This is a genomic window from Caballeronia pedi (assembly GCF_001544915.2).
Lineage (GTDB): Bacteria > Pseudomonadota > Gammaproteobacteria > Burkholderiales > Burkholderiaceae > Caballeronia > Caballeronia pedi.
The window spans coordinates 1-55,677 of record NZ_FCOE02000038.1 but is presented as its reverse complement, the minus strand read 5'-3'; the positions used below and the strand labels follow the sequence as shown (position 1 = coordinate 55,677).

The 55,677-nt window shown below is 61.8% G+C and carries 64 protein-coding genes (1 of these 64 only partly in view); 56 read left to right on the top strand and 8 right to left on the bottom strand.

From position 1 onward, the window contains the following. The 35 genes from rpsL to dsbD form a co-directional block, all read left to right on the top strand. Positions 1-282 carry the 3' portion of a 30S ribosomal protein S12 gene (rpsL, locus tag AWB80_RS34425; RefSeq protein ID WP_006053290.1) on the top strand. The gene continues 99 nt to the left of window position 1, outside the view, so only the last 282 of its 381 coding nucleotides appear in the window; its start codon lies beyond the left edge, outside the window; its stop codon occupies positions 280-282. A gap of 182 nt (positions 283-464) precedes the next feature. Then, a complete protein-coding gene (gene rpsG, locus AWB80_RS34420; RefSeq protein WP_006053291.1) occupies positions 465-935 on the top strand; it encodes a 30S ribosomal protein S7 in 471 nt (156 codons plus the stop codon). 118 nt (positions 936-1,053) lie between these two features. Continuing rightward, entirely contained in the window at positions 1,054-3,156 is a 2,103-nt protein-coding gene (gene fusA, locus AWB80_RS34415; protein ID WP_061179122.1) for an elongation factor G, read from the top strand. Between the two features lie 67 nt (positions 3,157-3,223). Then, positions 3,224-4,414: an elongation factor Tu gene (gene tuf / locus AWB80_RS34410; RefSeq protein WP_061179121.1), complete on the top strand. Its 1,191-nt coding sequence runs from the start codon at positions 3,224-3,226 to the stop codon at positions 4,412-4,414. Between the two features lie 140 nt (positions 4,415-4,554). Then, a complete protein-coding gene (gene rpsJ / locus AWB80_RS34405) occupies positions 4,555-4,866 on the top strand; it encodes a 30S ribosomal protein S10 (RefSeq protein ID WP_006998489.1) in 312 nt (103 codons plus the stop codon). A gap of 210 nt (positions 4,867-5,076) precedes the next feature. Continuing rightward, positions 5,077-5,736, top strand: coding sequence for a 50S ribosomal protein L3 (rplC, locus tag AWB80_RS34400; RefSeq protein ID WP_061179133.1), 660 nt, complete (start codon positions 5,077-5,079; stop codon positions 5,734-5,736). After that, complete coding sequence (rplD, locus tag AWB80_RS34395; protein WP_061179120.1) at positions 5,736-6,356, top strand: 50S ribosomal protein L4; 621 nt, start codon at positions 5,736-5,738, stop codon at positions 6,354-6,356. Before rplC ends, rplD begins: the two co-directional genes overlap by 1 nt. Further along, complete coding sequence (gene rplW / locus AWB80_RS34390; RefSeq protein ID WP_008343846.1) at positions 6,353-6,667, top strand: 50S ribosomal protein L23; 315 nt, start codon at positions 6,353-6,355, stop codon at positions 6,665-6,667. The genes rplD and rplW overlap by 4 nt, the downstream gene beginning before the upstream one ends. Before the next feature lie 2 nt (positions 6,668-6,669). Beyond that, positions 6,670-7,497 (top strand): 50S ribosomal protein L2, encoded by an 828-nt coding sequence (gene rplB, locus AWB80_RS34385; protein WP_061179119.1) that lies wholly within the window; start codon positions 6,670-6,672, stop codon positions 7,495-7,497. Positions 7,498-7,507: 10 nt separating this feature from the next. Beyond that, positions 7,508-7,783: a 30S ribosomal protein S19 gene (gene rpsS, locus AWB80_RS34380; RefSeq protein WP_035506764.1), complete on the top strand. Its 276-nt coding sequence runs from the start codon at positions 7,508-7,510 to the stop codon at positions 7,781-7,783. 12 nt (positions 7,784-7,795) lie between these two features. Further along, complete coding sequence (gene rplV, locus AWB80_RS34375; protein ID WP_011490054.1) at positions 7,796-8,125, top strand: 50S ribosomal protein L22; 330 nt, start codon at positions 7,796-7,798, stop codon at positions 8,123-8,125. An 11-nt stretch (positions 8,126-8,136) separates the two neighbouring features. Beyond that, positions 8,137-8,931: a 30S ribosomal protein S3 gene (gene rpsC / locus AWB80_RS34370; RefSeq protein WP_016346475.1), complete on the top strand. Its 795-nt coding sequence runs from the start codon at positions 8,137-8,139 to the stop codon at positions 8,929-8,931. A gap of 2 nt (positions 8,932-8,933) precedes the next feature. Further along, positions 8,934-9,350: a 50S ribosomal protein L16 gene (rplP, locus tag AWB80_RS34365; RefSeq protein WP_008343852.1), complete on the top strand. Its 417-nt coding sequence runs from the start codon at positions 8,934-8,936 to the stop codon at positions 9,348-9,350. Positions 9,351-9,360: 10 nt separating this feature from the next. Continuing rightward, complete coding sequence (gene rpmC / locus AWB80_RS34360; protein ID WP_035933103.1) at positions 9,361-9,555, top strand: 50S ribosomal protein L29; 195 nt, start codon at positions 9,361-9,363, stop codon at positions 9,553-9,555. Beyond that, complete coding sequence (gene rpsQ, locus AWB80_RS34355) at positions 9,552-9,824, top strand: 30S ribosomal protein S17 (protein WP_008343854.1); 273 nt, start codon at positions 9,552-9,554, stop codon at positions 9,822-9,824. Before rpmC ends, rpsQ begins: the two co-directional genes overlap by 4 nt. 302 nt (positions 9,825-10,126) lie before the next feature. Further along, complete coding sequence (gene rplN, locus AWB80_RS34350; protein WP_006998478.1) at positions 10,127-10,495, top strand: 50S ribosomal protein L14; 369 nt, start codon at positions 10,127-10,129, stop codon at positions 10,493-10,495. 9 nt (positions 10,496-10,504) lie between these two features. Continuing rightward, positions 10,505-10,813 carry a 50S ribosomal protein L24 gene (gene rplX, locus AWB80_RS34345; protein ID WP_061179118.1) on the top strand — a complete coding sequence of 103 codons (309 nt, stop codon included), beginning with the start codon at positions 10,505-10,507 and terminating at the stop codon, positions 10,811-10,813. Positions 10,814-10,827: 14 nt separating this feature from the next. After that, on the top strand, positions 10,828-11,367 hold the full coding sequence (gene rplE, locus AWB80_RS34340) for a 50S ribosomal protein L5 (RefSeq protein ID WP_061179117.1): 540 nt from the start codon (positions 10,828-10,830) through the stop codon (positions 11,365-11,367). Positions 11,368-11,374: 7 nt separating this feature from the next. Continuing rightward, entirely contained in the window at positions 11,375-11,680 is a 306-nt protein-coding gene (rpsN, locus tag AWB80_RS34335) for a 30S ribosomal protein S14 (RefSeq protein WP_016346471.1), read from the top strand. 14 nt (positions 11,681-11,694) lie between these two features. Further along, positions 11,695-12,090, top strand: a complete 396-nt coding sequence (gene rpsH / locus AWB80_RS34330; protein ID WP_035506756.1) for a 30S ribosomal protein S8 — start codon at positions 11,695-11,697, stop codon at positions 12,088-12,090. An 18-nt stretch (positions 12,091-12,108) separates the two neighbouring features. Beyond that, the gene (gene rplF / locus AWB80_RS34325) at positions 12,109-12,642 is read left to right on the top strand and encodes a 50S ribosomal protein L6 (RefSeq protein ID WP_061179116.1); all 534 of its coding nucleotides are present in this window, start codon (positions 12,109-12,111) and stop codon (positions 12,640-12,642) included. Between the two features lie 12 nt (positions 12,643-12,654). Continuing rightward, the gene (gene rplR, locus AWB80_RS34320) at positions 12,655-13,020 is read left to right on the top strand and encodes a 50S ribosomal protein L18 (RefSeq protein ID WP_061179115.1); all 366 of its coding nucleotides are present in this window, start codon (positions 12,655-12,657) and stop codon (positions 13,018-13,020) included. Between the two features lie 14 nt (positions 13,021-13,034). Further along, a complete protein-coding gene (rpsE, locus tag AWB80_RS34315; protein WP_008343875.1) occupies positions 13,035-13,553 on the top strand; it encodes a 30S ribosomal protein S5 in 519 nt (172 codons plus the stop codon). A gap of 10 nt (positions 13,554-13,563) precedes the next feature. After that, positions 13,564-13,746 carry a 50S ribosomal protein L30 gene (rpmD, locus tag AWB80_RS34310; protein WP_010106952.1) on the top strand — a complete coding sequence of 61 codons (183 nt, stop codon included), beginning with the start codon at positions 13,564-13,566 and terminating at the stop codon, positions 13,744-13,746. Between the two features lie 31 nt (positions 13,747-13,777). Continuing rightward, the gene (rplO, locus tag AWB80_RS34305) at positions 13,778-14,212 is read left to right on the top strand and encodes a 50S ribosomal protein L15 (protein WP_035506750.1); all 435 of its coding nucleotides are present in this window, start codon (positions 13,778-13,780) and stop codon (positions 14,210-14,212) included. Between the two features lie 41 nt (positions 14,213-14,253). Next, positions 14,254-15,600, top strand: coding sequence for a preprotein translocase subunit SecY (gene secY, locus AWB80_RS34300; RefSeq protein WP_061179114.1), 1,347 nt, complete (start codon positions 14,254-14,256; stop codon positions 15,598-15,600). 8 nt (positions 15,601-15,608) lie between these two features. Further along, positions 15,609-15,827: a translation initiation factor IF-1 gene (gene infA, locus AWB80_RS34295; protein ID WP_004521905.1), complete on the top strand. Its 219-nt coding sequence runs from the start codon at positions 15,609-15,611 to the stop codon at positions 15,825-15,827. A gap of 20 nt (positions 15,828-15,847) precedes the next feature. Continuing rightward, the gene (rpmJ, locus tag AWB80_RS34290) at positions 15,848-15,964 is read left to right on the top strand and encodes a 50S ribosomal protein L36 (protein WP_004199844.1); all 117 of its coding nucleotides are present in this window, start codon (positions 15,848-15,850) and stop codon (positions 15,962-15,964) included. A 41-nt stretch (positions 15,965-16,005) separates the two neighbouring features. Then, positions 16,006-16,371 carry a 30S ribosomal protein S13 gene (gene rpsM / locus AWB80_RS34285; RefSeq protein ID WP_061179113.1) on the top strand — a complete coding sequence of 122 codons (366 nt, stop codon included), beginning with the start codon at positions 16,006-16,008 and terminating at the stop codon, positions 16,369-16,371. A 28-nt stretch (positions 16,372-16,399) separates the two neighbouring features. Continuing rightward, the gene (gene rpsK / locus AWB80_RS34280; RefSeq protein ID WP_006052224.1) at positions 16,400-16,804 is read left to right on the top strand and encodes a 30S ribosomal protein S11; all 405 of its coding nucleotides are present in this window, start codon (positions 16,400-16,402) and stop codon (positions 16,802-16,804) included. A 148-nt stretch (positions 16,805-16,952) separates the two neighbouring features. Beyond that, complete coding sequence (gene rpsD, locus AWB80_RS34275) at positions 16,953-17,576, top strand: 30S ribosomal protein S4 (RefSeq protein WP_061179112.1); 624 nt, start codon at positions 16,953-16,955, stop codon at positions 17,574-17,576. Positions 17,577-17,710: 134 nt separating this feature from the next. After that, positions 17,711-18,688, top strand: a complete 978-nt coding sequence (locus AWB80_RS34270; protein ID WP_061179111.1) for a DNA-directed RNA polymerase subunit alpha — start codon at positions 17,711-17,713, stop codon at positions 18,686-18,688. Between the two features lie 140 nt (positions 18,689-18,828). Then, a complete protein-coding gene (rplQ, locus tag AWB80_RS34265) occupies positions 18,829-19,224 on the top strand; it encodes a 50S ribosomal protein L17 (RefSeq protein ID WP_061179110.1) in 396 nt (131 codons plus the stop codon). 154 nt (positions 19,225-19,378) lie between these two features. Beyond that, positions 19,379-19,711, top strand: a complete 333-nt coding sequence (gene cutA / locus AWB80_RS34260; RefSeq protein ID WP_061179109.1) for a divalent-cation tolerance protein CutA — start codon at positions 19,379-19,381, stop codon at positions 19,709-19,711. Further along, complete coding sequence (gene dsbD / locus AWB80_RS34255) at positions 19,704-21,536, top strand: protein-disulfide reductase DsbD (RefSeq protein ID WP_061179108.1); 1,833 nt, start codon at positions 19,704-19,706, stop codon at positions 21,534-21,536. The genes cutA and dsbD overlap by 8 nt, the downstream gene beginning before the upstream one ends. 57 nt (positions 21,537-21,593) lie before the next feature. Here dsbD and hemB read toward each other — a convergent pair whose 3' ends face one another. Both hemB and yihA read right to left on the bottom strand, forming a co-directional pair. Beyond that, positions 21,594-22,592 carry a porphobilinogen synthase gene (hemB, locus tag AWB80_RS34250; RefSeq protein ID WP_061179107.1) on the bottom strand — a complete coding sequence of 333 codons (999 nt, stop codon included), beginning with the start codon at positions 22,590-22,592 and terminating at the stop codon, positions 21,594-21,596. Positions 22,593-22,847: 255 nt separating this feature from the next. After that, positions 22,848-23,510 carry a ribosome biogenesis GTP-binding protein YihA/YsxC gene (yihA, locus tag AWB80_RS34245; RefSeq protein ID WP_061179106.1) on the bottom strand — a complete coding sequence of 221 codons (663 nt, stop codon included), beginning with the start codon at positions 23,508-23,510 and terminating at the stop codon, positions 22,848-22,850. Between the two features lie 303 nt (positions 23,511-23,813). On the opposite strand from yihA, the gene AWB80_RS34240 reads away from it, so the two are divergent. From AWB80_RS34240 to msrQ, 5 genes are all read left to right on the top strand, one after another. Beyond that, complete coding sequence (locus AWB80_RS34240; RefSeq protein WP_061179132.1) at positions 23,814-24,488, top strand: c-type cytochrome; 675 nt, start codon at positions 23,814-23,816, stop codon at positions 24,486-24,488. Between the two features lie 174 nt (positions 24,489-24,662). After that, a complete protein-coding gene (locus tag AWB80_RS34235; RefSeq protein WP_061179105.1) occupies positions 24,663-26,894 on the top strand; it encodes a cytochrome c biogenesis protein ResB in 2,232 nt (743 codons plus the stop codon). Positions 26,895-26,898: 4 nt separating this feature from the next. Continuing rightward, positions 26,899-28,101: a c-type cytochrome biogenesis protein CcsB gene (ccsB, locus tag AWB80_RS34230; RefSeq protein ID WP_061179104.1), complete on the top strand. Its 1,203-nt coding sequence runs from the start codon at positions 26,899-26,901 to the stop codon at positions 28,099-28,101. Positions 28,102-28,249: 148 nt separating this feature from the next. Beyond that, a complete protein-coding gene (msrP, locus tag AWB80_RS34225) occupies positions 28,250-29,239 on the top strand; it encodes a protein-methionine-sulfoxide reductase catalytic subunit MsrP (RefSeq protein WP_061179131.1) in 990 nt (329 codons plus the stop codon). Positions 29,240-29,242: 3 nt separating this feature from the next. Further along, entirely contained in the window at positions 29,243-29,896 is a 654-nt protein-coding gene (msrQ, locus tag AWB80_RS34220; RefSeq protein ID WP_061179103.1) for a protein-methionine-sulfoxide reductase heme-binding subunit MsrQ, read from the top strand. Positions 29,897-29,942: 46 nt separating this feature from the next. Here msrQ and lysA read toward each other — a convergent pair whose 3' ends face one another. Together lysA and lptM are read right to left on the bottom strand one after the other, a co-directional pair. Next, entirely contained in the window at positions 29,943-31,205 is a 1,263-nt protein-coding gene (gene lysA / locus AWB80_RS34215) for a diaminopimelate decarboxylase (protein WP_061179102.1), read from the bottom strand. A gap of 42 nt (positions 31,206-31,247) precedes the next feature. After that, on the bottom strand, positions 31,248-31,532 hold the full coding sequence (gene lptM / locus AWB80_RS34210) for an LPS translocon maturation chaperone LptM (protein WP_061179101.1): 285 nt from the start codon (positions 31,530-31,532) through the stop codon (positions 31,248-31,250). 35 nt (positions 31,533-31,567) lie between these two features. Between lptM and cyaY the strand changes: the two genes are divergently transcribed. Next, complete coding sequence (cyaY, locus tag AWB80_RS34205; protein ID WP_061179100.1) at positions 31,568-31,885, top strand: iron donor protein CyaY; 318 nt, start codon at positions 31,568-31,570, stop codon at positions 31,883-31,885. A 53-nt stretch (positions 31,886-31,938) separates the two neighbouring features. On the opposite strand, the gene AWB80_RS34200 is transcribed toward cyaY, so the two are convergent. Beyond that, positions 31,939-34,347, bottom strand: coding sequence for a penicillin-binding protein 1A (locus AWB80_RS34200; protein WP_061179099.1), 2,409 nt, complete (start codon positions 34,345-34,347; stop codon positions 31,939-31,941). A gap of 250 nt (positions 34,348-34,597) precedes the next feature. On the opposite strand from AWB80_RS34200, the gene pilM reads away from it, so the two are divergent. From pilM to ugpQ, 12 genes are all read left to right on the top strand, one after another. Continuing rightward, entirely contained in the window at positions 34,598-35,599 is a 1,002-nt protein-coding gene (gene pilM / locus AWB80_RS34195) for a type IV pilus biogenesis protein PilM (RefSeq protein WP_061179098.1), read from the top strand. Next, positions 35,596-36,279 carry a PilN domain-containing protein gene (locus tag AWB80_RS34190; protein WP_061179097.1) on the top strand — a complete coding sequence of 228 codons (684 nt, stop codon included), beginning with the start codon at positions 35,596-35,598 and terminating at the stop codon, positions 36,277-36,279. The genes pilM and AWB80_RS34190 overlap by 4 nt, the downstream gene beginning before the upstream one ends. After that, a complete protein-coding gene (gene pilO / locus AWB80_RS34185) occupies positions 36,276-37,145 on the top strand; it encodes a type 4a pilus biogenesis protein PilO (protein ID WP_061179096.1) in 870 nt (289 codons plus the stop codon). Before AWB80_RS34190 ends, pilO begins: the two co-directional genes overlap by 4 nt. A 53-nt stretch (positions 37,146-37,198) precedes the next feature. Then, positions 37,199-38,644 (top strand): type IV pilus secretin PilQ, encoded by a 1,446-nt coding sequence (locus tag AWB80_RS34180; protein ID WP_061179130.1) that lies wholly within the window; start codon positions 37,199-37,201, stop codon positions 38,642-38,644. 94 nt (positions 38,645-38,738) lie between these two features. Then, a complete protein-coding gene (locus AWB80_RS34175) occupies positions 38,739-39,290 on the top strand; it encodes a shikimate kinase (RefSeq protein WP_061179095.1) in 552 nt (183 codons plus the stop codon). Positions 39,291-39,298: 8 nt separating this feature from the next. Beyond that, positions 39,299-40,375, top strand: a complete 1,077-nt coding sequence (gene aroB, locus AWB80_RS34170; RefSeq protein WP_061179129.1) for a 3-dehydroquinate synthase — start codon at positions 39,299-39,301, stop codon at positions 40,373-40,375. 42 nt (positions 40,376-40,417) lie between these two features. After that, positions 40,418-41,638: a deoxyguanosinetriphosphate triphosphohydrolase gene (locus AWB80_RS34165; RefSeq protein WP_061179094.1), complete on the top strand. Its 1,221-nt coding sequence runs from the start codon at positions 40,418-40,420 to the stop codon at positions 41,636-41,638. Positions 41,639-41,684: 46 nt separating this feature from the next. Next, complete coding sequence (ugpB, locus tag AWB80_RS34160) at positions 41,685-43,010, top strand: sn-glycerol-3-phosphate ABC transporter substrate-binding protein UgpB (protein ID WP_061179093.1); 1,326 nt, start codon at positions 41,685-41,687, stop codon at positions 43,008-43,010. A 56-nt stretch (positions 43,011-43,066) separates the two neighbouring features. Beyond that, the gene (gene ugpA, locus AWB80_RS34155; protein ID WP_061179092.1) at positions 43,067-43,951 is read left to right on the top strand and encodes a sn-glycerol-3-phosphate ABC transporter permease UgpA; all 885 of its coding nucleotides are present in this window, start codon (positions 43,067-43,069) and stop codon (positions 43,949-43,951) included. Then, positions 43,948-44,793 carry a sn-glycerol-3-phosphate ABC transporter permease UgpE gene (gene ugpE / locus AWB80_RS34150; RefSeq protein WP_061179091.1) on the top strand — a complete coding sequence of 282 codons (846 nt, stop codon included), beginning with the start codon at positions 43,948-43,950 and terminating at the stop codon, positions 44,791-44,793. Before ugpA ends, ugpE begins: the two co-directional genes overlap by 4 nt. A gap of 16 nt (positions 44,794-44,809) precedes the next feature. Next, a complete protein-coding gene (locus tag AWB80_RS34145; RefSeq protein WP_061179090.1) occupies positions 44,810-45,895 on the top strand; it encodes a sn-glycerol-3-phosphate import ATP-binding protein UgpC in 1,086 nt (361 codons plus the stop codon). A 14-nt stretch (positions 45,896-45,909) separates the two neighbouring features. Further along, positions 45,910-46,665 (top strand): glycerophosphodiester phosphodiesterase, encoded by a 756-nt coding sequence (ugpQ, locus tag AWB80_RS34140; protein WP_061179089.1) that lies wholly within the window; start codon positions 45,910-45,912, stop codon positions 46,663-46,665. A gap of 4 nt (positions 46,666-46,669) precedes the next feature. On the opposite strand, the gene AWB80_RS34135 is transcribed toward ugpQ, so the two are convergent. From AWB80_RS34135 to AWB80_RS34130, 3 genes are all read right to left on the bottom strand, one after another. After that, positions 46,670-47,047, bottom strand: coding sequence for an ElaB/YgaM/YqjD family protein (locus AWB80_RS34135; RefSeq protein WP_061179088.1), 378 nt, complete (start codon positions 47,045-47,047; stop codon positions 46,670-46,672). Beyond that, positions 47,031-47,204, bottom strand: coding sequence for a hypothetical protein (locus AWB80_RS44155; RefSeq protein WP_160147499.1), 174 nt, complete (start codon positions 47,202-47,204; stop codon positions 47,031-47,033). The genes AWB80_RS34135 and AWB80_RS44155 overlap by 17 nt, the downstream gene beginning before the upstream one ends. Before the next feature lie 140 nt (positions 47,205-47,344). Next, a complete protein-coding gene (locus AWB80_RS34130; RefSeq protein ID WP_061179128.1) occupies positions 47,345-48,070 on the bottom strand; it encodes an OmpW/AlkL family protein in 726 nt (241 codons plus the stop codon). Between the two features lie 206 nt (positions 48,071-48,276). Between AWB80_RS34130 and AWB80_RS34125 the strand changes: the two genes are divergently transcribed. From AWB80_RS34125 to AWB80_RS34115, 3 genes are all read left to right on the top strand, one after another. Beyond that, positions 48,277-48,984: a transposase gene (locus AWB80_RS34125; RefSeq protein ID WP_061179087.1), complete on the top strand. Its 708-nt coding sequence runs from the start codon at positions 48,277-48,279 to the stop codon at positions 48,982-48,984. Between the two features lie 330 nt (positions 48,985-49,314). Beyond that, positions 49,315-54,018: a glutamate synthase-related protein gene (locus AWB80_RS34120; protein ID WP_061179086.1), complete on the top strand. Its 4,704-nt coding sequence runs from the start codon at positions 49,315-49,317 to the stop codon at positions 54,016-54,018. Positions 54,019-54,098: 80 nt separating this feature from the next. Further along, positions 54,099-55,565: a glutamate synthase subunit beta gene (locus tag AWB80_RS34115; protein ID WP_061179085.1), complete on the top strand. Its 1,467-nt coding sequence runs from the start codon at positions 54,099-54,101 to the stop codon at positions 55,563-55,565. Positions 55,566-55,677 lie beyond the last annotated feature (112 nt).

Genomic DNA, 55,677 nt, shown 5'->3' with positions numbered 1-55,677 from the left:
TGCACCCGTGTGTACACCACGACGCCGAAGAAGCCGAACTCGGCACTCCGTAAAGTTGCCAAGGTTCGTCTGACGAACGGCTTCGAAGTCATTTCGTACATCGGCGGTGAAGGCCACAACCTGCAAGAGCACTCGGTCGTGCTGATTCGCGGCGGCCGTGTGAAGGACTTGCCGGGTGTGCGTTACCACATGGTTCGCGGCTCGCTGGATACCCAGGGCGTCAAGGACCGTAAGCAAGCTCGCTCGAAGTACGGTGCGAAGCGCGCGAAGGCTGGCAAGTAAGTCGCCGGTCGAAAGTAAGGAATCAGGTCGCCGCAAGGCGGTTAAGGCGGTGGTGCCGGAGTTGCCGGTGCTGTCGAGTAAGTGGTCACCCGGCCAAGCTGGTTAGTCGAATAGATGGATCGGGTTTGTTGGTGGCCGCGGAGCTGAGAGTCAGCTCCAACTGAAAAAGTAAAGGAAGAATCATGCCGCGTCGTCGCGAAGTCCCCAAGCGGGAAGTGTTGCCGGATCCGAAGTTCGGTAACGTAGATGTAGCCAAGTTCATGAACGTGCTGATGCTCTCCGGCAAGAAGTCGGTTGCCGAGCGTATCGTGTACGGCGCTTTTGAACAGATCCAGACCAAGGGTGGCAAGGACCCGCTGGAAGTGTTCACGGTTGCGCTCAACAACGTGAAGCCGGTGGTCGAAGTGAAGAGCCGTCGCGTTGGTGGTGCCAACTATCAGGTTCCGGTCGAAGTGCGTCCCTCGCGTCGTATGGCATTGGCGATGCGTTGGTTGCGTGAAGCCGCGAAGAAGCGCAGCGAAAAGTCGATGGCCCTGCGCCTGGCAGGTGAACTCTCCGAAGCGGCTGAAGGCCGTGGCGGCGCGATGAAGAAGCGCGACGAAGTTCACCGCATGGCAGAGGCCAACAAGGCATTCTCGCACTTCCGTTTCTAAGCTCCCGCTCGTAGAGCAAACGGAAAAATCAGGGCGGGTGCGCTACTCCAGGCGCCTCGCCCGTTTGTGTTAGGGCGCGCTCGCACTCGCTGGCGCGTCGACCGAAAAAGGATCCAAAGTGGCTCGCAAGACACCTATCGAGCGCTACCGCAATATCGGTATCAGCGCTCACATCGACGCCGGCAAAACGACGACGACCGAGCGCATCCTGTTCTACACGGGCGTGAACCACAAGATCGGTGAAGTTCACGACGGCGCAGCAACGATGGACTGGATGGAGCAGGAGCAGGAGCGCGGCATCACCATCACGTCGGCTGCTACCACGGCCTTCTGGAAGGGCATGGGCGGCAACTATCCCGAGCACCGCATCAACATCATCGACACCCCGGGGCACGTCGACTTCACGATCGAAGTGGAGCGCTCGATGCGCGTCCTCGACGGCGCGTGCATGGTCTACTGCGCGGTGGGCGGCGTGCAGCCGCAGTCGGAAACCGTGTGGCGTCAGGCTAACAAGTACAAGGTTCCCCGTCTCGCGTTCGTCAACAAGATGGACCGTACCGGCGCGAACTTCTTCAAGGTCTACGACCAGCTCAAGACGCGTCTGAAGGCGAACCCGGTTCCCGTCGTGGTGCCGATCGGCGCTGAAGACACGTTCACGGGCGTGGTCGACCTGATCAAGATGAAGGCGATCATTTGGGACGAAGCGTCGCAAGGCACGAAGTTCGACTACGTCGATATCCCGGCTGAACTCGTCGACACGTGCAACGAGTGGCGCGAGAAGATGATCGAGTCGGCGGCCGAAGCTACCGAAGAGCTGATGGAAAAGTACCTCGGCGGCGAAGAGCTGACCGAAGCGGAAATCGTCAAGGCGATCCGCGACCGGACCATTGCGTGCGAAATTCAGCCGATGCTGTGCGGCACCGCGTTCAAGAACAAGGGCGTGCAGCGCATGCTGGACGCCGTGATCGACTTCCTGCCGTCGCCGATCGACATTCCGCCGGTTACGGGCGAACTCGAAAGCGGCGAGAAGGGCGAGCGCCGTGCATCCGACGACGAGAAGTTCTCGTCGCTGGCGTTCAAGATCATGACGGACCCGTTCGTCGGCCAGTTGATCTTCTTCCGCGTGTACTCGGGCGTCGTGAATTCGGGTGACACTGTGCTGAACGCGACCAAGGACAAGAAGGAACGTCTCGGCCGTATTCTGCAGATGCACGCGAACCAGCGCGAAGAAATCAAGGAAGTGCGCGCGGGCGACATCGCGGCGGCAGTCGGTCTGAAAGAAGCGACCACCGGCGACACGCTGTGCGATCCGCAGCACCCGATCGTGCTCGAACGCATGATTTTCCCGGAGCCGGTGATTTCGCAGGCAGTTGAGCCGAAGACGAAGCCTGACCAGGAAAAGATGGGTCTGGCGCTGAACCGTCTGGCACAGGAAGATCCGTCGTTCCGCGTTCAAACGGACGAAGAGTCGGGCCAAACCATTATTTCGGGCATGGGCGAGCTCCACCTGGAAATTCTGGTTGACCGTATGCGTCGCGAATTCGGCGTGGAAGCGACTGTCGGCAAGCCGCAGGTTGCTTACCGCGAGACGATCCGCAGCAAGGCGGAAGACGTCGACGGCAAGTTCGTCAAGCAGTCGGGTGGTCGCGGCCAGTACGGTCACGCGGTCATCACGCTCGAGCCGAACGAGCAGGGTAAGGGCTACGAGTTCCTGGACGAGATCAAGGGCGGCGTGATTCCGCGCGAATACATCCCGGCCGTGGACAAGGGTATCCAGGAAACGCTGAAGTCCGGCGTGCTGGCTGGCTTCCCGGTGGTCGACGTGAAGGTTCACCTGACGTTCGGTTCGTACCACGACGTGGACTCGAACGAAAACGCGTTCCGCATGGCCGGCTCGATGGCCTTCAAGGAAGCAATGCGCAAGGCAAGCCCGGTCATCCTCGAACCGATGATGGCTGTGGAAGTCGAAACGCCGGAAGACTACATGGGCAACGTGATGGGCGACCTGTCGGGCCGTCGCGGTATCGTCCAGGGCATGGAAGACATGATTGGCGGCGGCAAGATCGTTCGCGCCGAAGTGCCGCTGTCGGAAATGTTCGGCTACTCGACGTCGCTGCGCTCGCTGACGCAAGGCCGTGCCACGTACACGATGGAGTTCAAGCACTACTCCGAAGCTCCGCGTAACGTCGCCGAAGCGATCATCAACGCCAAGGGTAAGTAATACCCGCAAGTCATTCGGCGCAAGCCACAAGCTTTAACCGATAACCAAACTTTGAACGAAGGTAATCATGGCAAAAGGTAAATTCGAGCGGACCAAGCCGCACGTGAACGTGGGCACGATCGGTCACGTTGACCACGGCAAGACCACGCTGACGGCAGCGATCACGACGGTTCTCACGCAGAAGTTCGGCGGCGAAGCCAAGGCGTACGACCAGATCGACGCGGCGCCGGAAGAAAAGGCGCGTGGTATCACCATCAACACCGCGCACGTCGAGTACGAAACGGCTAACCGCCACTACGCACACGTCGACTGCCCGGGCCACGCTGACTATGTGAAGAACATGATCACGGGCGCCGCGCAGATGGACGGCGCGATCCTGGTGTGCTCGGCCGCTGACGGCCCGATGCCGCAAACGCGTGAGCACATCCTGCTGGCCCGTCAGGTTGGCGTGCCGTACATCATCGTGTTCCTGAACAAGTGCGACATGGTGGACGACGCCGAACTGCTCGAGCTCGTCGAAATGGAAGTGCGTGAGCTTCTGTCGAAGTACGACTTCCCGGGCGACGACACCCCGATCATCAAGGGTTCGGCCAAGCTGGCGCTGGAAGGCGACAAGGGTGAGCTGGGCGAAGTGGCGATCATGAGCCTGGCCGACGCGCTGGATTCGTACATCCCGACGCCGGAGCGCGCAATTGATGGTTCGTTCCTGATGCCGGTGGAAGACGTGTTCTCGATCTCGGGTCGTGGCACGGTGGTGACGGGCCGTATCGAGCGTGGCGTGGTCAAGGTCGGCGAGGAAATCGAAATCATCGGTATCAAGCCGACGGTGAAGACGACCTGCACGGGCGTGGAAATGTTCCGTAAGCTGCTGGACCAAGGTCAGGCGGGCGACAACGTCGGTATCCTGCTGCGCGGCACGAAGCGTGAAGACGTGGAGCGTGGTCAGGTTCTGGCCAAGCCGGGTTCGATCACGCCGCACACGCACTTCACGGCTGAGGTGTATGTGCTGAGCAAGGACGAAGGCGGCCGTCACACGCCGTTCTTCAACAACTACCGTCCGCAGTTCTACTTCCGTACGACGGACGTGACGGGCTCGATCGAGCTGCCGAAGGACAAGGAAATGGTGATGCCGGGCGACAACGTGTCGATCACGGTCAAGCTGATCGCGCCGATCGCCATGGAAGAAGGTCTGCGTTTCGCCATCCGTGAAGGCGGTCGTACCGTCGGCGCTGGTGTCGTGGCGAAGATTATCGAGTAAGATATCGGGCTTGCTCGATTGAAGTTGCAGTAACGCAGTAAAGACCGGGACCGGGTGCTCGCCCTCAGCGGGCGCCCGGTCCCACGCTCTTTTGCCCAATGTGCGGTGCAATACCGCCTCGCTCTTTTCAAGGAATCGTCATGCAGAACCAGAAAATCCGTATTCGTCTGAAGGCTTTCGACTATCGCCTGATCGATCAATCGGCAGCCGAGATCGTCGATACGGCGAAGCGGACTGGCGCGATCGTCCGTGGCCCGGTGCCGCTGCCGACGCGTATTCAGCGTTTTGACATCCTGCGTTCGCCGCACGTCAACAAGACGTCGCGCGACCAGCTCGAAATCCGTACGCACCAACGCCTGATGGACATCGTCGATCCGACGGACAAGACCGTCGACGCGCTGATGAAGCTCGATCTGCCAGCTGGCGTCGACGTCGAAATCAAGCTGCAGTAAGTCCCAAAAGCTTCTCTGATGCGCCCGAAGGTGCGTCAGAGGCCGCTAAGTCTTTGATTGCTTGCGGGATTCGAAAAGCCTTGTTATACTCCAAGGCTTTTCGCGCCTATTCGCACGAAAAAGACGGAAGAAAGCCGACCCAGTTTCCCGTAACGAAGCCGGCATTTGTAAATCAGCCCCGACCAATCGCAGTTGGGAATGGAGAAAACGATGAGCCTTGGACTCGTAGGTCGCAAGGTTGGCATGACCCGTATCTTCACGCCTGAAGGGGATTCGATCCCCGTCACCGTGCTGGACGTGTCGGACAACCGCGTGACGCAGATCAAGACCGTTGAAACGGATGGTTATACCGCCGTTCAGGTTGCATTCGGTGCTCGCCGCGCATCGCGCGTGACGAAGCCGCTGGCGGGTCACCTCGCCAAAGCCGGCGTTCAAGCTGGCGAAATCCTCAAGGAATTCCATATCGATACGGCCAAGGCAGGTGAACTGTCGAACGGCGCAGTGATCGGTACGGATATCTTCGAAGTCGGCCAGAAGGTTGATGTGCAAGGCACGTCGATCGGTAAGGGTTATGCCGGCACGATCAAGCGCTACAACTTCGCCTCGGGTCGGGCAACGCACGGTAACTCGCGTTCGCACAACGTTCCGGGTTCGATCGGTATGGCGCAGGATCCGGGTCGCGTGTTTCCGGGCAAGCGCATGACGGGTCACCTCGGTGACGACACCGTCACGGTTCAAAATCTCGAAATCGCCCGCATCGACGCTGAGCGCAGTCTGCTGCTCGTTCGCGGTGCTGTTCCGGGTGCGAAGGGCGGCAAGGTCTTCGTGACCCCGGCCGTCAAGACGCGTGCTGTGAAAGGAGCGAAATAATGGAACTTAAGCTCCTGAATGCCAATGGTCAGGAAGGCGCTGGCGTGAACGCATCGGACGTCGTGTTCGGTCGCGATTACAACGAAGCCCTGATTCACCAGATCGTCGTCGCTTATCAGGCGAACGCACGTAGCGGCAACCGCGCGCAGAAGGATCGCGAGCAGGTCAAGCACACCACCAAGAAGCCGTGGCGTCAGAAGGGTACGGGCCGCGCTCGTGCCGGTATGTCGTCGAGCCCGTTGTGGCGTGGCGGTGGTCGCATCTTCCCGAACTCGCCGGAAGAAAACTTCTCGCACAAGGTCAACAAGAAGATGCATCGCGCAGGTCTCTGCTCGATCTTCTCGCAGCTGGCTCGCGAAGGCCGTATTGCCGTGGTCGAAGACCTCGCGCTCGAAGCCCCGAAGACCAAGCTGTTGGCCGAAAAATTCAAGGCGATGGGTCTCGAATCCGTATTGGTTATCACCGATACGGTCGACGAGAACCTGTACCTCGCGTCGCGCAACCTGGCCCATGTGGCCGTTGTCGAGCCGCGTTACGCCGACCCGCTCTCGCTGATCTACTTCAAGAAGATTCTGATCACGAAGGCTGCGGTCGCTCAGATCGAGGAGTTGCTGTCATGAGCGAAATTCGCAAAAACGATCATCGTTTGATGCAAGTTCTGCTCGCGCCGGTGATCTCCGAAAAGGCGACGCTGGTTGCCGACAAGAACGAGCAAGTCGTGTTCGAAGTCGCACCGGACGCCACGAAGCAGGAAGTGAAGGCTGCTGTCGAGCTGCTGTTCAAGGTCGAAGTCAATTCCGTCAACGTGCTCGTCACGAAGGGCAAAGCCAAGCGCTTTGGCCGCTTCAACGGCAAGCGCAAGGACGTGAAGAAGGCGTACGTCTGCCTGAAGCCCGGCCAGGAAATCAACTTTGAAGCGGAGGCCAAGTAATCATGGCAATCGTGAAAGTTAAGCCGACCTCGCCGGGTCGCCGCGCGATGGTCAAGATCGTCAACAAGGATCTGCACAAGGGCAAGCCGCACGCAGCGCTGCTCGACTCGCAATCCAAGTCGGCGGGCCGTAACAACAACGGCCGTATCACCACGCGTCACCAGGGCGGTGGTCACAAGCAGCACTATCGTATCGTCGATTTCCGTCGCAACAAGGACGGCATTCCGGCAAAGGTCGAGCGTCTCGAGTACGACCCGAACCGTAGCGCGAACATCGCGCTGGTTCTGTACGCAGACGGCGAGCGCCGCTACATCATCGCGCCGAAGGGCGTGACGGTTGGTACGCCGCTGATGTCGGGTTCGGAAGCGCCGATCAAGGCAGGTAACACGCTGCCGATCCGCAATATTCCGGTCGGTACGACGATCCACTGCGTCGAAATGCTGCCGGGCAAGGGCGCGCAGATCGCGCGTTCGGCTGGTACGTCCGCAATGCTGCTGGCTCGCGAAGGCGTCTACGCTCAGGTGCGTTTGCGCTCCGGCGAAATCCGCCGCGTGCACGTCGAGTGCCGCGCGACGATCGGCGAAGTGGGCAACGAAGAGCATAGCCTGCGCCAAATCGGCAAGGCCGGCGCAAACCGCTGGCGCGGTATCCGTCCGACGGTGCGCGGCGTTGCAATGAACCCGGTCGATCACCCGCACGGCGGTGGTGAAGGCAAGACGGCTGCAGGTCGCGATCCGGTGAGCCCGTGGGGCACGCCGACGAAGGGCTACCGCACCCGCAGCACCAAGCGCACGACGAGCATGATCGTCCAGCGCCGTCACAAGCGTTAAGGAGTAGGCAATGACACGTTCTGCTAAAAAAGGTCCGTTCTGCGACGCTCATTTGCTGAAGAAAGTTGAGTCGGCAGCAGCTACGCGCGACAAGAAGCCGATCAAGACCTGGTCGCGTCGCTCGACGATTCTGCCGGATTTCATCGGCCTGACGATCGCTGTTCACAACGGCCGTCAGCACGTTCCGGTGTACGTCACGGAAAACATGGTCGGCCACAAGCTTGGCGAGTTCGCACTGACCCGTACGTTCAAGGGTCACGCGGCCGACAAGAAGGCCAAGAAATAAGGGGCTATCAAGATGGAAGTGAAAGCAATTCATCGCGGTGCCCGCATCTCGGCGCAGAAGACGCGCCTTGTGGCTGACCAGATTCGTGGTTTGCCGGTCGACAAGGCGCTGAACGTTCTGACGTTCTCGCCGAAGAAGGCGGCGGGTATCGTCAAGAAGGTCGTGCTGTCTGCGATCGCGAATGCGGAACACAACGAAGGCGCCGATATCGACGAGCTCAAGATCACGAGCATCTATATCGATAAGGCTGCTTCGCTGAAGCGTTTTACCGCACGCGCAAAGGGTCGCGGTAACCGCATCGAGAAGCAATCCTGTCACATCACTGTGACGGTCGGGAATTAAGGAGCCATACGATGGGACAGAAAATTCATCCGACTGGCTTCCGTTTGGCCGTCAGCCGCAATTGGGCTTCGCGCTGGTATGCGAACAACAACAATTTCGCGGCGATGTTGCAGGAAGACATCGGTGTTCGTGAATACCTGAAGAAGAAGCTGAAGAACGCTTCGGTTGGTCGCGTCGTCATCGAGCGTCCGGCCAAGAACGCGCGCATCACGATTTACAGCTCGCGTCCTGGCGTTGTCATCGGCAAGAAGGGCGAAGACATCGAACTGCTGAAGGCCGAGCTGCAAAAGCGCATGGGCGTTCCGGTTCACGTCAACATCGAAGAAATCCGCAAGCCGGAAACCGATGCTCAGCTGATCGCTGACTCCATCACGCAGCAGCTCGAGCGCCGGATCATGTTCCGTCGCGCGATGAAGCGCGCGATGCAGAACGCGATGCGTCTTGGCGCCCAAGGCATCAAGATCATGAGCGCGGGCCGTCTGAACGGTATCGAAATCGCTCGTACCGAGTGGTATCGCGAAGGTCGCGTGCCCCTCCATACGCTGCGCGCCGATATCGACTACGCAACGTCCGAAGCGAAGACCACGTACGGCATCATCGGCGTGAAGGTGTGGGTCTACAAGGGCGACACCCTGGGCCGCAACGAAGCGCCGGTCGTGGAAGAAGTGGCGGAAGAAAAGCGTCCGCGCCGCAACGCACGTCCGGGTGGCGATCGCCGCCCGCGCCGTGACGGTGAAGGTGCTCCGGCTGGCGCGCGTCGTGGTGCACCCCGTCGCGCTGGCGGTGACGCGAAGACTGGAGAATAACGATGCTGCAACCGAAACGCAGAAAGTATCGCAAAGAGCAGAAAGGTCGTAACACCGGCAAGGCGACGCGCGGCAACGCGGTGTCGTTCGGTGAGTACGGTCTGAAGGCCATCGGTCGCGGCCGTTTGACCGCGCGCCAGATCGAAGCGGCACGTCGTGCAATGACGCGTCACATCAAGCGTGGCGGCCGGATCTGGATCCGTATCTTCCCGGACAAGCCGATTTCGCAAAAGCCGGCCGAAGTGCGTATGGGTAACGGTAAGGGTAACCCGGAGTACTACGTCGCTGAAATTCAACCGGGCAAGATGCTGTACGAAATGGACGGTGTCTCCGAAGAACTGGCGCGCGAAGCGTTCCGTCTGGCTGCAGCCAAGCTGCCGCTCAAGACGAACTTCGTCGTGCGTCAGCTCGGCGCCTAAGGAGTAAATGATGAAGGCATCTGAACTTCACCAGAAAGACCAGGCCGCGCTCAACAAAGAGCTGACGGACCTGCTGAAGGCGCAATTCGGCCTGCGTATGCAACTCGCGACCCAGCAGCTCACGAACACGAGCCAGCTGAAGAAGGTTCGTCGCGACATCGCACGTGTGCGCACCGTCCTGACTGAGAAGGCGAACCAGAAATGAACGATAGCGTAAAAACCTCGCTCAAGCGGACGCTGGTCGGCAAGGTCGTCAGCAACAAGATGGACAAGACGGTCACCGTTCTGGTCGAGCACCGCGTGAAGCATCCGATCTACGGCAAGTACGTCGTGCGTTCGAAGAAGTACCACGCGCATGACGACGCGAACACGTACAACGAAGGCGATCTCGTCGAAATCCAGGAAACCCGTCCGATTTCGAAGACGAAGGCCTGGGTTGTGTCGAAGCTGGTTGAAGCGGCTCGCGTGATCTGAAGCAGTAGTAGTAGCACCGCGATGCAGTAGTAAGTGGTGTCGCAGTAAGTTTCGCTTGCAAGACCGAGATTATTTGTTATAATCTCGGTCTTCCCTCTTTGTGGGAGCCCCGTCGCGGGCGAAACTGGTGGGGGAAGCCGGTTCAGGCGCCAGCCTGAGTCGACAGATTCACCGGATTGCGATGGCGGGTTTCGTCTGCCCTCGCTGCCTGTTCTAACCCAAGCAGCCAGTTGGCTGACGGGACCAAGACTGACCGGCTGTGCCATGGTGGTGCGACCGGATTAAGTTGGGAAAGATAAACCATGATCCAGACCGAAACTCGGCTTGAAGTGGCCGACAACACGGGTGCGCGTGAAGTCATGTGCATCAAGGTGCTCGGCGGTTCGAAGCGTCGTTACGCTAGCATTGGCGACATCATCAAGGTGACCGTCAAGGAAGCGACGCCGCGCGGACGCGTGAAAAAGGGCGAAATTTACAACGCTGTGGTCGTTCGTACGGCCAAGGGCGTGCGTCGCCAGGATGGCTCGCTCATCAAGTTCGACGGCAATGCCGCCGTTCTGTTGAATACGAAGCTCGAGCCGATCGGCACGCGTATTTTCGGGCCGGTGACGCGTGAACTGCGTAGCGAACGATTCATGAAGATCGTTTCGCTCGCGCCGGAAGTGCTGTAAGGAGTCGCGATGAACAAGATTCGCAAGGGTGACGAAGTCATCGTCATTACCGGCAAGGACAAGGGCAAGCGCGGTACCGTGCTGGCCGTTGCGGAAGACCGTGTCACGGTCGAGGGCATCAACCTCGTCAAGAAGCACGTGAAGCCGAACCCGATGAAGGGTACGACGGGCGGTGTGGAAGCCAAAACGATGCCGCTGCATATTTCGAACGTCGCATTGGTCGACGCGAATGGCAAGGCATCGCGTGTGGGCATCAAGGTCGAAGACGACAAGAAGGTTCGCTTCTTGAAGTCGACCGGCGCCACGCTCAACGCCTGACGCGGAGTTAAAAAATGGCTCGTCTGCAAGAGATTTACAAAGAAAACGTTGTGCCGCAACTCGTCGAAAAGTTCGGCTACAAGTCCATCATGGAAGTGCCGCGCATCACCAAGATCACCCTGAACATGGGACTTGGCGAAGCCGTCGCCGACAAGAAGATCATCGAGAACGCCGTGGGCGACCTGACGAAGATCGCTGGCCAGAAGCCGGTTATCACGAAGGCGCGCAAGGCAATCGCAGGCTTCAAGATTCGTCAGGGCTACCCGATCGGCGCGATGGTCACGCTGCGCGGCCAAGCGATGTACGAATTCCTCGACCGTTTCGTGACGGTTGCGCTCCCGCGTGTGCGTGACTTCCGTGGCGTGTCGGGCCGTGCATTCGACGGTCGTGGCAACTACAACATCGGTGTGAAAGAGCAGATCATTTTCCCCGAAATCGACTACGACAAGATCGACGCGCTGCGTGGGCTGAACATCAGCATCACGACTACCGCGAAGACTGACGATGAAGCAAAGGCGCTGCTCGCCGGCTTCAAGTTCCCGTTCAGAAACTGAGGTTACCGTGGCTAAACTGGCACTGATCGAACGTGAAAAGAAGCGCGCGCGCCTGGCAGCCAAGTACGCTCCGAAGCGTGCTGAGCTGAAGGCTGTGATCGATGACGCAAGCAAGTCGGACGAAGAGCGTTACTTCGCGCGTCTGGCGCTGCAACAACTGCCGCGTAACTCGAACCCCACTCGCAAGCGTAACCGCTGCGCGATCACGGGTCGTCCGCGTGGCACGTTCCGTAAGTTCGGACTCGCACGCGGCAAGATTCGTGAAATCGCTTTCCGCGGCGAAATCCCTGGCCTGACCAAGGCGAGCTGGTAATAGGAGAAACATAAATGAGCATGAGTGATCCTATCGCCGATATGCTGACTCGCATCCGCAATGCGCAGATGGTCGAGAAGGTTTCGGTGACTATGCCCTCGTCGAAAGTCAAGGTTGCGATTGCGCAGGTTTTGAAGGACGAAGGTTATATCGACGATTTCGCGGTGAAGGCTGAAGGCGCGAAGATCGAATTGAACATCGCGTTGAAGTACTACGCTGGCCGTCCGGTGATCGAGCGCCTCGAGCGCGTCTCGAAGCCTGGTCTGCGCGTGTACCGCGGTCGCAACGACATTCCGCAGGTGATGAACGGCCTGGGCGTTGCCATCGTATCGACGCCGAAGGGTGTGATGACCGACCGCAAGGCGCGCCAGAACGGCGTCGGCGGCGAAGTCATCTGCTACGTCGCTTAACGCCTAAGGAGAAGAAACATGTCTCGAGTAGGTAAAAGCCCGATCGCGCTGCCGCAAGGCGCGGAAGTGGCCATCAAGGGCGACGTCATCACCGTTAAGGGCCCGCTCGGCACGATCTCGCAACCGGCTAACAAGCTGGTGAACGTGACGAACGACAATGGCACGCTGAAGCTCGCTCCGGCCAATGAAAGCCGCGAAGCAAACGCGATGTCCGGCACGATGCGCGCCCTGGTGGCGAACATGGTGCAGGGCGTTACCAAGGGTTTCGAGCGCAAGCTGACGCTGGTTGGCGTCGGTTATCGTGCGCAAGCGCAAGGCGACAAGCTGAACCTGTCGCTGGGTTTCTCGCACCCCGTCGTGCACCAGATGCCGGAAGGCGTCAAGGCTGAAACTCCGTCGCAGACCGAAATCGTGATCAAGGGGATCGACAAGCAGAAAGTCGGACAGACCGCAGCAGAAGTGCGCGGCTATCGTCCGCCGGAGCCCTACAAGGGCAAGGGCGTGCGTTATTCCGACGAGGTCGTGATCCTCAAAGAAACGAAGAAGAAGTAAGGGTGCGCAATCATGGATAAGACTCAATCTCGCCTGCGCCGCGCTCGTCAGACGCGTGTCAAGATCGCTGAGCTGCAGGTTCCGCGTCTGGCCGTGCATCGCACGAATACGCATATCTACGCGCAAGTGTTCTCGGCGTGCGGTACGAAAGTCGTGGCAAGCGCCTCGACGCTCGAAGCTGAAGTGCGCGCTGAACTCGCCGACAAGTCGGGCAAGGGCGGCAACGTCAACGCTGCGACCCTGATCGGCAAGCGTATCGCCGAAAAGGCCAAGGCTGCCGGCATCGAATCCGTCGCCTTTGACCGCTCGGGTTTCCGCTACCACGGCCGCGTGAAGGCGCTGGCTGATGCGGCGCGTGAAGCCGGGCTCAAGTTCTAAGGGAAGAATTCGTCATGGCAAAGATGCAAGCGAAAGTTCAGGCTGACGAACGCGACGACGGCCTGCGCGAAAAGATGATTTCGGTCAACCGCGTGACCAAGGTCGTGAAGGGTGGCCGCATTCTGGGCTTCGCCGCACTGACCGTGGTCGGCGACGGTGACGGCCGGATCGGCATGGGCAAGGGCAAGGCCAAGGAAGTTCCGGTTGCTGTTCAAAAGGCAATGGAACAGGCCCGCCGCAATATGTTCAAGGTGCCCCTGAAGAACGGCACGCTGCAACACGAAGTGCATGGTAAGCATGGCGCATCGGCGGTCCTCCTCGCTCCGGCGAAGGACGGTACCGGCGTGATCGCTGGCGGCCCGATGCGCGCAGTGTTCGACGTGATGGGCGTGCAAAACGTTGTGGCCAAGAGCCACGGTTCGACGAACCCGTACAACCTCGTTCGCGCAACGCTGGACGGTCTGCGCAAGCAGTCGACCCCGGCCGACATCGCGGCGAAGCGTGGTAAGTCCGTCGAAGACATTCTGGGCTAAGGTGGTCACCATGTCTGAAAAAACTGTCAAGGTTCAGCTCGTCAAGAGCCTGATCGGGACCCGCGAAACGCACCGCGCAACGGTGCGTGGCCTCGGCCTGCGTCGCCTCAACTCGGTCTCCGAGTTGCAGGACACGCCGGCAGTGCGCGGGATGATCAACAAGGTCTCGTACCTGGTTAAGGTCATCGGCTAAACGGCTGACCCTAGGATCCAAGGAGTTGAACATGGAATTGAATAACCTGAAGCCGGCGGAAGGCGCGAAGCACGCTAAGCGTCGCGTCGGTCGCGGTATCGGTTCGGGCCTCGGCAAGACCGCTGGTCGCGGCCACAAGGGTCAGAAATCGCGTTCGGGCGGCTTTCACAAGGTCGGCTTCGAAGGCGGTCAGATGCCTCTGCAGCGTCGTCTGCCGAAGCGTGGCTTCACCTCGCTGACGAAGGAATTCGTCGGTGAAGTGCGCCTCTCCGATCTGGAAAAGCTGCCGGTCGACGAAATCGATCTGTTGGCGCTGAAGCAAGCGGGTCTGGTCGGCGAGCTCATCAAGAGCGCGAAGATCATCAAGACCGGCGAGATCACGCGCAAGGTCACGGTGAAGGGTCTGACGGCAACGAAGGGCGCCCGTGAGGCAATCGAAGCCGCTGGCGGCTCGTTCGCCGAGTAACGCGCTTTCGCCGTTACTAGCACTAGCATCGGAGAAGGTACTTGGCTAACAGCCCGAGTCTCGCAAAAACCGGTCGAAGCGCGGCGAAATTCGGCGATCTGCGCCGGCGTGCAGTGTTTCTGCTGCTGGCGCTGATCGTCTACCGCATTGGTGCGCATATTCCGGTACCCGGCATCGATCCGGATCAACTGGCCAAGCTGTTCCAAAGCCAGTCGGGCGGCATCCTTGGCATGTTCAACATGTTCTCGGGTGGCGCGCTGTCACGGTTCACGATCTTTGCGCTGGGCATCATGCCCTACATTTCGGCGTCGATCATCATGCAGTTGCTGTCGATCGTGTCGCCGCAAATGGAGGCGTTGAAGAAGGAAGGGCAGGCGGGACAACGGAAGATCACGCAGTACACGCGTATCTTCACGGTGGTTCTGGCGACCTTCCAGGCGTTTGGTATCGCGGTCGCGCTGGAAAATCAGCCGGCTCTGGTTCTGGACCCCGGCATGGTGTTCCGGCTGACGACGGTCGTCACGCTGGTGACGGGCACGATGTTCCTGATGTGGCTCGGTGAGCAGATCACGGAGCGCGGTCTCGGCAACGGCATCTCGATCATCATCTTCGGTGGTATCGCGGCGGGCTTCCCGAACGCAATCGGTGGTCTGTTCGAGCTGGTTCGCACCGGTTCGATGAGCATCATCTCGGCGATCATCATCGTAGTGCTGATCGCGGCGGTCACGTATCTGGTCGTGTTCATCGAACGCGGACAGCGCAAGATCCTCGTGAATTACGCGAAGCGCCAGGTCGGTAACAAGATTTACGGCGGACAGTCGTCCCATCTGCCGCTGAAGTTGAACATGTCGGGTGTGATTCCGCCGATCTTCGCGTCGTCGATCATTCTCTTCCCGGCAACCATCCTGAACTGGTTCAGTTCGGGTACGCGTACCAACTGGTTCGCAAACGCGTTGCACAACGTGGCTGAGGCGATCAAGCCCGGTCAACCTGTGTACGTGCTGCTGTATGCGTTGGCGATCGTTTTCTTCTGCTTCTTCTACACCGCACTGGTGTTCAACAGCCGGGAAACCGCCGACAACTTGAAGAAGAGCGGTGCATTCGTTCCGGGTATCCGTCCGGGCGATCAGACTGCACGATATATCGACCGCATCCTCACGCGTCTGACGCTGGCTGGTGCGATCTACATCGTATTCGTGTGCCTGCTGCCTGAGTTTCTGGTGTTGCGCTGGAACGTGCCGTTTTATTTTGGTGGAACGTCGCTGCTGATCATTGTCGTCGTCACGATGGACTTCATGGCTCAGGTGCAGTCGTACGTTATGTCGCAACAATATGAATCGCTGCTCAAGAAGGCCAACTTCAAGGGTAGCAACGTCCCGATGCGTTAATTAGGACTATGGCCAAAGACGATGTTATCCAGATGCAGGGTGAGGTCATCGAAAACCTCCCCAACGCTACTTTCCGGGTGAAATTGGAAAATGGCCATGTCGTCCTGGGGCATATTTCCGGAAAGATGCGGATGCACTACATCCGCATCCTACCGGGCGACAAGGTTACGGTTGAATTGACGCCTTACGATCTGTCTCGTGCACGGATCGTGTTCCGGGCGAAGTGATTTGAAAAAAGGGTAATATCATGAAAGTGATGGCATCGGTTAAGCGCATTTGCCGCAATTGCAAGATCATCAAGCGCAAGGGCGTTGTGCGCGTGATTTGCAGCTCTGATCCGCGCCACAAACAGCGTCAAGGCTGAACGCCGCGCTTTTGCTTGCGCTTTTTGTTTGAGGAAAAACAATGGCTCGTATCGCAGGGGTTAACATCCCGAATCACCAGCATACCGAGATCGGCCTGACGGCAATCTTCGGCATCGGTCGCACGCGTTCCCGCGGCATCTGCTCGGCAGCTGGTGTGGAATTTTCGAAGAAGGTCAAGGACCTTACCGACGCAGACCTCGAAAAGCTGCGTGACGAAGTAGGCAAGTTCATCGTCGAAGGCGACCTGCGCCGTGAAGTGACGATGAACATCAAGCGCCTGATGGACTTGGGTTGCTACCGCGGCATGCGCCATCGCAAGGGTCTGCCCCTGCGTGGCCAGCGTACGCGCACGAATGCCCGTACGCGCAAGGGTCCGCGTCGTGCAGCGCAATCGCTGAAGAAGTAAGCGGAACTGACAGTTACAGGAAAACGTAATGGCTAAGGCTTCGAACAACTCCGCGGCGCAACGCGTTCGCAAGAAGGTCAAGAAGAACGTCGCCGAGGGCGTGGTTCACGTTCACGCGTCGTTCAACAACACCATTATCACGATCACCGACCGTCAAGGTAACGCGCTGGCATGGGCGACCTCGGGCGGTCAGGGCTTCAAGGGTTCGCGTAAATCGACGCCCTTCGCAGCTCAGGTCGCAGCCGAATCGGCTGGCCGCGTGGCAATGGAGTACGGCGTGAAGAACCTCGAAGTGCGGATCAAGGGCCCCGGTCCTGGCCGTGAATCGGCGGTGCGCGCGCTGCATGGTCTTGGCATCAAGATCACCGCGATCTCCGACGTGACGCCGGTCCCGCACAATGGCTGCCGTCCGCCGAAGCGCCGTCGTATCTGATACGTCGACGCAACCGCATGTTTCCTGTCGATGCGCGAGTATCGGCGGGTTTCGTGCGTTGTGAAGTTTTACTAAGCCCACCGTTCGGCCCAAAGGGTTCGGACTAGCGCAGACGAGAGTTTGCGTGATCAATATTTAAGGATGCAAAGTGGCACGCTATACCGGTCCCAAAGCAAAGCTGTCCCGCCGTGAAGGCACCGATCTGTTCCTGAAGAGCGCACGCCGCTCGCTCGCCGACAAGTGCAAGCTCGACAGCAAGCCCGGCCAACATGGCCGCATCTCGGGCGCGCGTACGTCCGACTACGGTACCCAGTTGCGCGAAAAGCAGAAAGTGAAGCGTATCTACGGTGTGCTGGAGCGTCAGTTCCGCCGCTACTTCGCTGAAGCCGACCGCCGCAAGGGCCCGACGGGCGAAAACCTGCTGCAGTTGCTCGAGTCGCGTCTCGACAACGTCGTCTATCGCATGGGCTTCGGCTCGACGCGCGCCGAAGCGCGTCAGCTCGTGAGCCACAAGTCGATCATGGTGAACGGCCAGGTTGCGAACATCCCGTCGCTGCAAGTGAAGTCGGGTGACGTCGTGTCCGTGCGCGAGCAGTCGCGCAAGCAGGCTCGTATCGTCGAAGCGCTCTCGCTGGCGCAGCAAGGCGGCATGCCGAGCTGGGTGTCCGTCGACGAGAAGAAGTTCGAAGGCACGTTCAAGTCGATGCCTGAGCGTAGCGACATCGCCGGCGACATCAACGAAAGCCTGATCGTCGAACTGTATTCGCGTTAATCGCGGCGGTAACGGATGGACAGCCGGGGAGCCTGATTGCTCGTGGCAAAGGGTGGCCTCGGCTGTTTATTTTCAGGTTGTCACCGGTCAGCCTTATCGGTGTAACGAGCCGAGGGTATTGAAAAGGAAAACCTATGCAAACCAGTTTGTTGAAGCCCAAGATCATTGCAGTTGAATCGCTTGGTGAAAACCACGCGAAAGTGGTTATGGAGCCGTTCGAACGCGGCTATGGCCACACCTTGGGTAACGCGCTCCGGCGCGTGCTGCTGTCGTCGATGATCGGCTATGCGCCGACCGAAGTGACGATCGCGGGCGTCGTGCACGAATACTCGACGCTCGATGGTGTGCAAGAGGATGTGGTCAACCTGCTGTTGAACCTGAAGGGTGTCGTTTTCAAGCTGCACAACCGCGATGAAGTCACGGTGACGCTGCGCAAGGAAGGCGAAGGTGTTGTCACGGCCGGCGATATCGAACTCGCGCATGACTGCGAGGTCATCAATCCCGGACACGTGGTCGCGCATCTGTCGAAGGGCGGCAAGCTCGACGTTCAGATCAAGATCGAAAAGGGCCGCGGCTATGTGCCGGGCAACGTGCGTCGCTATGGCGAAGAGTCGGCCAAGATCATCGGCCGGATCGTGCTGGACGCGTCGTTCTCGCCGGTTCGCCGCGTGAGCTACGCAGTGGAAAGCGCGCGTGTCGAACAGCGTACCGACCTCGACAAGCTCGTGATGAACATCGAGACCAACGGCGTGATCTCGCCGGAAGAAGCGATTCGCCAGTCGGCTCGCATCCTGGTCGATCAACTGTCGGTGTTCGCAGCGCTCGAAGGCACGGAAGCGGCAGCGGAAGCGCCGTCGCGCGCGCCGCAGATCGATCCGATCCTGCTGCGTCCGGTGGATGACCTCGAACTCACGGTTCGTTCCGCGAACTGTCTGAAGGCCGAGAACATCTACTACATCGGCGACCTGATCCAGCGCACGGAAAACGAGTTGCTGAAGACGCCGAATCTGGGCCGCAAGTCGCTGAATGAAATCAAGGAAGTGTTGGCATCGCGTGGTCTGACGCTCGGTATGAAGCTCGAAAACTGGCCGCCGGCTGGTCTCGACAAGTAATAGCGAAGGTCGATCGCGTTACTGGCAAAGACGCGGATTTTCCTTTAAAATCCGCGTCTTGCTTTTTCTCTGACCGGCCCGTGCACCCGAACTAGGGCGCAATAGAAGAGCTGGATCAAAACTCGTTCAAGGAACTGAAAATGCGTCACAAGCATGGTTTGCGGAAACTGAACCGCACGAGCAGCCACCGTCTGGCAATGCTCCGCAATATGTCGAATTCGCTGATCGAGCACGAAGTCATCAAGACGACGCTGCCGAAGGCCAAGGAACTGCGCAAGGTCGTCGAGCCCCTCATCACGCTGGGCAAGAAGCCGTCGCTCGCAAACCGTCGTCTGGCGTTCAACCGCCTGCGCGATCGTGACTCCGTGGCGAAGCTGTTCGACGTCCTCGGCCCGCGCTACGAGAACCGTCCGGGTGGCTACCTGAGCATCCTGAAGTTCGGTTTCCGCGTCGGCGACAACGCACCGATGGCGCTGGTCCAGTTGATGGATCGTCCGGACGTTGAAGAAGCGGAAGACGTGCAAGAAGCGGAATAAATTCCGGTTCGAGTCGTTAGTAAAAAGGCCAAGCTCAGCTTGGCCTTTTTGTATTGGGCCTGCGGCTTTTCAGCGCGCCCGTCTGTAAAGATGCGTGACCGCCGCCGATGCTACGATATGCAATTAGCCTGTCGCGTCTTCCGGAGTTTCCCGAGTGAACGTCCCCGTCGTTTTGATGCTCTCCACGCTGCCCGACGCCGCAGCAGCCGATGCGCTCGCGCAAGCAGCGCTCGAAGCGCGTCTCGCCGCGTGTGTGACGAACGTCGGCGCGGTGTCGTCGCGGTATCACTGGAAGGGTGCGCTGGAGTCGTCACAGGAAGTGCAGTTGCTGTTCAAGACGAGTGTCGTGCGTAGCGAGGAATTGCAGCGCTTCGTCGAAACTCGGCATCCGTATGAAACGCCCGAAATCCTCGTCTGGCAGGTAGATGCCTCGCCCGGCTACGGTCAGTGGGTCAACGCAGAAACGCAGCGTCCTCTTCATGTTTGAGCTTTCTCGTTTTTTCACGCGTCGCTTCTTCGGCGCGTTTCTGTTCCTGGCGGCGTTCGCGCTGTTGTCGGGTGTCGCGCGCGCAGCCGACGACTTCCTCGATCCCGACGTCGCGTTCAAATTCAGCGCATCCGAAAATCCCGGCGAAGTGGTCGTGCGCTACAAGATCGCGGACGGCTACTACATGTACCGCGAGCGCTTTGCATTTGCCGTGAAGAGTGGCGATGCCACCATCGGCGCCGCGCAACTGCCGGCGGGCAAAGTCCACTTCGATCAGACATTCAACAAGGATGTCGAGACCTACCGCGGTGTATTGCTCATCCACATTCCCGTGGCGCAGGCAAAAGGTCCGTTCGAACTCGCGGTGACATCGCAAGGATGCGCGGATCAGGGCATCTGTTATCCGCCGATGGAGAAGACCTACCGCGTCAAGGGCGACGCCCTGCAACCGGCGGGCGCTGCGCCATCTGCCTCTGCGAAAGAGCCCGCCAGTTCATGGTTCGAGCGCGCGACGAGCGCCGACTACGCGCAATCGATGCTCGAAGGCGGCGGGTTCTTCGCCGTCGTCGGACTGTATTTTCTCGCTGGCATGGTCCTGAGCCTGTTGCCGTGCTCGTACCCGATGATCCCGATCCTGTCCGCGATCATCGTCGGGGAAGGGGCGCGCGTGACGCGCTCGCGTGGATTTGCGTTGTCGGTTTCGTATGTGATCGGCATGGCGCTCGTTTACACCGTGCTCGGTATCACGGCCGCGCTGATCGGACAAAGCCTCGGCGCGTGGCTGCAGAATCCGTGGGTGCTCGGCGCGTTCGGCGTGCTGCTCGCGGCATTTGCCGTCGCGCTGATTTCGGGCGTCGATATCGCGTTGCCCGAACGCTGGCAGAGCGGTGTGAACGAGGCGTCGCAGAAACGCAGCGGCGGAAAGTTTGCTGCGGTTGCCGCGATGGGCGCGCTCTCCGCGCTCGTCGTCGGTGCGTGCATGACCGCGCCGCTTTTCGCGGTGCTCGCGTTCATCGCGCATACCGGGAACGCGGTGCTCGGTGGCGCCGCGCTGTTCGCGATGGGCATCGGCCTCGGCGTGCCGCTCCTGATCATCGGCTTGGGCGCGGGCTCGATCCTGCCTCGCGCAGGCGTCTGGATGGACGGCGTGAAGGTGTTCTTCGGCGTCGTGCTGCTCGCAGCCGCGCTGTGGATCGTGTGGCCGGTGATCGGCGGCGTCGCGCAGATGCTGTTCGGCGCGTTGTGGCTGTTGATCGCGGCGGCATCGCTCGGACTGTTCTCGTCGGGCGCGGCTCAGCCGCTCGGCATCTGGAAGCGACTCGGACGCGGGCTCGGCGCGGCGTTCGCGATCTGGGCGGCGACGCTGCTAGTAGGACTGGCCGCGGGTTCGACGGATCCGCTGCGTCCACTCGCCTTGCTTGCGTCGCGGGGTGAGTCGTCCGCTTCCGCGAGTCCGCAAGCGCCGGGACCGACGTTCGCACCCGTGCGTTCATCGGCGGAACTGGACTCGGCTGTGAAGGCCGCCGCGCGTCCCGCGATGCTCGACTTCTACGCCGACTGGTGCGTCTCCTGCAAGGAAATGGAGAAGCTGACTTTCTCCGACGCCCGCGTACAGGCGCGTCTCGCGCAACTGAATCTTCTCCGCGCGGACGTGACCGCCAACAACGCCGACGATCAGGCGCTTCTCAAGCGCTTCAAACTGTTCGGTCCGCCGGGCATCATCTTTTTCGATGCAGCGGGCAACGAGGTTGCGCGCGTCGTCGGATATGAATCGGCGGACAGATTCCTGAAGAGCCTCGACAAGGTCGGACCTTCGAACGGATAAGAAAAAGGGCGATGCCGTGTGAAGGCATCGCCCTGTTTGCATCGCAAGCCAGAAACGCTACTTCGACGCGCGTAGAATCCGCGCCGCATCCAGCGCGAAGTACGTCAGCACGCCGTCCGCGCCCGCGCGCTTGAACGCGAGCAACGCTTCCATCATCACCTTGTCGTGATCGATCCAGCCGTTTTGCGCGGCGGCCTTGATCATCGCGTACTCGCCGCTCACCTGATACGCATAAGTCGGGAAGCGGAATTCGTCCTTCACGCGGCGCACGATGTCGAGATACGGCATGCCCGGCTTGACCATCACCATGTCCGCGCCTTCCTCGATGTCCATGCGCACTTCGCGCATGGCTTCGTCGGAATTGGCCGGGTCCATCTGATACGTCATCTTGTTGCTCTTGCCGAGATTGGCGGCTGAACCGACCGCGTCGCGGAACGGGCCGTAGAACGCCGACGCGTATTTCGCCGCATACGCCATGATGCGCGTGTGGATGTGGCTTTCGCTTTCGAGCATCTCGCGGATCGCGCCGATGCGCCCGTCCATCATGTCCGATGGCGCGACGATATCCACGCCCGCCTCAGCCTGCGTGCGCGCCTGTTCGACGAGAATCTCGCTCGTTTCGTCGTTCTTCACGTAGCCTTCTTCGTCGAGCACGCCGTCCTGCCCGTGGCTCGTGTACGGATCGAGTGCGACGTCAGTCAGCACGCCGAGCATCGGGAAGTTCTTTTTCAGTTCGCGAACGGCGCGCGGAATCAGGCCTTCGGGATTGGTTGCCTCGCGGCCATCGGGCGTCTTGAGCGACGGTTCGATCGCCGGAAATAGCGACAGCACCGGCACGCCCAGTTCGACGCATTGCTCGGCGACCTTCATCAGCAGATCGACGGACGTGCGCTCGACACCGGGCATCGACGGTACAGCCTGGCGCACGTTCGCGCCTTCGACGATGAAAACCGGGTAAATGAGGTCGTTCGTGGTGAGAATGTTTTCGCGCATGAGACGGCGCGAGAAATCATCGCGGCGCATGCGGCGCGGCCGATGGTGAGGGTAGAAGCTCATGTCTTGACTCGAATTGGGTGTTCTTCCGGGGGCGTCGAAAACGGCTTTCCGAAACGCGTAAATCCTTGCCGAACAAGCACTTGGCCGCGTCTGAAACCGTTTTGAGACAATGGTATATCATACCGATCGAGCGAGGCGCTTGCCGCCGGACTCCCCGCTTCTCCTCCCTGAGCGGGCGCCTGTCGATATTCGATTAGGCTGTTAACCCGCCGTCATGCGGCGGGTTTTTTTATGGCTGCGCGAGCGCGCAATGGCTCACTCGGTCGCGTCTTCCGCCGCGTTCTCGCCCGCTTCTTCGGGCATCAGCCAGCTTTCGATCAATTCGTGTGCTTCATCGAGACCGGTGCGTTTGAGGGCAGAGAAAAGCTGCACGGTGAGTTCGCCGCGATAACCCGCGTCCTTGTATTCCGCGAAGGATTTCTTCGTCGCGCGCAGGGCGTTGGTCATCTCCTGTCGCGTCAATTTGTCGCATTTCGTGAGCAGCGCGTGAATCGGCTTTCCGGTCGGCGCGAACCAGTCGATCATGATGCGATCGAGTTCGGTGAGCGGGCGGCGCGAATCCATCATCAGGATCATGCCGCACAGTTGCGCGCGACTCTGCAGATAGGTGGAAAGCAGCCGCTGCCAATGCTCTTTCGCGGCGCCCGGCACTTCGGCGTAACCGTAGCCGGGAAGATCGACGAGATAGGCGACCGGCGCGGCCTCAGGCCCGACCGAGAAGTAATTGATGTGCTGCGTGCGCCCCGGCGTCTTGCTGGCGAACGCGAGCCGCTTCTGGTTGCACAGGATGTTGATCGCGGTCGATTTGCCCGCGTTCGAACGTCCTCCGAACGCGATTTCGGGCTGCGGCGTGGGCGGCAGATCGCGCAGGTGATTGACGGTCGTGAAGAAGCGGGATTGGTGAAGCAGAAATGACATTGGCGGGCCCAATCGAAAGAGCTGCGAAAACTTCAAGCCTTGAGAACCCGGCAAATACTGGGCATGCCCCGACTGGCGTCTTTGCGTGTAGCGGGTTATTGTACAATACGACGGATTTTTAAAGATCAGCACGGGCACGCAAGACCCAGGCCGCAGGCGGCACCCACAGAGGAGCGAGACAGTTTTTGGGGCACTTTTTGAGCCTCTTCGTCCAGCGCGTTCGGGTATCTTGCGGCGATGATCGGTCGCCGTCGTTTTTTGCAGAACCTCACATTCTCACAAGACGAAAAACAGGGTACGCGAATGAACCGACTGTACAGGTCTCTGGTGGTGATTCGGGCAGCGGCGGCTTTCGGTGCAGGATTGAGTGGATTAGCGGTAGCGGTGTCAGCGAACGCGGCGGAGCCCGCGCAACCGGCTAAGCCGGACGTGGCGAGAGGGCAGGCCATCGCCACCCAGGTGTGCGCGGCATGCCACGCGGCGGACGGCAACAGCGCCGGCGCGGCGTTCCCGAGGATCGCGGGTCAGCACGCCGAATACATCGTCAAGCAGTTGAAGGATTACAAGACACAGCCGGGCGCCAAGGCGCCGGCGCGTAACAATCCGATCATGGCGGGCATCGCGGGCGCGCTGTCGGATCAGGACATGGTGAACGTCGCGGCGTACTTCGCGTCGCAGAAGGCCAAGCCCAACTACGCGCGCGACAAGAACGACGTCGCCTTGGGCCAGAAGATCTACCGCGGCGGCATCGCGGACAAGGGCGTGCCGGCGTGCGCCGCGTGCCACGGTGCGACGGGCATGGGCATTCCGGTGCAGTATCCGCGGTTGTCGTGGCAATGGGGCGATTACACGGTGGCGCAGTTGAACGCCTTCGCATCGGGACAACGCGCCAACAGTGAGCCGATGCACCAGATTTCGTCGCGCCTGAATGAAGCGGAAATGAAGGCGGTTGCGGACTACATCGCCGGTTTGCATTAAACGCACAGCAGTCAGCGTCCAGCGCTTCCCGGCGGAACGCGGGAAGCGCCCATACTACGAAGCCGGTCCCGGGAAGATCCGAGAAGACCGGCGCGAAAACAAGAAAAGGGTGGGACGTCGGTCGATGAGACCGCCAGCGTCTCCACCCTTTTTTGCTGTCCAGTCGGAGTTTGAATGAGCGTCACCACATCGGGTTTGCAGTCGAAGTCGGGCCGCCGCGCCCTCAGGCATTTCGTCGAACTCGTCAGTTCGATGCGCTTCGCCATCGCGTTGCTGGTCATTCTGGCGATCGCGAGCATCATCGGCACGGTGCTCACGCAGGACGATCCGTACCCCAACTACGTCAATCAGTTCGGTCCGTTCTGGGCGGATATCTTCCGTGGTCTGAGCATCTACACCGTGTACAGCGCATGGTGGTTCATGATGATCCTGATCTTTCTCGTGATCTCGGTGTCGTTGTGCGTGATCCGCAACAGCCCGAAGATGGTCGCGGACGTCAAGAGCTGGAAGGATCGCGTGCATGAAGGCGGCCTGCGCGCGTTCCATCACAAGGGCGAATTCGCGGTGTCGACGAACCGCGCGCAGACGGTGGCGACGCTCGAGCGGCTCTCCGCGAAAATGGGCTACCGCTTCAAGACGCGCGAGACCGACAACGGCGCGACGCTCATCACCGCCAAGCGCGGCGCGATGACGAAGATCGGCTACATCTCCGCGCATGTCGCGATCGTCGTGATCTGTCTCGGCGGGCTGCTGGACAGCAACCTGCCCATCAAACTGCAGATGTGGATGTTCAACAAGACACCGATCAGCAGCAACGCAGTCATCAACGACATTCCGCCCGAGCATCGCCTTTCGACCTCCAACCCGACGTTTCGCGGCTACGCGTGGGTGCCCGAGGGTCAGTACGTCGGCACCGCGATTCTGAACCAGCAGGACGGTTCGATCATTCAGGATCTGCCGTTCTCCATTGAGCTAAACAAGTTCATCGTCGATTACTACTCGACCGGCATGCCGAAGCTTTTCGCGAGCGACATCGTCGTGATCGATCACAAAACGGGCAAGCGCATTCCGGCGCGCGTCGAGGTCAACAAGCCCTTCACTTACGACGGCATCTCGATCTATCAGTCGAGCTTTCAGGATGGCGGCTCGAAGCTGGAAATGACCGCCTGGCCGATGACCGGTGGCAACGCGAAGGCCGCGCCGTTCAGCGGGACGATTGGCGGCACGGCGCCCATCGGCACGCAGTTCACGGGCGCGCAGGGCGAGACCGTCGAGTTCACGGATTTCCGCGCGATCAACGTCGAGAACATGACGGACGGCAGCGGCGCGCCCGACGCGCGCGGCGTCGGCAAGAAGGAAACGCTGCGCGATGCGTTCGACGAGCGCCTCGGCTCCGGCGCGAAAACCTCGAAGCCGACGGATCTGCGCAATATCGGTCCGTCGGTGCAGTACAAGGTGCGCGGCACTGACGGCCAGGCGCGCGAGTACAGCAACTACATGCTGCCGATCGACGTCAGCGGCCAGCGCATGTTCCTCGCGGGCATGCGCGTGAGCCCGAACGATCCGTTCCGCTATCTGCGCATTCCCGCCGACGAAAATGGCGCCGTGAAGCAGTGGATGAACCTTCGCGCGGCGCTCGCCACGCCCGCGACGCGCACCGAAGCCGCGCATCGTTTCGCGTTGCGTTCGGTCCCGCAGGAAAACGGCGAATTGCAGAAGCATCTGGAAGAGAGCGCGATTCGCGTGCTGAACCTGTTTGCCGGCGTCGACGAAACGGGCAAGGCGACGGCGAATCCGCAGATGATTGGCGGTTTCCAGAGCATCGCGACGTTCATCGACCGCTCGGTGCCGAAGGGCGAGCAGGAAAAGGCCGCTGGCCTGCTGATGCGTATGCTCGAAGGCGCGATGTGGGACGTATGGCAGATTTCCCGAGAGCAAAACGGCCTTCCCGACGCTAAAGTGGATGAGAAGAACTCCGCGTTCGTGCAGTCGTCCATCAACGCGCTGTCCGACAGTTTCCTGTACGGCGCGCCGGTCTTCCTGCAATTGGACAACTTCAAGCAGGTGCAAGCTTCGGTATTCCAGTTGACGCGCGCGCCAGGTAAAAATCTGGTGTATCTTGGCAGCCTTCTGCTGGTGGTCGGCATTTTCTCGATGTTCTACGTGCGCGAACGCCGGCTCTGGTTCTGGCTCAAGGATGCGGGGCAGGGCGGCGCGAGCGTGCTGATGGCGATGTCCACGGCGCGCCGGACCTTCGATTTCGAGAAAGAGTTTGTCCGCACGCGTGCGCAGATCGCGGCGGCGCTCGGCGCGCAGCCCGCCGACCCGGCTGATCCGTCCCCCGCACCCGGCGCGGCCCAGCACTCGCAATCCGAGACCTCGAGCTCGGAAGTTTCAACACGGTAAGATCATGGACCTCACACAGACTTCCTCCCACGCCTCCGCCAAGACGGAACGTCCGGCATCGGGCCTTCCCGACGTCGCCATGTTCGACGATCGTCCGTTCTTGCGCCGGCTCGGTGTCATCGACTGGCTGTTCGCGCTCGCGATGGTCGCCGGCGCGGGCTTCGCGCTGAACCGCTATCACGCGTACATGGACGTGTACGACACCGCCGTGCTGATCGGCGCGGTGCCCACGTTCGTCGTGCTCGGCTGGCGCTGGAAACCGGTGCGTCTGCTGATCGCGATGATCGCCGTGCTGGCGCTCTTTTCGATCCAGCTTTATCAGCACGATCTCGCGCGCGCCGAAACCAATTTCTTCCTCAAGTACTTCCTGTCGAGCCAGTCCGCGATCCTGTGGATGAGCGCGCTCTTCATCCTCGCGACGCTCTTCTACTGGATCGGCCTCGTGACGCGCTCGCAGACCGGCGGCGCGATCGGCTCGCGCATGACGTGGGTCGCGGTGCTGATGGGCTTCACCGGTCTGATGGTGCGCTGGTACGAGTCGTACATGATCGGCGCGGACGTCGGCCACATTCCAATCTCGAATCTGTATGAAGTGTTCGTGCTGTTCTGCCTGATCACGGCGCTGTTCTACCTCTACTACGAACAGCACTACGCCACGCGGCAGATGGGCGCGTTCGTGCTGCTCGTGATCAGCGCGGCGGTCGGCTTCCTGATGTGGTACTCGATCGCCCGTGACGCGCAGCAGATCCAGCCGCTCGTGCCCGCGCTGCAAAGCTGGTGGATGAAGATCCACGTGCCGGCGAACTTCATCGGCTACGGCAGCTTCGCGCTCTCGGCGATGGTTTCCGTCGCGTATCTCGCGAAACAGCGCGGCTTCATGGCGGACCGTCTGCCCTCGCTCGAAGTCCTCGACGACGTGATGTACAAGTCGATCGCCGTCGGCTTCGCGTTCTTCACCATCGCGACGATTCTCGGCGCGCTGTGGGCGGCGGAGGCGTGGGGCGGCTACTGGAGCTGGGACCCGAAGGAAACGTGGGCGCTGATCGTCTGGCTGAACTATGCGGCGTGGCTGCACATGCGCCTGATGAAGGGCCTGCGCGGCGCGGCGGCGGCGTGGTGGGCGCTGACCGGCCTGATCGTCACGACGTTCGCGTTCCTCGGCGTGAACATGTTCCTGTCGGGTTTGCACAGCTACGGCAAGCTCTGATCGGCCGCGTCGAATCAGGAAAAACCGCCATGCATCACGCTGGCGGTTTTTTTTCGTCTGGCGGTGGAATACTGTCATCCAGACTGCTGTTTTCACCGTATGAGCATTCAGCGGCGACATGTTCCGCGTCGCAATGGAAGGAACGAAAATGTGGATCAGAAGAAATCGCCATCTATATGGCGATGACATCGCGGGTCATGAAATCACGCCGCGCGACGTGTTCGAGAACCGTCGGCGCGCGCTGCGATCGATCGGCGCATTCGCCGCGACAGGCCTCGCCGGCGTGAGCGGCAACGCCTTCGCGACGCTCACTTCGCCCGACGCCAAAGGCCAGAAGCTCGCGGCGAAAACGAATCCGAAGTTCGTCGCGCTCGACAAGGCGACGCCGTTCAAGGACATCACCTCCTACAACAACTTCTACGAGTTCGGCACCGACAAGGGCGATCCCGTCGAGCATGCCGGCACATTGCGTGCGCGTCCGTGGAAGGTGTCTGTCGAAGGGGCGATCAAGAACCCGAAGGTCTACGACATCGACGACATCCTGAAGCTCGCGCCGCTCGAAGAGCGCGTCTACCGGCTGCGCTGCGTCGAAGGCTGGTCGATGGTGATTCCGTGGATCGGCGTGTCGCTGTCAGAACTCATCAAGCGCGCGGAGCCTACGAGCAGCGCGAAGTACGTGCAGTTCATCACGCTCGCCGATCCGTCGCAGATGCCCGGTCTCTCCACGCCGATCCTCGAATGGCCGTATTCGGAAGGCCTGCGCATGGACGAGGCGATGAACCCGCTCACGCTTCTGACGGTAGGCTTGTACGGCGAAGTGCTGCCGAACCAGAACGGCGCGCCGGTGCGCGTCGTCGTGCCGTGGAAGTACGGCTTCAAGAGTGCGAAATCGCTCGTGAAGATCCGCTTCGTCGAGAAGCAGCCGCCGACGAGCTGGAATCTGTACGCGCCCAACGAATACGGCTTCTATTCGAACGTGAACCCGGGCGTCGATCATCCACGCTGGAGTCAGGCGACGGAACGGCGGATCGGCGAGGACGGCTTCTTCACGCCGAAGCGCAAGACGCTCATGTTCAACGGTTACGGCGATCAGGTCGCGTCCCTGTATCAGGGCATGGATCTCAAAAAGAACTTCTGAGCGATGCCGACTGCTTCCGAACTCAAGCGGTCCGCCGCGACGGCGCGGACATCGAGCCGCGTGGCGCCCGTCAAGGTGGCCGTGTTCATCGCGATGCTGTATCCGCTCGCGCGTCTGGTCGTGCTCGGAGTGACGAACGGCCTCGGCGCCAATCCGATCGAATTCATCACGCGCTCGACCGGTCTCTGGACGCTCGTGTATCTGTGCATCACGCTCGCGATCACGCCGGTGCGCCGCATGACCGGCATCACGGCGCTCGCGCGCTTTCGCAGAATGACCGGCTTGTACGCGTTCTTCTTCGCCGTGTTGCACTTTACGACTTACATCTGGTTCGACAAATGGTTCGATGTCGCCGAGATGGTGAAGGACATCGGCAAGCGGCCGTTCATCACGGTCGGCTTCGCGGCGTTCGTGCTGCTGATTCCGCTCGCGGTCACGTCGCCCAAAGCGATGGTGAGAAAGCTCGGCCGCCGCTGGCAGACCTTGCATCGCGTGATCTATCTGATCGCCGCGCTCGCGATCCTGCATTTCTGGTGGATGAAGGCGGGCAAGCATGATTTCGAACTGCCGAAGATCTACGGCTCGATCGTGATCGTGCTGCTCGGCTGGCGCGTGATCGCGTGGCTTCGCACGCGCGCGACACGGCGGCGCGCATAAAAAAAGCGATGCCGAGGCATCGCTTTTTCGTTGAAGCGCGTGAGCTTCAGTCCGGCAGAATCGATTCCCCGGCGAACAACTGCTGCACTTCTTCGCGCTCACGCACGAGACGCGCGCGTTCGCCATCGACCATGATTTCGGCGGCGCGCGGACGCGTGTTGTAGTTCGAGCTCATCACGAAGCCATATGCGCCCGCGGAGCAGATTGCGAGCAGGTCGCCCGGTTCGATGGCCAGTTCGCGATCGCGTCCGAGCCAGTCGCCGCTTTCACACACCGGGCCGACGACATCGTACTTGTGCGCTTGCGCGTCGCGCTTCACGACCGGCACGATGCGATGAAACGCCTCGTACATCGCGGGTCGCGCGAGATCGTTCATTGCGGCATCGACGATGGCGAAGTTCTTTTCCTCGCCCGGCTTCAGAAACTCGACGCGCGTGAGAAGCACGCCCGCATTGCCGACGAGCGAACGTCCCGGCTCGAAATACACTTCGCGCTCGCCGTGGCCGCGCTTCTCGATGTGATCGAGCACCGTCTTCACAAACTCGCCGATATCGGGCGGCGTTTCGTCGTCATAGGTGATGCCGAGACCACCGCCCACATCCACGTGACGAATGCTCATGCCGTCCGCTTCGATCTGCTCGACGAGTTCGAGCAGCTTGTCGACGGCATCGAGATACGGGCTGACTTCGGTGATCTGCGAGCCGATATGGCAATCGATGCCGACGACATCGAGATTCGGCATCGCCTGCGCTTGCGCGTAAGTGGCGCGCGCGTCGCTGAACGCGACACCGAACTTGTTCGACTTGAGACCGGTGGAGATGTACGGATGCGTTTTCGCGTCGACGTCCGGATTCACCCGCAACGAAACCGGCGCTCTCTTGCCGAGCGACTTCGCCACTTCGTTCAACGCATGAAGTTCGGGAATCGATTCGACGTTGAAGCACTTCACGCCCGCTTCGAGCGCCTCACGCATTTCCGCCGCCGATTTTCCGACGCCCGAAAACACCGTGTTCTCCGCGCGGCCGCCCGCCGCGAGCACGCGCGCAAGCTCGCCTGACGACACGATGTCGAAGCCCGCGCCCATGCGCGCGAATACATTGAGCACTGCGAGATTGCTGTTCGCCTTCACCGCGACGTGCACGGTCGCGCGGCGGCCCGCGCAGGCATCGGCGTAGGCGTGATAGGCGCGCGTCAGCGCATCGCGCGAATAGACATAGAGGGGCGTGCCGAACTGCTCCGCGAGCGACGCGGCTGAGACGCCTTCGGCGTGCAGCACGCCGTCGACGTAATGAAATGCGGAATCACTCATGCGTGTAATCGGAAATGCGCCACGAAGGCGAAGGCTCGAGGATCAGTAAGCGGACGACGCGGCTTTCGGCGCCGATGCCGCGTTGGGAGCGGACTTCATGTCGGTCTCGGGTGAAAGCGACAGCGGCTGGCCCGAGGTATCCGGAACGCTGCCCTGAGACACATTCGAAGGCGGCGTATTCTGGAGATCGTTGGGACGTTGCGGAAGCGGCGGCACAGTCGGAAGATACAGCGGACCACGTTGCCCACAACCACCGAGCGAGAGTGTTGCCGCGGCGCTGATGCTCAAAGCCGCTACAATCGCGCTCATCCTGAAAACGACTCGCATGACCGTCCCTATACGTTTAATCGATGGAGTTTAGCATGACAGACCAGGAATACCTGACGCTGGCGGAGGCCGCGCTGACCGCCATCGAGCGCTCGGTGGACCAAGCCGAGGCCGATATCGAATTCGAACGCAGCGGCAATGTCCTGACGCTGGAATTCGAGAACCGCACGAAAGTGATCGTCAATTTGCAGCCGCCGAAGCACGAGATCTGGCTCGCGGCGAAGGCGGGCGGTTTTCACTACAAATACGTCGACGGCGACTGGCGCGACACGCGCGACAACAGCGAATTCTTCGCGACGTTGAGCAAGTATTCGAGCGAACAGGCGGGCGAGCCGATTCGCTTCAAGGCGTAAAAAAAGCGAGCGGACCGAACGATCCGCTCGCTTCGTACCGTGCAAGGGCGCGCTTACTGGCCCTTGAACAGATTCATGATGTCCTGCTTTTCCTGCTCGCCGACTTCCGGCGTGGGCGCGGTCACGCCCGATACCCCGTCCTGCGGCGGCGCCTGACTCACACCGATCGTCGCGACGAAGCCGTGGCCCGGCGTCATGTCGTCGTAGTACAGCTCGCTGCCGAGTGACGTGAGATCGGGCGGCATCGTCGGCCTGTACTCGGGCACGCCCTTGAGCGCGCGGCCCATGTAGTCCATCCACACGGGTAGCGCGAGGCCGCCGCCGGTTTCCTTGTCGCCGAGACTGCGCGGGTTGTCATATCCGATCCACGCGATCGCCACGAGCGTGCGCTGATAGCCGGCGAACCACGCATCGCGCGAATCGTTCGTCGTGCCCGTCTTGCCCGCGAGGTCGCCGCGCTTCAGCTGATTCGTCTTCGCGCCCGTGCCGTGCTGCGCGACGCTCTGCAACAGGCTGTTCATCACGAACGCGTTGCGCGGCGTGATCGCGAGCGGCGCGCTCTGTTGCGCGACGAGCGGTTGCGGATGCGACACGACGCGCCCATACGGATCGGTGATATCGGCGATCAGATACGGATTCACGCGATAGCCGCCGTTCGCGAACACCGCATAGCCCGCCGCCATTTGCAGCGGCGTGACGAGGCCCGCGCCGAGCGCCATCGGCAGATAGGCGGGATGACGGTCCGCATCGAAACCGAAGCGCGTGATGTAGCTCTGCGCGTACTTCGTGCCGATATGACTCAGGATGCGGATCGACACCATGTTCTTGGAGCGCTGCAACGCCGAGCGCATGGTCATCGGGCCGTCGAAGCCGCCGCCGTAGTTTTTCGGCTCCCACGCCTGACCGCCGGTTTCGGCGGCGCTGAAGAAGAGCGGGCCGTCGTTGATGATCGTCGCGGGCGACAGGCCCTTCTCCAGCGATGCAGAGTAGATGAACGGCTTGAAGCTCGATCCCGGCTGCCGCCACGCCTGCGTCACGTGGTTGAACTTGTTCTTGTTGAAGTCGAAACCGCCGACGAGCGCGCGGATCGCGCCGTCCTGCGGCACCATCGACACCAGCGCGCCTTCGACTTGCGGCAGTTGCGTGATGACCCAGTCGCCGTCGTCGCTCTTCATGAGACGCACGATCGCGCCCGGACGAATGCGCGCGTTCGGCTGCGCGCGCGAGCTCAGCGCGAACTGCACGAAGCGCAGATCGTTGCCGGTGATGGTCGCCGTGTTGCCGTCGATGAAGCTCGCCTTCACTTCCTTCGAATTTGCCGACGTCACCACCGCCGCGACGATCTCGCCGTTGTCGGGATGCTCGGCGAGCGCATCGTCGATGGCCTGCTCGCGGTCATCCGCATTCGACGGCAGATCGATATAGCCTTCCGGCCCGCGATACCCGTGCCGATGCTCGTAGTCCATCAAGCCCTTGCGCACCGCGCGATACGCTGCGTCCTGGTCGGCGGAATCGATCGTCGTCACGACATTCAGGCCGCGCGTGTACGCTTCCTCGCGATACTGCGCGTACATCATCTGACGCACCATTTCCGCGACGTACTCGGCGTGCACGCTGAACTCGCGGCCCTGGCCCTTCACGACCAGCGCCTGCTTCACCGCCTGCTCATACTGATCCTGCGTGATGAAATTCAGTTCGCGCATGCGCTGCAGGATGTACTCCTGCCGCACCTTCGCGCGCTTCGGATTCACGACCGGGTTATACGCGGATGGTGCCTTGGGCAGACCCGCGAGCATGGCGGCCTCGGCGAGCGAGATGTCCTTCAGATCCTTGCCGAAGTACACGCGCGCCGCGCTCGCGAAACCGTACGCGCGCTGCCCGAGATAGATCTGATTCATATAGACCTCGAGAATCTGATCTTTCGTCAGCGCGCGCTCGATCTTGTACGCGAGCAACATCTCGTAGATCTTGCGCGTGTAGGTCTTCTCGCTCGACAGGAAGAAATTGCGCGCCACCTGCATCGTGATCGTGCTCGCGCCTTGCGACGCATGACCGTTGGTCAGCGCGACCGAGCCCGCACGCAGGATGCCGGTGAGATCGACACCGCCGTGATCGTAAAAGCGCGCGTCTTCGATCGCGAGCACGGCTTTTTTCAGATGATCGGGCACGTCCTGGATGCGCACGACGCTGCGGCGTTCCTCGCCGAATTCACCGATCAGCAAGTGATCCGCCGTGTAGATGCGCAGCGGCACCTTCGGCTTGTAGTCGGTGAGCGCTTCGAGCGAAGGCAGGTTCGGCATCGCGACGACGAGCGCGTAGCCGAGCACGAGGCCCGCACAAACCACGAGCGCAAATACGCTGACGAAAAATCCAAGCAGAAGCCGCGACCACCAGGGGCGCTTGGCTTTCTTTTGCCCCTCGGGCGGCGTGGAAGGCGGGTTGGTCGGGGAAGAGGATTGCATTAGCACCACCAAAAACAGACACGCGATTATAGCTGCCGAGGGTTTGGGACTTTTCTGAAGCTTTTCGGCGCGCGCCGGTCGCGCGCGCTTGCCGCTGTCTTCAAGATACGCGCGATCGTGATGGGAATCATCTTTCTATCGCGAGCGTTGGCCATTCGGCCGAGTGTTCGCCAACGATGCCGCTCGCGACAATTCTTCCACGTCAAGCGCCCGAACGGTTCGGTGCGCGAGTGAATGGAAGGAGTCGGTCATGAGTAAGGAAAATGCGCTGCGCGGCACGATGCTGACGGTCACGCGTCGCTATGCGGCGGGCATCGACGTGGGCGAGGATGCGGTGCGGCTCGCGATCGTAAGCAGACGATTGCGGGCGAACGCGGCGGTGTGTGTCGAGCATCTGGAGGCGGTGGCGCTGCCGTCGGGGGCGGTGATCGGCGGCGACTTCGCGGATCGCGCGGCCATCGTCGCGGCATTGCGCGAGGCGTTCGGCAGCTTGCCGGAAAGCGGCGCGTGGCGGGCGCTGCGCTGCGCGATGGGCTTGCCCGCTGCGGCGACGCTCACGACGCAGATTCCGCTCGCGCGGCTGATGGAAGACCACGAGCAGCTCGCGGCCTCCATCGGCGGTGATCCTCGCGGCATGCTCGAACCGGCGGTGCTCGCGCAGGCCGAGCGCGCGACCGGCATCGAACGCGGAGCGCTGGCGGTGGACTGGTCCGTGCAGGCGCGCGAAGACGGCGAGGCGCAGGTCGCGATAGCAGCGACGGCGCGGCGTCACGTCGAAGCACGCGTCGAAACGGCGGCGGAAGCGGGCATCGCGTTATCGGCCATCGACGGAGAGCCGGCTGCCGCGTTGCGCGCGATGCGCCATGCCGGCTCGGTCGAGCTGGACGCCGACGCGCGCTATCTCGTCTGCTGGCTGGAGAGTACCGGCCTGCACGGCTGGCTGGTCGGCGCGCGGGGCGTCGAAAACGAGATCCGCTATCCCGCGCCGGAGCATCGGAGTATCGCGGACGCGCTGCATGATCTCGCGGGCGCGGCGGCCCCGCTCGATTGCATTTACGTGGGCGGCCAGATCGAACTGATGGCGCACGCCTGTCTGCCGCTGCCCATGCTGGGCAAGAGCTTCGGTTGCCCGGCGCTGCCGTTCGAGGCCGCGCCGTATTGCAATGGGGCAACCGGGATTCTGGCCGCGAACAAACATTCGCCGCGTTTCGCGACCGCTTTCGGACTTGCATTGCGCGAGGTGATGCAATGAACGCCGTCATGCTCGATGGATTCAATCTGCTTCCGTATCGCGCGCGAAAGCGCCGTGAGTTGCGGCGTCAGCGGCTCGCGTTGATCGGCGCGATCAGTCTGGCAGGGTGCGCGGCCGTCGGCGCCGTGGCCGGCTGGGATGCGTTCGAGCGCGCTCGCCTGGACGAGCGGCGCGTGGCGCTGGAGACGTCGCTGCGCGCATCGGGCGCGCATATCGACGAACACGCCCGGCTCATTCGTGCCGAAGCGGACCGGCGGCGCGCGCGTGAGGCCGCGCAGCCGCTGGCTTTGCCGCGCGAGCGCTTTCTCGCGCTGCTCGAAGCGCTCGCGGATACTCCGCCGCAACGAGGCATCGCGCTCCAGCGCGTGTCGCAGCGCACGAACGAGGTCGAGCTTGCCGCGCTCGCTCCCGATTCGCAGGCGGCCGCGCAATGGCTCAAGCGGTTGGAAGGGCTGCGCGGCGTGCAATCGGTCGAAGTAATCGAAATGAAGCGGCGCGCGGATACTGCGGCGCCGGGCAGGCGCGTCGCACCGGCATCTTTCGGCGAGCGGTCCGCGCATTTCGAGTTCGTCGCGCTCGTGCGCTACGCGCCGGATCATTCGCTCGGCGAAGCCGCATCGCGTCAGGCGCGTCCCATCCTGACGGCCAATCGTCCTTCCGCGCAGGGGAAACGCCCATGAGCACGATTCCGATGAACCTGCCTGCAAAAAGGCAATCGCGCGGCATGCCGTCCATCCTGCAGCCGCTCGATGAATGGTCGCGGCTTCGAACCGCGTGTGTCGCGCTCATCGTGGGCTTGCTCGTGTTCGTCACGGGCCTGCGAGTCTGGCACATGTCGGACGCGAGTCAGCTCGATGCAAGCCGCGCCGCATGGGCGGCGACGCAAGCGAAAGCGCTCGACGCGGGGCGCATCGCGGCGGAATTGCCCGATCTGCGTGCGCGAGCCGCTTCGGGCCATATGGCGCCCGCCGTCTGGAGCGCCGCCGACGCGTTGCGCGCCGTCGCCGATCTGGCGGCGCAGAACGGGCTACGCGTCGCGGGTATCGAGCCGGTCGCGCTCAGGAGCGGCGACCCGAAAGCACGCGAACCGCTTCCGGAGCGCGCGCTGAAGCTGCGCGCGGACGGCGCGTTCGCGGAGATGCGACGCTTTCTGGAGGCGCTCGCCGGACTGCCGCGGCTCGTCGTCCCCGAGAACGTGCAGATCACGCGACAGGCGGGCGAGCTTGCCATCGAAGCGACGCTGCGCATCTTCGAAACGCTGCCGGCAGTAGCGCCCGCCGCTGCGCCACGCGCCAACGCGTTCATCGTCGATCCGTTCGGCGGTGCGGATGCCGCCGCGCAGGGTGGCGACATGCTGCTGGTCGGAACCTTCGTCGGTCGCCGTCGCGCGATGGCGCTGCTGCAAAGCGGCCGTGACGTCGATGGCTTCGCGCCGGGACAGAAGATCGGTGACGAACGGCTCGGGCGCGTCCTTCCGCGCGCCGTCGAACTCGCTCGCAACGACGGCATGTCGCGCAAGCTGACGCTCGCGGAGGATCGCAAGTGAAACGCATCGCGCAGCTTTTACGCGGATTCGCCGGGGTGAGCGCGGCGGCGCTGATGTTCGCGCACGCGGCGCTCGCCGCCGATAGCGCGGACACGATCATCGCGCCGCTGCCTCCGCTGCCGGCATCGCTCGATATTCAGCCGGCGGAACAACTCGCCATCGACGCCGCGCCTCCTTCGCCCGCTCCGCTCGCGGACGCCAAGCCCGTAGTCGAATCAGCCGAGGCGCTGGAAGGTCCGCCGGTGCCGTTACCCGAACTCGAACGGCTGAGCGGCGCGTCGCACGGAAGCGACGACGGCAAGCCCATCACCCTCGACCTGAAAAACGCCGATCTGAGTGCCGCGCTTCATGCGTTCGCGCGCTTCACGGGCCTGAACATCGTCGCGAGCGAGAAGGTGCGCGGGCAAGTGTCGATGAATCTCGTCGCCGTGCCGTGGCGGCGCGCGTTCGACACGCTGCTCGAAGTCCACGGCCTCGCGATGGAGCAGCACGGCAACGTGATCTGGGTCGCGCCGCTCACCGAGCTCGCCGCGCGCGAAAAGCTTCGCTTCGAAGCCCACGCGCGCGCCGCCGATCTCGAACCGCTCGCGAGCCGTACGTTCGTGCTGCGCTATTCGCGCGCGGACGAGCTTCGCAAAATGCTGACCGGCGCGGGCGGCCAGCGCGTGCTGTCCAAACGCGGCTCCGCCATTGCCGACGCGCGCACCAATCTGCTCTTCGTCACCGATCTCGACGCGCGCGTCCAGCAGATGGCGGAACTGATCGCGCTGATCGACAAACCGACGCCGCAGGTGATGATCGAGGCGAAGATCGTCGAGGGCGAGGCGGGGTTGTCGCGCAATCTGGGCGTCAAACTGAGCGTCGCGCCGCAGAACGATCCGTCGACCGGGTTCGCGGGCGGCAAGGAGGGTGTGGTATACGATCTGTCGGCGGGGCCGATCAACGGCTTCGACGCGGCGACCGCCGGACTCACGCTCTTCGTCGCTCAGGCCACACGCCTGCTCAATATCGAACTGAGCGCGCTGGAGGCGGAAGGGCGCGGGCAGATCGTGTCGCGCCCGCGCGTCGTGACGGCGGACCGGGTGAAATCCGTCGTCGAGCAGGGCATGGAAGTGCCGTATCAGGCGAAAGTCGGCAATGGCATGTCGGGCGTGCAGTTTCGGCGTGCAACGCTCAAACTGGAGGTCGAGCCGCAGATTACGCCGCATGGCCACGTCATTCTGGATCTCGACATCACGAAGGACAGCCTGGGCGAGCAGACGGCGAACGGTCCGGCCATCCACACCAAGCACGTCCAGACGCGCGTGGAAGTGGAGAACGGCGGGACCGTGGCGATCGGCGGCATCTATTCCGATGACGAGCGCGACGATGTCACCGGCGTGCCGGGATTGTCGAAACTGCCGCTGATCGGCTGGCTGTTTCGCCATGAGGCGCGGCGGCGCGCAAAAAGCGAACTGGTCATATTGATTACGCCGCATGTGATCGCGAGCAGCGGGTGAGTTGCGCCACGAGGGCGGCGCGACTCGACAAAGCGGGCGGTTTGCCCTTAAGCTGCCGCACGAACAAATTGCATCGAACTGGAAGGAAACCGAGTTGCAGGAAGGGCACGCGAACGCGAACATCTTTTTCGTCGGACTCATGGGGGCGGGTAAAACCACCGTGGGCCGTGCGGTTGCGCGCCGTCTGCAGCGCTCGTTCATCGATTCGGATCTGGAGATCGAGGCGCGCACGGGCGCCCGCATCCCCGTGATCTGGGAGCTCGAAGGCGAGGAGGGTTTCCGCCAGCGCGAGGCGAACATCATCGACGAGCTGTCGCAGCGCAGCGGCATCGTGCTCGCGACGGGCGGCGGCGCGGTGCTGCGGACCGACAATCGCGAACATCTGAAGAATCGCGGCATCGTCATCTATCTGCGCGCCAATCCGCACGATCTCTGGCAGCGCACGCGGCGTGACAAGAATCGCCCGCTGCTGCAAACCGAAGATCCGCGCGGCAAGCTCGAAGCGCTTTTCAAGACGCGCGATCCGCTGTATCACGACTGCGCGCATTTCGTCGTCGAAACGGGACGGCCGACCGTGAACGCGCTCGTCAATATGGTCCTGATGCAACTGGAGGTCGCCGGCGTCGTCAAGTCGGCTGAGTCATAATGTCCGCCATGATTACCGTCAACGTAGAACTGGGCGAGCGCGCCTACCCCATTCATATTGGTGCGGGCCTGATCGGCCGCACTGAGCTTTTTGCGCCGCATATCAAGGGCGCGTCGGTGGCGATCGTCACCAATTCCACCATCGATCCGCTCTACGGCGACCGGTTGCGTGCCGCGCTCGAACCGCTCGGCAAAAAAGTGACGACGGTCGTCCTGCCGGACGGCGAGGCGCACAAGAACTGGGAAACGCTCAACCGGATTTTCGACGCGTTGCTCACCGAACGCGCCGACCGCAAGACCACGTTGATCGCGCTGGGCGGCGGTGTCGTCGGCGACATGACCGGCTTCGCAGCCGCATGCTACATGCGCGGCGTGCCGTTCATCCAGGTTCCGACCACGCTGCTCTCGCAAGTGGATTCCTCGGTGGGCGGCAAGACGGGCATCAATCATCCGCTCGGCAAGAACATGATCGGCGCGTTCTATCAGCCGCAGGCGGTGATCGCGGATATCGGCGCGCTGCACACGCTGCCGGAGCGCGAGCTGGCGGCGGGCATCGCGGAAGTCATCAAGACGGCCGCGATCGCGGACGCGGCGTTCTTCGACTGGATCGAAACCAATATCGACGCGTTGAATCGCCGTGACGACGAGGCGCTCGCGCACGCCGTGAAGCGTTCGTGCGAGATCAAGGCAGCGGTCGTCGCGTCGGACGAGCGCGAAGGCGGACAGCGCGCGATTCTCAATTTCGGCCACACCTTCGGCCATGCGATCGAAGCCGGGCTCGGCTACGGCGAATGGCTGCACGGCGAAGCGGTCGGCTGCGGCATGGTGATGGCGGCGGATCTTTCCGTGCGCCTCGGCAAGCTGGACGAAGCCGCGCGCCAGCGTCTCGTGCGCGTGATCGAGGCGGCGAAGCTGCCGGTCACGGCGCCCAAACTCGGCGACGACCGTTACGTCGATCTGATGAAAGTCGACAAGAAGGCCGAAGCCGGCGCCATCAAATTCATTCTGCTGACCCGCTTCGGCTCGACCGAGATCGCGAGCGCGCCCGATCAGGCCGTGCGCGCGACGCTCGCAGCCAGCGTCTGATCCGCGCGGGCGGCGGCTAGAACCACGAATGCGGAGCAGCCGGTGACCGAAAAAGAAAGTCAATTTCCACGGGGCACGCCGTCTTCACTCGTGCTCGAAGCGCATCTCGCGCCGTATGCCGCGCACTCGTCGCAATCGCGCGGCCGGCGTTTCGCCGAGCCGCCGCCCGCCGCGCGTACCGAATTTCAGCGCGACCGCGACCGCATCGTGCATTCGACCGCGTTTCGCCGGCTCGAATACAAGACGCAGGTCTTCGTCAATCACGAAGGCGACCTGTTCCGCACGCGTCTCACGCATAGCCTCGAAGTCGCGCAGATCGCGCGTTCGGTCGCGCGCAATCTGCGGCTGAACGAAGATCTCGTCGAAGCCATCTCGCTCGCGCACGATCTCGGCCATACGCCGTTCGGCCACGCCGGGCAGGACGCGCTGCACGACTGCATGCGCGATCACGGTGGCTTCGAGCACAATCTGCAAAGCCTCGCGGTGGTCGATCAACTCGAAGAGCACTACGGCGCGTTCGACGGCCTGAACCTGTGCTTCGAAACGCGCGAAGGCATTCTCAAGCATTGCTCGCGCGAGAACGCGCGCAAGCTCGGCGATCTCGGCGAGCGCTTTCTCGCCGGCAAGCAGCCTTCGCTCGAAGCGCAGATCGCGAATGTCGCCGATGAAATCGCATACAACAATCACGACGTCGACGACGGCCTGCGCTCCGGTCTCATCACACTCGAACAACTTGCCGAAGTGAGCCTCTGGCACACGCATTTCGACGCGGCGCGCGCCGACTATCCGAACATCGAAGGGCGCAGGCTGATTCACGAGACGATCCGGCGCATCATCAACACGCTGATCGTCGATCTGATCGAGGCGACGGGCCGCAATCTCGAACGCGTCGCGCCGCAATCGCTCGACGACGTGCGCAACGCGCCGACACTCGTCGCACACAGCGACGAAGTCGCCGCGCAGGCAGCGCAGCTCAAGCGCTTCCTGTTCAAGAATCTGTACCGGCACTATCGCGTGATGCGGATGGCCAACAAGGCGAAGCGCGTGGTGATGGGCCTCTTCGAAGCGTTCACCGACGATCCGCGCCTGCTGCCGCCCGCGTATCAGTCGCGCGGACCGGTGGCGGAGGAATCCGCGAACGACGCGCCGTCGGCGAGCCACGACAGTTCGCAGGCACGGCTCATCGCGCATTACATCGCCGGGATGACGGATCGTTACGCATTGAAGGAGTATCAACGCCTGTTTGTCATCGACAACAACTAATATCGCGCATTTTCAAAGCGCGAATTCGCAAAAAGGAGACTCATCGATGAGCTGCAAGCCCTTGTTCCGCACGATCTCGGCCGCGGCCGTTCTGGCGTTCGGCGCCAGCACCGCGGCGCACGCCGCGACGGAAATCCAGTTCTGGCATGCGATGGAAGCCGCGCTCGGCGAGCGCGTGGGCGACATCGCCAACGATTTCAACAAGTCGCAGAGCGATTACAAGATCGTCCCGGTGTTCAAGGGCACCTATGACCAGACGCTCGCGGCGGGTATCGCGGCGTATCGCAGCGGCAACGCGCCCGCGATCCTGCAGGTCTACGAAGTCGGCACCGCAACGATGATGCAGGCGAAGAAGGCCGTCATTCCCGTCTCCGACGTGTTCAAGCAGGCGGGCGTGCCGCTCGATGAAAAGGCCTTCGTGCCGACGATTTCCGGCTACTACAGCGACGCGAAAACCGGCCATCTGATCTCGATGCCGTTCAACAGCTCGACGCCGGTCCTCTACTACAACAAGGACGCGTTCAAGAAAGCGGGCCTCGATCCGAACCAGCCCCCGAAAACCTGGGCCGATGTCGAAGCCGACGCGAAGAAGCTGAAGGCCGCCGGTTACTCGTGCGGTTATTCGTCGGGCTGGCAAAGCTGGATTCAGCTCGAAAACTACAGCGCGTGGCACGCCGCGCCGTTCGCATCGAAGAACAATGGCTTCGACGGCCTCGACGCCAAGCTCGAATTCAACAAGCCGCTGCAGGTCGCGCACATCCAGTTCCTGCAGAAAATGGCGAAGGACGGCACGTTCACGTACGTGGGCCGCAAGGACGAGCCGGTCTCGAAGTTCTACAGCGGCGATTGCGGGATCATCACGAACTCGTCGGGCTCGCGCGCGACCATCGCCAAATATGCGAAGTTCGATTACGGCGTCGGCATGATGCCGTACGACGCCAGCGTGAAGGGCGCGCCGCAGAACGCGATCATCGGTGGCGCGAGTCTGTGGGTGTTGTCGGGCAAGGACCCGGCCGTCTACAAGGGCGTCGCGAAGTTCCTCGCGTATCTGTCGACGCCGGAAGTCGCGGCGAAGTGGCATCAGGACACGGGCTATCTGCCGGTCACGCAAGCCGCGTACGAGCTCACGCAGAAACAGGGCTTCTACGACAAGAATCCCGGCGCGGACATCGCCATCAAGCAGATGATGAACAAGCCGCCGCTGCCTTACACGAAGGGTCTGCGTCTGGGCAACATGCCGCAGATCCGCACCATCGTCGACGAAGAGCTGGAGCAGGTCTGGGCCGACAAGAAGACGCCGCAACAGGCGCTCGACGCATCGGTGCAACGCGGCGACGAACTGCTGCGCCGCTTCGAGAAGACCGGCAACTAAGCTCATGCAGCCAGCGCCCGCGCGCGACGCGGGCGCCTAGTTCAGGACACCAGCGAATGGAAAAACGGTCTCGTTTCGATACGAGCGTGTTGCCGTATCTGCTCGTCGCGCCTCAGCTCGCGATCACCGCGCTGTTCTTTCTCTGGCCCGCGGGCGAAGCGCTCTGGCAAGCCACGCAAAGTCAGGACGCGTTCGGCACGTCGAGCGAGTTCGTCGGGCTGGCGAATTTCCGGCAGTTGTTCGCCGATCCGCTCTATCTCTCGTCGTTCAACACGACGATGATCTTTTGCTCGCTCGTCACCGTGTCGGGCCTCGCGATTTCGCTGCTGCTCGCCGCCTGCGCCGATCGCGTGACGCGCGGTGCGAAGGCGTATCAGACGCTGCTCATCTGGCCGTACGCGGTCGCGCCCGCGATCGCCGCCGTGCTGTGGTCGTTCCTGTTCAACCCGAGCATCGGGCTCGTAACCTTCGCGCTCGCGAAACAGGGCATCGTCTGGAATCACGCGCTCAACGGCACGCAGGCGATGTTCCTCGTCGTGCTGGCATCGGTGTGGAAGCAGGTCAGCTACAACTTCCTGTTCTTCTATGCGGGTTTGCAAGCGATTCCGCAATCGCTGATCGAAGCCGCCGCCATCGACGGCGCCGGGCCCGTGCGGCGCTTCTTCGGCATCGCGCTGCCGCTGCTGTCGCCGACCAGCTTCTTCCTGCTCGTCGTGAATCTCGTCTACGCGTTCTTCGATACCTTCCCCGTGATCGATGCCGCCACCGGCGGCGGCCCCGCGCAGTCGACCAAGACGCTCATCTACAAGATCTTCGCCGAAGGCTTTCAGGGACTCGATATCGGCAGTTCCGGCGCGCAATCGGTGGTGCTGATGGTGATCGTCGTCGCGCTGACGATCGTGCAATTCCGCTTCGTCGAACGCAGGGTGCAATACTCATGATCGAGAACCGACGCGGTTTCGATATCTTCTGTCACGCGGTGCTGATACTCGGCGTCGCGCTGGTCGTGTTCCCGGTGTATGTGGCGTTCTGCGCGGCCACGATGAATTCGAAGGAAGTCTTCAGCGTGCCGATCTCGCTCGTGCCGAGTTCGCATCTGTTCGAAAACATCGCGCATATCTGGACGCACGGCAGCGGCAACGCGGCCGCGCCGTTCGGCCTGATGCTCATCAACAGCCTCGTGATGGCGCTCGTCATTTCGATCGGCAAGATCGCCGTGTCGATCGTCTCCGCCTACGCGATCGTGTTCTTCCGCTTTCCGATGAAGAACCTCGCGTTCTGGCTGATCTTCGTCACGCTGATGCTGCCCGTCGAAGTGCGTATTTTTCCGACGGTGCAAGTCGTCTCCTCGATGCATCTGTCGAACACGTATGCGGGCTTGACGCTGCCGCTGATCGCGTCCGCCACGGCCACGTTTCTGTTCCGGCAATTCTTCATGACGCTGCCCGACGAATTGATGGAAGCAGCGCGCATCGACGGCGCGGGGCCGCTGCGCTTCTTCTGGGACGTCGTGCTGCCGCTCTCGAAGACCAACATCGCGGCGCTCTTCGTCATCACGTTCATCTACGGCTGGAATCAGTATCTCTGGCCGATTCTCATCACCAACGAGGTGTCGCTGCAGACGGCGGTAGTCGGCATCAAGAGCATGATCGCGTCGGGCGATACGGCAACGGAATGGCACTACGTGATGACGGCGACGCTGCTCGCGATGCTGCCGCCGCTCGCCGTCGTGCTGACGATGCAGCGCTGGTTCGTGCGCGGACTCGTCGATGCTGAAAAATAACGGAGACCTTGGATAGATGGCTGCGCTGAATCTCAAAGGCGTCAAGAAAACCTACGACGGCTCGAACTACGTGCTGCACGGCATCGATGTGGCGGTGGAAGACGGCGAGTTCGTCGTGATGGTCGGCCCGTCGGGCTGCGGAAAGTCGACGCTGCTGCGCATGGTCGCGGGACTCGAAAGCGTGTCCGAAGGCGCGATCGAAATCGGCGGCAAGGTCGTGAACAAGCTGGAGCCGAAGGATCGCGATATCGCGATGGTATTTCAGAACTACGCACTTTATCCGCACATGAGTGTCGCGCAGAATATGGCGTACGCGCTGAAGATCGGCGGCGCGGATCGCGCGACCATCGAGTCGCGTGTGGCGAATGCGGCGCGCATTCTCGAACTCGAGCACTTGCTCGCGCGCAAGCCGCGCGAGTTGTCCGGCGGTCAGCGGCAGCGCGTCGCAATGGGCCGCGCGATCGTGCGCGAACCGGCGGTGTTCCTGTTCGACGAACCGCTTTCGAATCTCGACGCCAAGCTGCGCGTGCAGATGCGCCTCGAAATTCAGCGCCTGCATGCGCGCCTGGCTACGACCAGCCTGTACGTCACGCACGACCAGATCGAAGCCATGACCCTGGCGCAGCGCGTCATCGTCATGAACAAGGGGCACGCCGAGCAGATCGGCGCGCCGACCGAAGTGTACGAACGTCCGGCGACGGTATTCGTCGCGAGCTTCATCGGCTCGCCGGCGATGAATCTGCTCGAAGGGCGTTTGTCCGCAGACGGATCGCTGTTCGAGGTCGCGGGCGATGGACCGAAGCTGCCGGTCGCGGGTGCAACGGGCGTGTCGGGCGCGATGCACGGGCGCGAGTGGATCATCGGCATTCGTCCGGAGCACATGACGCCCGGCAACGGGAACGCGCCCAGCGCGACGCTCGATGTCGATTCGGCCGAACTGCTCGGCGCGGACAATCTCGCGCACGGCAAGTGGGGCAAGCACGATGTCGCTGCGCGTTTGCCGCACGAACATCGGCCGCAGCGCGGCGAGCGGCTCGCTGTGTCGTTGCCTGCGAAGCATCTGCATTTCTTCGATCCGGCAACGGGGCATCGCGCCAATTGAATGGAGCAGAAGCGATGAGAACCTGGCCTTATCCCGCGATTGTCGCGCATCGCGGCGGCGGCAAGCTTGCGCCGGAGAACACGCTCGAAGCGATCGACGTCGGCGCGCGCTTCGGCCACACGATGATCGAGTTCGACGCGAAACTCTCCGCCGACGATGTCGTTTTCCTGCTGCATGACGATGCGGTGGATCGCACGTCGAACAGTCGCGGCGCGGCGAAAGCGCTGACCTACGCGCAGTTGAGCGCGCTCGATGCGGGCTCGTGGTTTGGCACCGAGTTCGCCAACGCGCGCATGCCGACGCTCGCGCAGGTCCATGAGCGATGCACGAAGCATGGGCTGGCGGCGAACATCGAGATCAAGCCGAGTCAGGGCCGCGATGTGGAAACGGGCGTGCTCGTCGCGCGCGAAGCGGCGCGGTTGTGGGCGGACGCCGAGGTTGCGCCGCTGCTGTCGTCGTTTTCGTATGCGGCATTGGAGGCGGCACGCGATGTCGCGCCGAATCTGCCGCGCGGCATGTTGTACGAGCATGTACCGGAAGACTGGCGCGCGCAGACCGCGGCGCTATCGTGCGTGTCACTGCACGCGAGTCATCGCGCGCTCGATGAAACGCTTGTCGCGCGGATCAAGGACGCGGGTCTGCGCATCCTCGCCTACACGGTGAATGACCCCGCGCGCGCGCGCTTGCTCGCGCAATGGGGAGTCGATGCGATCTGTACGGACCGCATCGACATCATCGGCGCTGACTTTCTGGAGGCGTCGAGCAGTTGAAGCGCTAGCGCACGCGGGCAAGCAGCACGCCCGCAACGAGCGCCAGCCCGCCAACGAGCACGATGGTCTGCCACGGCTTTTCGTGGATATACGCGTCGGCGTCTTCGAACACGGCGCCTGCGCGCTCGCGCAGCGCGGCGTGCGTGTCGTTCAACCGTGCGCGCGCGCTGTCGAGACGCTCGCCGATTTGCGCGCGCAGTGCGGCTGCATCGGCTGACGTGCCTTCCGCCAGCGTGCTTTCCAGTTCGCTGAGCAGCGTGCGAAGTTCGGCGCCGATATCCTCGGCTGCTTCACGTCCATGGCGCGCCATGCGGCGTGCACGTCGGCCCGTCGTGGTCCATGAATCTCCGATGGCGTCTCGCGTATTAGGCAATGCGTTCATAGATCGCTCCGTCGATGGATGAGTCGTGGATGGCCCGCCCGAAGCGGGGAAACTCATCATGCAGCAAATTCGGTGCCGCCGCTTCGACTTCGCGCAATGCTTCGGTAAGCGCGACCGTAACGGAAAATTCACGCGAGCCGGCACGTAAGAACTGCAAGCGGTTCCTTCTATCGGAGGTCACATTTACAAGCCGGATGCAAAAAGAAATGCCGGCATGACTGAAATCATGCCGGCGTTTTCTTTCTTTTCGCGATAACGCTTATATATCTTCGTTACTTGTCTGCGAGCAGTATCACTTCAGAAGCGGTAGCCTACTCGCAAATATGTAACGATCGGGTTGAGCGTGATTTTCGCCTGCGACTGAACATTCAGCGTACCGACAGGTGTTTGTGCCTGCGTGTTCAACTTCGCCGTGGCCTTCAAAGGAATGAACGACACGGAAAAGCCGGCAAACCAGTGTTCTGTGAAATTGTAAGTCGCACCGACATTAAACACGGGCGCCCACGAACTATCCGTGTCGACCGTGGTCGGACCATGCAGGACCGAGCCTTCGAATTGCTGGTTCGTGATCTGGGCGTCGGTGAACCAGGTCCGCGTCACGCCGATGCCAACGAACGGACGGAACTTCGCCGTAGGAGCATTGAAGAAGTATTTGAACAGCAGCGTCGGGCTCCACTGCTTGGCGCTGCCGAGCTTGCCGTACTGCGAGAAGGTGCCTGTGCCTTCGAGGTCGAACGTAGGCGGTATGCCCATTTCGAGTTCGGCGGCGATGTGGTCGGTCGCGAAGTAGCCCAAAGTGAAGCCGGCTGTGTCAGCGCTTCCAATGCCGGCGCCGGTGCCGGGAACATCGATATTGACGGGAGATCCGCCTACACTTGTTTCTTTGAGCGGGCCGCTGCTGTCTTGCGGTGCGAAGTGAAACCAGCCTGCGGTTGCATAGAAGGATCCAGCAGATTGCGCATGTGCCGCGGTGGACACACACGCTAATGCCGCGATCCCCGTGATGACCTGTTTTATTTTCAATTTGTGCTCCTCCAGAAAAGCACGCTCATTATGAACATAACATTTCACATAAACCATAGCGGCGCCGTAGAGCATTTTCCCTAGGGCAAAGAGCGGCTTTGGGGCTTCGTTGCACGGCACTTGCATGTGTTTTGTCCACGCTGCCACAACGGCTCCGAAAGGCCCCCGATTGGGGTAACACAAACGCGACCAACGGAATATCCAGAATGGCACGGCTTGCACGACTCTACGTTCCCGAACAGCCGCAGCATGTCATCCTGCGTGGTCTCGACCAGCAACCCGCATTCGTCGACGACCAGGACTACGAGCTCTTCATCGACTGCTTGAGGACTGCTTCACGTGATCATCACCTCTCAATCCACGCCTACGCGCTCATGCCGCAGGCGGTGCATCTGCTCGTCACGCCGCGCGACGAGGCCAGCCTGCCCAAAGCGATGCAGGCCGTCGGGCGTCGTTACGTAGCGCACTTCAATCGCCGTTACATGCGGCGCGGCACGTTGTGGGAAGGCCGCTATCGCGCCACGGTGATCGAAGGCGAGCGTTACTTTCTGCTCGCCACGCGCGTCGTCGAGACGGCGCCGGTGCGCGCGCAACTCGTCGCGACGCCGCAGGACCACAAGTGGTCCAGCTTCCGTCATCACATCGGGCTTACGCTCGATGGCCTCATCACGGACCATCCGCTTTTCTGGTCGCTCGGCAACACGCCGTTCGAGCGCCAGCACGCGTACAAGGAGTTGTGCGAGCAACCGCTCGACGAGCGGGAGGCCAACCGTCTCCTGCAAGCGACACTCAAAGGCTGGGTGCTCGGCAGCGAGGCCTATCGCGAATGGGCGTCGCATGCAGCCAACCGTCGGGTGTCGCCTCTGCCGCGTGGGCGTCCTCGCAAGATTCGCGAAACCCCGCAACCCCAATAACGGCCTGCATCGGCAATCCTGAAGCACAAAATGAAACGGCGTCTCGAATTTTCGGGGTTCGCCGTTTCTTTTTTATGATTATTGGTGCGACCCCAATATATTGGGGCGTGCTTGCACCATATCGATAATTGGTGTCACATCATCAAGTTTTATTTGCCATCCTTTTGATTCGTCGCGTATATTTCGATTTCCGGCAATTGCCGCGGTGCAGCGTGCCGCGCACGACCGTGCTTCGTGACACATCAAGTTGAAAAAATACCGTCGCAAGCGACAAGAAAATGGTTCAACGGCCGAGTCGATTCGGCCCCTCACAGTAGAGACGGTGTCCCCATGAACGATCATCAGCAACCGGCAGCCGGTTCGCTTCCCGCCGCGCAGGGCATGTACGATCCTGCGAACGAACATGACGCCTGCGGCGTCGGCTTCGTCGCCCACATCAAGGGAAAGAAGAGCCACGAGATCATTCAGCAGGGTCTCAAGATTCTCGAGAATCTCGATCACCGCGGCGCGGTCGGCGCCGATCCGCTGATGGGCGACGGCGCCGGCATCCTGATTCAGGTGCCGGACGGCTTCTATCGCGAGGAAATGGCCAAGCAGGGCGTGACGTTGCCGCCGGCTGGCGAATACGGCGTCGGCATGATCTTCCTGCCGAAGGAGCACGCATCGCGTCTCGCGTGCGAGCAGGAGCTCGAGCGCACGGTGAAGGCCGAGGGCCAGGTCGTGCTCGGCTGGCGCGATGTTCCCGTCGACGGCAACATGCCCATCTCGCCGACCGTGAAGGCGAGCGAGCCGCTGATCCGCATGATTTTCATCGGTCGCGGCAAGGACATCGTCGTGACGGACGCGCTCGAGCGCAAGCTGTACATCATCCGCAAGACGGCGAGCCATCGCATCCAGGCGCTCAAGCTGAAGCACGGCAAGGAATACTTCGTGCCGTCGATGTCCTCGCGCACGGTCGTCTACAAGGGCCTGCTGCTGGCGGGTCAGGTCGGCGTGTACTACCGCGACCTGCAGGACGAGCGCGTCGTGTCGGCGCTCGCGCTCGTGCACCAGCGCTTCTCGACCAACACGTTCCCGGCGTGGGAACTCGCGCACCCGTACCGCATGATCGCGCACAACGGTGAAATCAACACCGTGAAGGGCAACGTCAACTGGCTGAACGCGCGCACCGGCGCGATCGCGTCCTACGTGCTCGGCGACGATCTGCCGAAGCTCTGGCCGCTGATCTATCCGGGCCAGTCGGACACGGCATCGTTCGACAACTGTCTCGAACTGCTGGTGATGGCCGGTTACCCGCTCGTCCACGCGATGATGATGATGATTCCCGAAGCGTGGGAACAGCACACGCTGATGGACGACAACCGCCGCGCGTTCTACGAATACCACGCCGCGATGATGGAGCCGTGGGACGGCCCCGCCGCGATCGCGTTCACGGACGGCCGCCAGATCGGCGCGACGCTCGACCGTAACGGTCTGCGTCCGGCGCGCTATCTCGTCACCGACGACGATCTCGTGATCCTCGCGTCGGAGTCCGGCGTGCTGCCGATTCCCGAGTCGAAGATCGTCAAGAAGTGGCGTCTGCAGCCGGGCAAGATGTTCCTGATCGACATGGAGCAGGGCCGCATCATCGAGGACAAGGAACTGAAGGACAACCTGTCCAACGCGAAGCCGTACAAGAGCTGGATCGACGCCGTGCGCATCAAGCTCGACGAAATCGAGCCGAAGGCGGAAGACGTCGAGACGCAACGCCGCGAAGCCGCCGCGCTGCTGGACCGCCAGCAGGCCTTCGGCTATACGCAGGAAGACCTCAAGTTCCTGATGGCGCCGATGGCGCAATCGGGCGAGGAAGCCGTCGGCTCGATGGGCAACGATTCGCCGCTGGCGGTCATGTCCAACAAGAACAAGACGCTGTACAACTACTTCAAGCAGTTGTTCGCCCAGGTGACGAACCCGCCGATCGATCCGATCCGCGAAAACCTGGTGATGTCGCTCAACTCGTTCATCGGTCCGAAGCCGAACCTGCTCGACACGACCAACATCAACCCGACGATGCGTCTCGAAGTGTCGCAGCCCGTGCTCGACTTCAAGGACATCGCCAAGATCCGCGCGATCGATAAATACACCGGCGGCAAGTTCAGCTCGTATGAACTGAACATCTGCTATCCGGCGGCGTGGGGCAAGGAAGGCGTTGAAGCGCGCATCGCGTCGCTGTGCGCGGAAGCGGTCGATGCCGTGAAGTCCGGCTACAACATCCTGATCGTGTCCGACCGCAAGATGGACCGCGACAACGTCGCGATTCCGGCGCTGCTCGCCACGTCCGCGATTCACTCGCATCTCGTCGCGCATGGCCTGCGCACGAGCACGGGTCTCGTCGTGGAAACGGGTTCGGCGCGTGAGACGCATCATTTCGCGCTGCTCGCGGGCTACGGCGCGGAAGCCGTGCACCCGTATCTCGCGCTGGAAACGCTCGCCAACATGGCCGATGGCCTGAAGGGCGATCTGTCGGCCGACAAGGTCATCTACAACTTCACGAAGGCGGTCGGCAAGGGTCTCCTGAAGGTCATGTCGAAGATGGGCATCTCGACGTACATGTCCTACACCGGCGCGCAGATCTTCGAAGGCGTCGGCCTGTCCTCCGAGTTGGTCGAGAAGTATTTCAAGGGCACGGCGACGAAGGTCGGCGGCATCGGCATTTTCGAAGTGGCAGAAGAAGCGATTCGCCTGCACCGCGATGCGTTCGGCGACAACCCGGTACTCGCGACCATGCTCGACGCGGGCGGCGAGTACGCGTATCGCGTGCGCGGCGAAGAGCACATGTGGACGCCGGATGCGATCGCCAAGCTGCAGCACTCGGCGCGCAGCAATTCGTATCAGACGTACAAGGAATACGCGCACATCATCAACGACCAGACGAAGCGTCACATGACGTTCCGCGGTCTGTTCGAGTTCAAGGTCGAGCCGACCAGGGCGATTCCGCTGGATGAAGTGGAATCGGCGAAGGACATCGTCAAGCGCTTCGCGACTGGCGCGATGTCGCTCGGCTCGATTTCGACCGAAGCGCACGCGACGCTGGCCGTCGCGATGAACCGCATCGGCGGCAAGTCGAATACGGGCGAAGGCGGCGAGGACGAAACGCGTTATCGCAACGAACTGCGCGGCATTCCGATCAAGAACGGCGACACGCTGCAATCGATCATCGGCAAGGAAGTCGTCACCGACATCCCGCTGAAGGACGGCGATTCGCTGCGCTCGAAGATCAAGCAGGTCGCGTCGGGCCGTTTCGGCGTGACGGCGGAGTATCTGTCGTCGGCGGATCAGATCCAGATCAAGATGGCGCAGGGCGCGAAGCCGGGCGAAGGCGGCCAGTTGCCGGGTCACAAGGTGTCCGAGTACATCGGCAAGCTGCGTTACTCGGTGCCGGGCGTCGGCCTGATTTCGCCGCCGCCGCACCACGACATCTATTCGATCGAAGACCTCGCGCAGCTCATTCACGATCTGAAGAACGTGAATTCGGCGTCGAGCATTTCGGTGAAGCTGGTGTCCGAAGTGGGTGTCGGTACGGTTGCCGCGGGTGTTGCAAAGGCGAAGGCCGATCACGTCGTGATCGCCGGCCATGACGGCGGCACGGGCGCGTCGCCGCTGTCGTCGCTCAAGCACGCGGGCACGCCGTGGGAGCTTGGCCTTGCCGAAACGCAGCAGACGCTGGTGCTGAACCGCCTGCGCGGACGTATCCGCGTGCAGGCCGACGGCCAGATGAAGACCGGCCGCGACGTCGTGATCGGCGCGCTGCTTGGCGCGGACGAGTTCGGCTTCGCGACGGCGCCGCTCGTCGTCGAAGGCTGCATCATGATGCGCAAGTGCCATCTGAACACGTGCCCGGTCGGCGTGGCGACGCAGGACCCGGTGCTGCGCGCGAAGTTCTCGGGCCAGCCGGAACACGTCGTCAACTTCTTCTTCTTCGTCGCGGAAGAAGTGCGCGAAATCATGGCGCAGTTCGGCATTCGCAAGTTCGATGACCTCATCGGCCGCGTCGATCTGCTCGACATGAAGAAGGGCATCGAACACTGGAAGGCGAAGGGTCTCGACTTCTCGCGCATCTTCTATCAGGTGCCGGTGGGCGAGGAAGTCGCGCGCAAGCACGTGGACGTGCAGGATCACGGCCTCGACAAGGCGCTCGATCACGTGCTGATCGAGAAGTCGAAGGCGGCGATCGAGAAGGGCGAGCATGTTTCGTTCATCCAGCCGGTGCGCAACGTGAACCGCACGGTCGGCGCAATGCTGTCCGGCCTGATCGCGAAGAAGCACGGCCACGACGGCCTGCCCGACGACTCGATCCACATCCAGTTGAAGGGCACGGCGGGCCAGAGCTTCGGCGCGTTTCTCGCGAAGGGCGTGACGCTCGATCTCGTCGGCGACGGCAACGACTATGTCGGCAAGGGCATGTCGGGTGGACGCATCATCATTCGCCCGACCAACGACTTCCGCGGCAAGTCCGAAGAAAACATCATCTGCGGCAACACGGTGATGTATGGCGCGATCGAAGGCGAATCGTATTTCCGCGGCGTCGCGGGCGAGCGCTTCTGCGTGCGCAATTCTGGCGCGACGGCGGTCGTGGAAGGCACGGGCGATCACGGCTGCGAATACATGACGGGCGGCACGGTGGTGGTGCTCGGCGAGACGGGCCGCAACTTCGCGGCGGGCATGTCGGGCGGCATCGCGTTCGTGTACGACCCGGACGGCGCGTTCGCGGGCAAGTGCAACAAGTCGATGGTCGCGCTCGATCCGGTGCTGCAACAGGCCGAACAGGAGCGCACGGTGGATCGCGCGCTGTGGCACGCCGGCAAGACCGACGAAGCGGTGCTCAAGGGCCTGGTCGAGCGTCACTTCCAGTTCACCGGTTCGCCGCGCGCGAAGTCGCTGCTCGAGAACTGGGATTCGGCTCGCCGTCAGTTCGTCAAGGTGTTCCCGACCGAATACAAGCGCGCACTCACGGAGATGGGCGCGAAGAAGTCGAAGGACGCCATCGCGGCTTGAGGCCGAGTCACAACGTTTAGAAAGGCTCTCCGGTGCGTGTGCATCGGAGAGTGCGATCCTCACCAAATACAGAGAAAGAAATGGGCAAGGCAACCGGTTTTCTCGAGTTCGAGCGCCGCCATGAGGCGTACGAAGCACCGCTGACCCGCGTTAAGCACTACAAGGAATTTGTCGCCGCGCTGACGGATGAAGACGCCAAGGTTCAGGGCGCGCGCTGCATGGACTGCGGCATTCCGTTCTGCAACAACGGCTGCCCGGTCAACAACGTCATTCCGGACTTCAACGATCTCGTGTTCCAGCAGGACTGGAAGAGCGCGATCAACGTGCTGCACTCGACCAACAACTTCCCGGAGTTCACGGGCCGCATCTGCCCGGCGCCGTGCGAAGCGGCGTGCACGCTCGGCATCAACGACGATCCGGTCGGCATCAAGTCGATCGAGCACGCGATCATCGACAAGGCCTTCGCCGAAGGCTGGGTCGTGCCGCAGCCGCCGAAGCACAAGACCGGCAAGAAGGTCGCGGTCGTCGGTTCGGGCCCTGCGGGTCTCGCGGCCGCGCAACAGCTCGGACGCGCGGGGCATGAAGTCGTCGTGTTCGAGAAGAACGATCGCATCGGCGGTCTGCTGCGTTACGGAATTCCCGACTTCAAGCTGGAAAAGTGGCTGATCGATCGTCGCATGCGCCAGATGGAAGCGGAAGGCGTGTCGTTCCGCACGAACGTGTTCATCGGCCGCGACGCGCTACCGGAATACATCGCGAATACGGCGAAGGAAACCATCACGCCGGACGAACTGAAGGAACAGTTCGACGCGGTGGTGATCGCGGGCGGTTCGGAAACGCCGCGCGATCTGCCGGTGCCGGGCCGCGAGCTTCAAGGCATCTATTACGCGATGGAATTCCTGCCGCAGCAGAACAAGGTCAACGCCGGCGACAAGCTGACGGATCAGCTGCTCGCGAAGGGCAAGCATGTCGTCGTGATCGGCGGCGGCGATACGGGTTCGGATTGTGTCGGTACGTCGAATCGGCATGGCGCGAAGGACGTGACGCAGTTCGAACTGCTCGCGCAACCGCCCGAAGAGGAGAACAAGCCGCTCGTGTGGCCGTACTGGCCGATCAAGCTGCGCACGTCGTCGTCGCACGAAGAAGGTTGCGAGCGCGACTGGTCGGTGGCGACGAAGCGTTTCGAAGGCAAGAACGGCAAGGTCGAGAAGCTGATCGCGGTGCGCGTCGAGTGGAAAGGCGGCAAGATGCAGGAAGTGCCGAACAGCGAGTTCGAAATGAAAGCCGATCTCGTGCTGCTCGCGATGGGCTTCACGCAACCGGTTTCGCCGGTGCTGGATGCGTTCGGCGTCGAGAAGGATGCGCGCGGCAACGTGCGCGCGGCGACCGAGGGCGACAAGGCGTATTACACGTCGGTGGACAAGGTGTTCACGGCGGGCGATATGCGGCGCGGGCAGTCGCTCGTGGTCTGGGCGATTCGTGAAGGCCGTCAGTGTGCGCGGTCTGTGGATGCGTATCTGATGGGGTCGAGCGAGTTGCCGCGGTAAATATTCGGCGCTTCAAGATAAAAAGGCCACGCGTCTGAACTGACCCCACGAAGTTGGACGGTTAAATTCTAGCGGGTAGCCGAGGCCTGAGTTCTGTATTGCACGGGACTCA

Coding starts and splice junctions, on each gene's coding strand:
- rpsG (WP_006053291.1), top strand. CDS start 465: ATGCCGCGTCGTCGCGAAGTCCCCAAGCGGGAAGTGTTGCCGGATCCG.
- tuf (WP_061179121.1), top strand. CDS start 3,224: ATGGCAAAAGGTAAATTCGAGCGGACCAAGCCGCACGTGAACGTGGGC.
- rpsJ (WP_006998489.1), top strand. CDS start 4,555: ATGCAGAACCAGAAAATCCGTATTCGTCTGAAGGCTTTCGACTATCGC.
- rplC (WP_061179133.1), top strand. CDS start 5,077: ATGAGCCTTGGACTCGTAGGTCGCAAGGTTGGCATGACCCGTATCTTC.
- rplD (WP_061179120.1), top strand. CDS start 5,736: ATGGAACTTAAGCTCCTGAATGCCAATGGTCAGGAAGGCGCTGGCGTG.
- rplW (WP_008343846.1), top strand. CDS start 6,353: ATGAGCGAAATTCGCAAAAACGATCATCGTTTGATGCAAGTTCTGCTC.
- rplB (WP_061179119.1), top strand. CDS start 6,670: ATGGCAATCGTGAAAGTTAAGCCGACCTCGCCGGGTCGCCGCGCGATG.
- rpsS (WP_035506764.1), top strand. CDS start 7,508: ATGACACGTTCTGCTAAAAAAGGTCCGTTCTGCGACGCTCATTTGCTG.
- rplV (WP_011490054.1), top strand. CDS start 7,796: ATGGAAGTGAAAGCAATTCATCGCGGTGCCCGCATCTCGGCGCAGAAG.
- rpsC (WP_016346475.1), top strand. CDS start 8,137: ATGGGACAGAAAATTCATCCGACTGGCTTCCGTTTGGCCGTCAGCCGC.
- rplP (WP_008343852.1), top strand. CDS start 8,934: ATGCTGCAACCGAAACGCAGAAAGTATCGCAAAGAGCAGAAAGGTCGT.
- rpmC (WP_035933103.1), top strand. CDS start 9,361: ATGAAGGCATCTGAACTTCACCAGAAAGACCAGGCCGCGCTCAACAAA.
- rpsQ (WP_008343854.1), top strand. CDS start 9,552: ATGAACGATAGCGTAAAAACCTCGCTCAAGCGGACGCTGGTCGGCAAG.
- rplN (WP_006998478.1), top strand. CDS start 10,127: ATGATCCAGACCGAAACTCGGCTTGAAGTGGCCGACAACACGGGTGCG.
- rplX (WP_061179118.1), top strand. CDS start 10,505: ATGAACAAGATTCGCAAGGGTGACGAAGTCATCGTCATTACCGGCAAG.
- rplE (WP_061179117.1), top strand. CDS start 10,828: ATGGCTCGTCTGCAAGAGATTTACAAAGAAAACGTTGTGCCGCAACTC.
- rpsH (WP_035506756.1), top strand. CDS start 11,695: ATGAGCATGAGTGATCCTATCGCCGATATGCTGACTCGCATCCGCAAT.
- rplF (WP_061179116.1), top strand. CDS start 12,109: ATGTCTCGAGTAGGTAAAAGCCCGATCGCGCTGCCGCAAGGCGCGGAA.
- rplR (WP_061179115.1), top strand. CDS start 12,655: ATGGATAAGACTCAATCTCGCCTGCGCCGCGCTCGTCAGACGCGTGTC.
- rpsE (WP_008343875.1), top strand. CDS start 13,035: ATGGCAAAGATGCAAGCGAAAGTTCAGGCTGACGAACGCGACGACGGC.
- rpmD (WP_010106952.1), top strand. CDS start 13,564: ATGTCTGAAAAAACTGTCAAGGTTCAGCTCGTCAAGAGCCTGATCGGG.
- rplO (WP_035506750.1), top strand. CDS start 13,778: ATGGAATTGAATAACCTGAAGCCGGCGGAAGGCGCGAAGCACGCTAAG.
- infA (WP_004521905.1), top strand. CDS start 15,609: ATGGCCAAAGACGATGTTATCCAGATGCAGGGTGAGGTCATCGAAAAC.
- rpmJ (WP_004199844.1), top strand. CDS start 15,848: ATGAAAGTGATGGCATCGGTTAAGCGCATTTGCCGCAATTGCAAGATC.
- rpsM (WP_061179113.1), top strand. CDS start 16,006: ATGGCTCGTATCGCAGGGGTTAACATCCCGAATCACCAGCATACCGAG.
- rpsK (WP_006052224.1), top strand. CDS start 16,400: ATGGCTAAGGCTTCGAACAACTCCGCGGCGCAACGCGTTCGCAAGAAG.
- AWB80_RS34270 (WP_061179111.1), top strand. CDS start 17,711: ATGCAAACCAGTTTGTTGAAGCCCAAGATCATTGCAGTTGAATCGCTT.
- rplQ (WP_061179110.1), top strand. CDS start 18,829: ATGCGTCACAAGCATGGTTTGCGGAAACTGAACCGCACGAGCAGCCAC.
- dsbD (WP_061179108.1), top strand. CDS start 19,704: ATGTTTGAGCTTTCTCGTTTTTTCACGCGTCGCTTCTTCGGCGCGTTT.
- hemB (WP_061179107.1), bottom strand. CDS start 22,592: ATGAGCTTCTACCCTCACCATCGGCCGCGCCGCATGCGCCGCGATGAT.
- yihA (WP_061179106.1), bottom strand. CDS start 23,510: ATGTCATTTCTGCTTCACCAATCCCGCTTCTTCACGACCGTCAATCAC.
- AWB80_RS34240 (WP_061179132.1), top strand. CDS start 23,814: ATGAACCGACTGTACAGGTCTCTGGTGGTGATTCGGGCAGCGGCGGCT.
- AWB80_RS34235 (WP_061179105.1), top strand. CDS start 24,663: ATGAGCGTCACCACATCGGGTTTGCAGTCGAAGTCGGGCCGCCGCGCC.
- ccsB (WP_061179104.1), top strand. CDS start 26,899: ATGGACCTCACACAGACTTCCTCCCACGCCTCCGCCAAGACGGAACGT.
- msrP (WP_061179131.1), top strand. CDS start 28,250: ATGTGGATCAGAAGAAATCGCCATCTATATGGCGATGACATCGCGGGT.
- msrQ (WP_061179103.1), top strand. CDS start 29,243: ATGCCGACTGCTTCCGAACTCAAGCGGTCCGCCGCGACGGCGCGGACA.
- lysA (WP_061179102.1), bottom strand. CDS start 31,205: ATGAGTGATTCCGCATTTCATTACGTCGACGGCGTGCTGCACGCCGAA.
- lptM (WP_061179101.1), bottom strand. CDS start 31,532: ATGCGAGTCGTTTTCAGGATGAGCGCGATTGTAGCGGCTTTGAGCATC.
- cyaY (WP_061179100.1), top strand. CDS start 31,568: ATGACAGACCAGGAATACCTGACGCTGGCGGAGGCCGCGCTGACCGCC.
- AWB80_RS34200 (WP_061179099.1), bottom strand. CDS start 34,347: ATGCAATCCTCTTCCCCGACCAACCCGCCTTCCACGCCGCCCGAGGGG.
- pilM (WP_061179098.1), top strand. CDS start 34,598: ATGAGTAAGGAAAATGCGCTGCGCGGCACGATGCTGACGGTCACGCGT.
- AWB80_RS34190 (WP_061179097.1), top strand. CDS start 35,596: ATGAACGCCGTCATGCTCGATGGATTCAATCTGCTTCCGTATCGCGCG.
- pilO (WP_061179096.1), top strand. CDS start 36,276: ATGAGCACGATTCCGATGAACCTGCCTGCAAAAAGGCAATCGCGCGGC.
- AWB80_RS34180 (WP_061179130.1), top strand. CDS start 37,199: ATGTTCGCGCACGCGGCGCTCGCCGCCGATAGCGCGGACACGATCATC.
- aroB (WP_061179129.1), top strand. CDS start 39,299: ATGATTACCGTCAACGTAGAACTGGGCGAGCGCGCCTACCCCATTCAT.
- ugpB (WP_061179093.1), top strand. CDS start 41,685: ATGAGCTGCAAGCCCTTGTTCCGCACGATCTCGGCCGCGGCCGTTCTG.
- ugpA (WP_061179092.1), top strand. CDS start 43,067: ATGGAAAAACGGTCTCGTTTCGATACGAGCGTGTTGCCGTATCTGCTC.
- ugpE (WP_061179091.1), top strand. CDS start 43,948: ATGATCGAGAACCGACGCGGTTTCGATATCTTCTGTCACGCGGTGCTG.
- AWB80_RS34145 (WP_061179090.1), top strand. CDS start 44,810: ATGGCTGCGCTGAATCTCAAAGGCGTCAAGAAAACCTACGACGGCTCG.
- ugpQ (WP_061179089.1), top strand. CDS start 45,910: ATGAGAACCTGGCCTTATCCCGCGATTGTCGCGCATCGCGGCGGCGGC.
- AWB80_RS34135 (WP_061179088.1), bottom strand. CDS start 47,047: ATGAACGCATTGCCTAATACGCGAGACGCCATCGGAGATTCATGGACC.
- AWB80_RS34125 (WP_061179087.1), top strand. CDS start 48,277: ATGGCACGGCTTGCACGACTCTACGTTCCCGAACAGCCGCAGCATGTC.
- AWB80_RS34120 (WP_061179086.1), top strand. CDS start 49,315: ATGAACGATCATCAGCAACCGGCAGCCGGTTCGCTTCCCGCCGCGCAG.
- AWB80_RS34115 (WP_061179085.1), top strand. CDS start 54,099: ATGGGCAAGGCAACCGGTTTTCTCGAGTTCGAGCGCCGCCATGAGGCG.